This is a genomic window from Cupriavidus sp. LA-1 (assembly GCF_055385985.1).
The window spans coordinates 3,709,086-3,763,595 of record NZ_AP031387.1 but is presented as its reverse complement, the minus strand read 5'-3'; the positions used below and the strand labels follow the sequence as shown (position 1 = coordinate 3,763,595).

Below are 54,510 nucleotides of genomic sequence, written 5' to 3'. Positions count from 1 at the left end.
ATGCTCAAAGGGGGCTTCAACCTGAGCTTCACCCAGATCGGCCTGCTGACCATGACCTACCAGGTCACGGCGTCGCTGCTGCAGCCGGTGGTGGGCCTGTACACCGACAAGCATCCCAAGCCGCATTCGCTGGCCATCGCCATGGCGTTCACGCTGGCGGGTTTGCTCTTGCTGTCGGTGGCGCCCACCTACGGCGTGCTGCTGGTGGCCGCGGCGCTGGTCGGCACGGGCTCGTCGATCTTCCACCCGGAGTCGTCGCGCGTCGCGCGCATGGCCTCGGGCGGCCAGCACGGGCTGGCGCAGTCGATCTTCCAGGTGGGCGGCAACGGCGGCAGCGCCATGGGGCCGCTGCTGGCCGCGCTGATCGTGCACCAGCAGGCCAGCCTGGCGTGGTTCTCGCTGGCGGCGCTGGCGGGCATCGTGGTGCTGTGGCGCATCGGCGGCTGGTACTCGCGCCAGCTGGCGCAGGGCGCGCGCAAGCGCAAGGCCGCCGGCGCGGCCGCCAGCCCGGTGCCCACGCGCGTGGTGGTGCGGGCCATGGTGGTGCTGATGGTGCTGGTGTTCTCCAAGTACTTCTACATGGCCAGCCTGACCTCGTACTACACCTTCTACCTGATGGAGCGCTTCGGGCTGGCGCGCCAGGACGCGCAGCTGCACCTGTTCATGTTCCTGGCCGCGGTGGCGGCGGGCACCATCCTGGGCGGCCCGATCGGCGACCGCATCGGCCGCAAGCGCGTGATCTGGGCGTCGATCCTGGGCGTGGCGCCGTTCACGCTGTTGCTGCCGCACGTGGGCCTGTTCTGGACCACGGTGCTGACCTTCATCATCGGCTTTATCCTGGCCTCGGCGTTCTCGGCGATCCTGGTGTTCGCGCAGGAGCTGATTCCCGGCAAGGTGGGCATGGTGTCGGGCCTGTTCTTCGGCTTTGCCTTCGGCATGGGCGGCATCGGCGCCGCGGTGCTGGGCGGCATGGCGGATACGCACGGCATCCGCGCGGTGTACGAGTACTGCGCCTACCTGCCGCTGCTGGGCCTGCTGACGGTGTTCCTGCCGGACCTGCGCGAGCGCGCGCAACGGGCCTGACGCTCAGGCCTTTTCAGTGTCTTCGCCGCCACCGCCCGGTGGCGGCTCGAACATGCGCAGCCAGCGGCGCAGCAGCGCGGCCAGCTGCGCGCGCTCCGTCGCGGTCAGGTCGGCCAGCAGGCGGTGCTCGTTGGCCACGTGCAGCTCCAGCGCGCGGTCGACGCGCTCGCGGCCGGCCTCGGTCAACTCCACCAGCAGTCCGCGCCGGTCTTCCGGATTGGGCTGGCGCCGCACCAGCCCGGCCCGCTCGAGGTGGTCGAGCCGGTTGGTCATGGTGCCCGAGGTGATCATCAGCGAGCCGATCAGCGCGCCCGGCGACAGCGCATACGGCGCCCCGGCACGGCGCAGCGTCGCCAGCACATCGAACTCCCACGGCTGCAGGCCGGTTTCACCAAGCGCGGCTTCAATGGCCCGGCTGGTATGGCGGTTGAGACGTCCCAGCCGGCCGATCACGCCCATCGGCGAGGCATCCAGGTCCGGGCGTTCACGCGCCCATTGCGCGAGAATGCCGTCGACGTGGTCAGGCGGGTCTTCGGGTTTGCGGCGGGCAGTCATCAGGGGCAGGCGTGCGGACACGCGAATGGCAGGAACACAGAAGTATCTTGACATCAAACAATCGGCTTCGTAAAGTGGATTTATCTTGATATCAAGAAACTTGAAATGAAGACGAATGCCTCTTCCGTAGCGGCGCCCGGCGGCGTGACACCCAGGGACATCCTGCTGACGGGTCTTGCCCCGGCGATCTGGGGCAGCACCTACCTGGTCACCAGCCAGTGGCTGCCGCCGGGACAGCCGCTCTTGTCGGGCGTGATCCGGGCCCTGCCGGCCGGCCTGGCGCTGCTCGCCTTCGGCCGGCAACTGCCGCGCGGCGGCTGGTGGTGGCGCGCGGCGGTGCTGGGCGTGCTCAATATCGGCTTCTTCCAGGCCATGCTGTTTATCGCCGCGTACCGGCTGCCGGGCGGCGTGGCGGCGACGGTCGGCGCGATCCAGCCGCTGATCGTGGTAGTGCTGGCGTGGGCCTGGCTGGGTGCACGGCCGCGGCCGGCCGCCTGGATGGCTGGCGTGGGCGGGCTGCTGGGGGTGGCGCTGCTGGTGCTGGGCCCGGCCGCGCGGCTCGACGCCATCGGCGTGGCGGCGGCTGCCGCCGGGGCGATTTCGATGGCGGTGGGCACGGTGCTGACGCGGCACTGGCGCCCGCCGGTCTCGCCGCTGGTGCTGACCGCCTGGCAATTGTGCGCGGGCGGGCTGTTCCTGCTGCCGTTCGCACTGGTGCTGGAACCGCTGCCGGGGCATTTCACGCTGGCCAACTGGCTGGGCTATGCCTGGCTGAGCATCGTCGGCGCCGGCTTCAGCTATGCGCTGTGGTTCCGCGGGGTGGGGCGCATGCCGTCGTCGGCGGTAGCGGCGCTGGGGCTGCTGAGCCCGGTCAGCGCCACCGTGCTCGGCTTCCTGGTGCTGGGGCAGGCACTGACGGCGCTGCAGACCGCCGGCGCGCTGCTGGTGCTGGGCAGCGTGTGGCTTGGCCAGCGCGCGACGGCGCCGGCCGCGGTGACGCGCACGCAGCCTGCCTGATTTCATCCGCGAAGGCTGCTGCTGCCGGGCGGCGTTTTGCGGCATCATGGCGGGCATGAAGTCTGACGTGCCCCAGTTCCAGCCGACGATGCCACCCGCCACAGCCCCTTCCGCCACACCCGCCATGCCTCCCTGCGAGCGCTGCCTGGCGCTGGCCGACGACCCGCGCCGGCGCGAGCCGCCGGCCTGCCTGGCGCTGCGCGGCACCGCGCCGGTGGTCAGCCAGAGCGCCGCCGGCGTACCGTACAGCATGATGTCGTTTTCCTGCCGCGACTGCGGCACGGGATGGCGGCTCTATGACCGCGCCAACGAGCTCTTTGTCTCGTGGGTGCCGGAACGGCCACTGGAGCGCTGAGCGCGCATCCCGATCGGCTAAGATGGCGCCTGCCCCGCACCGGTCCGGCACCTTGCTGCCGCCTCGGGCGTGCCCCTGTCGACTCTCTCCCGCGTTTCCGTCATGGCCTTCCCCTTCCGCTCGTCCGTGCTGGCCGCAGTCTGCGTCGCCAGCGGCGTCGCCGTCGCACTGCCTGCCGCTGCTGCCGATGCCTATCCCAGCCGCCCGATCCGCCTGATCGTCGCCTATCCGACCGGCGGCATCAGCGACGCCGTGGCGCGCGCGCTCGGCGAGCGCCTGTCGGCGCAGACGGGCACCTCGGTGGTGGTCGAGAACAAGGCCGGCGCCGGCGGCAGCATCGGCATCGATGCGGTCGCCAAGGCGGCACCGGACGGCTATACGCTTGGATTTGCCGCCACCAGCCCGCTGACGCTCAATCCGCATGTGGGCCGCGTCACCTACGATCCGCAGAAGGATGTGGCGCCGGTGATGAGCGTGATGTACTCGCCGGTGCTGGTGCTGGCTACTTCCGCCTTCAGCGGCAAGGGCTTTGCCGATGTGGTGGGCCAGGCCAGCGCCAGGCCGGGCTCGGTGCGCTGGGCCACCTCGGGCCTGGGCACCGTCGGCCATGTGATGCTGGAACAGGTCAGGCAGAAGTCGAAGGCCGATATCGCGCTGATCCCGTACAAGGGCGCGGGCCAGCAGATGAACGACGCGCTCGGCGGCCAGTTCGAGGTGATGAGCACCAACGCCAGCCCGGCGCTGACCCAGCATATGCAGGCCGGCCGCCTGCGCGCGCTGGCGGTGGGCGCGCCCAGGCGCCTGGATAGCCTGCCCGCGGTGCCGACGCTGGCCGAGCTGGGCTACCCCAAGGCCAACCTGACCTCGACCTTCGGGATCTTCGCGCCGGGCAAGACGCCCGCGGCCATCATCAACCGGCTGAACGCCGAGCTGAACAAGGCCCTGGCCGAGCCGGAAGTCCGTGAGCGCCTGCTCAAGGGCGGCGAGGTGCCGACCGGCGGCACGCCGGCGCAGTTCGCCAAGGCCATCCGCGAAGAGTCGGCGGAGAACGCCCGCATCGTCAAGGAAGCCGGCATCAAGGCCGACTGAACCTCGAGCCTGCGCTACGCCGCATCGAGGCGGCTGCCCAGCCCATATACCGCCGACAGCCGCACCCCGTTGTGCGGCCACAGCGCCAGCTTGGTGCGCACGCGCGACAAGTGGCTGTCCACCGTGCGCGAGGCCGGGTCCATGTGATAGCGCCAGACCTGGTCGACCATGGTCTGGCGCAGCACCAGCGCCCCCAGGTTGCGGAACAGCAGCACGGCCAGGTCGAATTCCTTGGGGGCCAGCAGCACCGGCTTGCCCTGGACCCACACCCGCCGCTCGGCGGTGGCAAAGCGGAACGGGCCATGTTCCAGGTCGCAGTCCGTGCCGGCCGGCCGGGCACGCCGCTGCAGCGCCAGCACGCGCGCGGCAAGCTCCGCCGTGCGCAGCGGCTTGGGCACGTAGCTGTCGGCGCCCTGCGCGAAGCAGGCCGCGACAAAGCCGTCTTCGTTCGAGGTGCCAGTGAGCATCACCGGCATCTCGCTGCCCAGCGTGCGGCGCACCCACGCCAGCACTTCCAGCGCCGGGATTCCCGGCGTATCGCAATCCAGCATCAGCAGGTCGAACGGCCTGCCGCGCAGCGCGCCGATCATGGTGCGCCCGCTGAGGTAGCGCGTGCACTGGTGGCCGTTCAGGCGCAGGGTCTGTTCGATGCTGACGGCGAGGGTGGGGTCCGCCTGCAACGCGGCGATCTTCACGAGAGTGGCTCCTGCGCGGGCGCACCGGAATGCGCCGATGGATGGACAGAGCTTGGGCGCAGGCCCGCTCGGCCCGCAGCGAAGCCCATGGTAGGAGCGGCCCGCTGAGGCGAGAAGTAAAAGATTGTTGAAAGTCGAGATTGAGCGCTTTCCTATTCGTGCCGCCTGCAACACGGTCTTAAATGTCGCGCTAGTGGTCTGATCCGTCGGAGGCAAGACATGGGAAAGAAAATGGCATCGCGCATTGCATCGCTTGAAGACGCGCCCGCGGATGCGGCGCTGATCCGCCAGGTCATTGCCGGCGCGGGATATGAATGCGTGAGCTTCGGCGAAAGCCGGCGCTTGCTGCTGGCGCTGCGCGACGCCGGCTTCGACCTGCTGCTGCTGGACTGGCAGATGCCGGACCTGTCCGGGCGCGAGGTGCTGGCCTGGGTGCGCACCCACCTCGACCGGCGCATCCCGGTGATGTTCCTGACCTGCCGCGATGCCGAGCACGATATCGTCTCGGCCCTGGCCGCGGGCGCCGACGACTACATGGTCAAGCCGGTGCGCCCGGCCGAGCTGGCCGCACGCATCGAATGCCTGCTGCGGCGCGCCTATCCCGCGCAGATGGCACCGCACGCGCCGCTGCGATTGGGTGATTACGCCTTTGACTGCGCGCTGCGCAGAGTTACCTGCAACGGCCAGCCGGTCGGCCTGACGCCCAAGGAGTTCGACCTGGCGGTGCTGCTGTTCCGCAACGAAGGCCGTATCGTCACGCGCGACCACATCACCGCCGCGGTCTGGGGCCGCGAGATCTCGCCGATGTCGCGCACCATCGATACCCATGTGTCGCGCGTGCGCAGCAAGCTCGGGCTGCAGGCCGAGCATGGCATGCGGCTGACGCCGGTCTACACGCATGGCTACCGGCTCGAGCGCACGGACCGCGCCGAGCGCCCCGAGCGAGCGGCAGCGTGAAGGCGCCACGGTTGCATCATGTGGCGGTAGCCACGGCGTTGTGGCTCGGCAGCCGCTGGCTGTCGCGGCGCTTGCGCGGCCCCATGGCCGCGGCGCCTGAGCCCGGCCGCCCCGCCGACATTCGCGATCCTGCCGCGGTGCAGGACATGCTGCTGCATGTGCTCGGCCACGACCTGCGCGAGCCCAATGCCTCGCTGCTGGCCTGGCTGGCGCTGCGCCGTACCCGGGACCAGGCCGATGCGGCGCTGCTCGCGCAGGTCGGCGGCCATGCGCGCCGCGCGCTGCGCCACATCGATGACCTGAACCGGCTGCTGCGCGAAACGCGGCACCCCTACCGGATGCGGCGGATCGTCATGGAAACCCTGCTCGATGAAGCGCTGGACCGGGTGTGGGCCGTGGCCAGCGAGGCCGGTGTCCGGCTGGAACGGCCGGCGGGGCGCCTGCCGCGCATTGGCGGGGACCAGGCCATGCTGGGCGGCACGCTGGAATGGCTGCTGGCGAGCGCCATCGGCGCGGCGGCGCCTGGGACGGCGCTGCGGATCATGTGCCGTGGCCACGCCGGCGGCGTGGCGCTGTCGATCGTGTTCGATCCCGCCGATGACGGGGGCGGCGTGCGGCTGGGCCTGCCTGGTCCGGCGCTGCTGTGCGCACAGCGCGTGGTGGCGCGCCATGGCGGCATGCTGGTGCCGTTGCAGCCGGTGGGGGAGTCCGCCCCGCAAGCCGGCTGGTACCTGTGGCTGCGGCGCCGGCCACGGCCATGAAAAAAGGCACCCGAAGGTGCCTTTCGCCAAACTGATCAAACGACAATCAGAAAATGTGGCGGATACCAGCGGCTACACCGATCTGGCTATTGGAGCCCGGCAGTTCGGTCGTGGCGCCGCCCGAGACGTGGTTGTAGTCCACGGTGCCATACACCTGGGTACGCTTGGACAGCGAGTACTCGGCCAGGGCCACGCCAGCGTAACGATGGCCACCGTTGCCGGCGATACCGTCCTTGTTCTTGATGTAGTCGTAGTAGAACGCGCCGGTCAGGGCCAGGGCCGGGGTGAGCTGGTAGGTCGTACCGATGTAGGCCAGGTTGTCCTTGCGAGGATTGCTTGCCCAGTTGCTCGGACCGGCGGTCGGGGCCTTGGCGTCCATGGCGAACGGGGAGAACACATCGACCAGGCCGGTGCGGTCGATGCCACCGATGTAGCCGAGGAAGATCTTGGCCGGGCCGATACTGTACTTACCGGCAGCGCCCCACATTTGCTGCTTGTTGCCCAGCGTGTCGCGGACTACCTGATACACGCCACCGATGCCGAACGGACCATACTCGTACGCTGCACGGACACCGGCGTACGGCGTGCCGGTCGCGCCGTTGATGGCTGCATTGTTGGCAGCGCTAGCCTGGTTGAAGGCGCCCGGCTTTTCGCCAAAGCCATAGCTGGCACCTACGTTCAGGCCGCCGAACTTGCCGGAATAGCTGATAACGTTGTTATTGCGGAACTGGGTCAGGAAGAACGGCCAGGCATTGGCGCCGTAGTTACCGATGGTCAGGGGATCGTAGTCACCGAAGAAAGTAAACCCTTCGGTGTACTGGCGGCCCAGCTTGATTGTGCCGAAGTCACCGCTCAGGCCGACGTAGGCCTGACGATTGAAGAGTTGGCCGGTCGAGGAGCCATTCATTTTGCCGGTGTCGAGGCTGTAGCCGCTTTCCAGCTGGAAGATCGCCTTCAGGTTGTTGCCCAGCGCTTCGCTGCCCTTCAGACCCCAACGGCTCTGGGTCACAGCGCCATCGGTCATTTGATACAGGTTGTTGTTCTTGGCGTCGGAATGATTGGTATAGCGGACGCTCACGTCAGCGATACCATACAGCGTAATGGACGACTGTGCGAAAGCCGAACCTGCCAACAGGCTGCCGGCTGCGAGGACGATGGCCGATTTCTTCATGGTGCTCCTTTTCTGTCTTGTACTGTTCTTTCCGCCGGATCGCGGCAGGAATGGTCTACGTTTCGTGTAAACGCCGCGAAAATTTAGCAAAACGTAAGCAACAAGGACACAAAACTCCGTGCAGGCGCGCTTTCAAGCAGGATTTTGGTGCAAATCCGTTGTCTGGCCGCTACAGAAGTCCCAATTGGTGCGCTGCAGTAGTGCCGCGGGGTGACCTGCACCGGGCTGCCGGGAGATTGGGGCGGGGAAGATGAAACCGGCCGACCCAGGCGCGCAAGTGGCGTCGCGGTCGGCACAGAGGCGGGAACAGCGGAAGAAGCAATGAGCGAGGCGAGCGACCCCGGCGGCGCCGGGGTCCGTCCTCAGTGCTGCGGAATCTCGATCTTGACCTCGAGCACCTCGAGGTTGTCCTGGCGTTCCAGGCTGACGCGCAGGTCCTGGTCGCCGATCTTGACGTACTTGGAGATCACCGCCACCAGTTCGCGCTGCAGCGCGGGCAGGTAGTCGGCGGGCGCGGATTGGCCGGTGCGCTCGTGCGCCAGGATGATCTGCAGCCGCTCCTTGGCGACCGACGCGGATTTTTTCTTTTCTCCCAGCAGGAAGGAAAGGATCGACATGGGGTGAGCCCTCCTTGACCGTTACTTGTTGCCGAAGATGCGGGAGAGCAGCCCCGGCTTCTGGTAGTCGGTGAAACGCATCGGCTTGTCCTTGCCGAGGAAGCGGTCCACCACGTCGCCGTAGGCGTCCGACACATCGCTGCCTTCCAGGTGGATGGCGGGCGTGCCCTGGTTGGAAGCGTGCAGCACGGCTTCCGATTCCGGCACCACGCCGATCAGCTTGATGCGCAGGATTTCCTGGATGTCGGTCAACGACAGCATCTCGCCGCCATGCACGCGCTTGGGGTTGTAGCGGGTGATCAGCAGGTGTTCCTTGATCGGATCGCCGCCTTCGCTGGCACGCTTGGTCTTGGACGCCAGGATGCCCAGGATGCGGTCCGAGTCGCGCACCGACGACACTTCCGGGTTGGTCACGATCAGCGCCTCGTCGGCGAAATACATGGCCATCAGCGCGCCCGACTCGATACCGGCGGGCGAGTCGCAGACGATGAATTCGAAATCCATCTCGATCAGGCCGTCGATGACCTTCTCGACACCTTCACGCGTGAGCGCATCCTTGTCGCGCGTCTGCGAGGCCGGCAGGATGAACAGGTTCTCGCACTTCTTGTCCTTGATCAGCGCCTGGCGCAGGTTGGCTTCGCCCTGCACCACGTTGATCAGGTCATACACCACGCGGCGTTCGCAACCCATGATCAGGTCGAGGTTGCGCAGGCCGACGTCGAAGTCGATCACGGCAGTCTTGTGGCCGCGCAGGGCCAGGCCGGCCGCAAAGCTGGCGCTGGTGGTGGTCTTGCCGACGCCTCCCTTGCCGGAGGTCACAACGATGATTTTTGCCATGGCTCTTTGGTCCAGTAATAAGTTGATGCTTGCGCTGTCTGCGATTTGGTCCCGAGGGGCGCCGCGGTTACTTGAGCCGCAGCCCTTCGAGGATCAGTTTTTCATCGGCCAGGCGTACCTGGGCGGTCTTGCCGAGCACATCGGCCGGAAGCGTCTGCTCCGCGGTCCGGTAGATGCCGGCGATGGAAATCAGTTCGGGCTCCATGCACGTGCTGAAGATGCGCGCGCCGGTATTGCCCTTGACGCCCGCCAGCGCGCGGCCGCGCAGCGGGGCATAGATATGGATGTTGCCTTCGGCGATCACTTCGGCGCCGTAGCTGACCACGTCCAGGATCACCACGTCGCCGTGCGCGTAGACTTGCTGGCCCGAGCGCAGCGGCTTGTCGATCAGCATGGTCTGGGTCTGGCGGATGGCGGCGGCCACGGCGGCGTCCGTGGCGGCCTGCGCGGCGGCGCGGGCGGATTCCTCGCGCGCGGCCTGTTCGGCGGCGGCCTGTTCCGCCGCCGCTGCGGCCTTGGCCTCGGCGGCGCGGTCGGTGGCACGATCGGCGGCACTGCCGCGGCGGGCCTGGCTGTCGAGCAGCGGCAGGCCAAAGCGTTCGGCCCATTCGCGCTGGCTGGGGCGGGCCACTACGCCGATGGCGCGGGCCCTGAGCGTTGCCAGGGTGTCGATCACGGTGCCAAGCGCAACTTCGCTGTCGTCTTCCAGCGCACGCAGGTCCAGCGCGATCACGTCATTGGAGAAGAAGTCGGGAGTGGCTTCAAAGCGGGTGAGGAGGTCATCCCGCAGCGCAGCCATGTCGGCGGTCTGGAGGGCGAGAAGGAGGGCGTCGACGTTGCCACTGCGCAGCTCGAAGCGTGGCGATTTCTTCTGGGACATAGCCGGGTGACCGTGGAAATGCCACATTCTAACGTCGTATCTGTCGCGAACTGTAACAATTGGATCGATATGTACCGCAGGTGGCGCGTGGGTTCCATCTGCACCGCTATGGCCCGCCAGCGCACCAGGCAAGTATGGCCGGGGTGGCTTGCGCTGCGCGACGACATGCACGACGTGCAGGCGAACCAGGGCGCAATGCAAAGCCTTGTTACGATTACGCCATCTGATCAGCGAAGATTCCATGGCAGTGGAAGACGCGCCCGACGCGCACCCGCGCCCCAAGTGGATCTGGGGTTCTGATTTCATCCGCACAACGAATGATCGATTGCCGGATTGTTGGCGATTGATTATTCCCGTGGATAAAACTCGGATTCCGCGCGTGCCTACCGGCGCCCGGTCCTGACTCCTACACTGGAAGCAGGAAGGCGCCGCGCCCGGAGTCCGCCATGTCGATTGCCCGTCCCCCGATTGCCGCCTTGCTGGCCGGCGCCACTGCCGCATGGCTGCTATGCATGCAGCCGGCTGCCTCCGCGCCGCAGCCGCCTGCCCCCGCCCAGGCACAGACCCGTGATGCGGTCGCCGCCTATGAAGCGGGCAACTTCGACCAGGCGCTGCGCGGCTTTGCCAATGCCGCGAAGCAAGGCAACCGCCTGGCGCAATTCAACTACGCGATGATGCTGCTGCGCGGCGAGGGCACCGCCGCCCGTCCGCAGGAGGCACTGGTCTGGCTGAAGAAAGCGGCCGACAACCAGATGACGCATGCCCAGTACACCTGGGGCGATCTCTACGAGCGCGGCGAACTGGTGCCGAAGTCGCTGGAGGAGGCGAACCGCTGGTATGCGCTGGCCGCGCAGGGCGGACATGTGCAGGCGCAGATGGCGCTGGCGACAAACTATTTCACCGGCCGCGGCGTGCCGCGCGACTATGGCCAGGCGTTTACCTGGTACAGCCGTGCGGCGAGTGCCGGCGACGGCGGCGCGCAATATATCGTCGGCAGCTACTACGAGCACGGCGAGCCCGGCGTGGTGGACCAGGATATCGAGCAGGCCAAGATCTGGTATGCGCGCTCGGCCGCGCATGGGGATCCGGGCGCGCTGGCGAAGCTGCGGTCGTTGCTGGAGGAGTCGTTGCGGAGTAAGGCGGGGAGGTGAGGTGCGCTGCGTGTCAGCAGGGCGCCAGGTCGTTGCTGACTGGGCGCTCCCGCTCCCGCAAGCGGGAGAGGGGAGCAAATCAGCGGTCTGCAGAGTTTGGGCTCAGCCCAGCTTCTTCTTCAGCAGCTCATTCACCTGCGCCGGGTTGGCCTTGCCCTTGGTCGCCTTCATCGCCTGACCGACCAGCGCGTTGAATGCCTTCTCCTTGCCCGAGCGGAATTCCTCGACAGACTTGGCGTTCGCGGCCAGCACGTCGTCGATGATCTTCTCCAGCTCGCCGCTGTCGGACATCTGCTTCAGGCCCCTGGCGTCGATGATGGCGTCGGCGTCGCCGCCGTGCTCGCCCGCCCACATCGCCGGGAACACGTCCTTCTTGGCGGTGTTGTTCGACACCGTGCCGTCGGCGATGCGCGTGAGCAGCTTTGCCAGTTGCGCCGGCGTGACCGGTGCGGCGTCGATGGCGATGCCTTCGCGGTTCAGCTGCGAGGCCACGTCGCCCATCAGCCAGTTGGCCGCGGGCTTGGCGTTGGCGGCGCCGGCGCCGGCCACCACGGCTTCGTAGTACGCGGCGAAGGCCTTGGTGGCGGTCAGCGTGGTGGCGTCATACGCCGACAGTCCGTATTGCGAGACAAAGCGTGCCTGCATCGCGGCCGGCAGCTCCGGCAGTTCGCCGCGCACGCGCTCGACCCAGCCGGGCTCGATTTCCAGCGGCATCAGGTCCGGATCGGGGAAGTAGCGGTAGTCGTGTGCGTCTTCCTTGGTGCGCATGGCGCGCGTTTCGCCCGTATCCGGATCGAACAGCACGGTGGCCTGCTGGATCTTGCGGCCGTCCTCGATCTCGGCGATCTGCCACTGCACTTCGTAGTCGATGGCCTGCTGCAGGAAGCGGAACGAGTTCAGGTTCTTGATCTCGCGGCGGGTGCCGAATTCCTTCTGGCCGAGCGGGCGCACCGACACGTTGGCGTCGCAGCGGAAGCTGCCTTCCTGCATGTTGCCGTCGCAGATGCCCAGCCACACCACCAGCGAGTGCAGCGCCTTGGCATAGGCCACGGCTTCGGCGGCGCTGCGCATGTCGGGCTCGGTGACGATTTCCAGCAGCGGGGTGCCGGCGCGGTTCAGGTCGATGCCGGTCATGCCGGCAAAGTCCTCGTGCAGCGACTTGCCCGCGTCTTCTTCCAGGTGGGCACGCGTCAGGTTGACGGTCTTTTCGTAGGACTCGCCCTGCTTGCCTTCGACCTGGATGGTGATGGTGCCGCCCTGTACCACCGGGATCTCATACTGGCTGATCTGGTAGCCCTTGGGCAGGTCGGGGTAGAAGTAGTTCTTGCGCGCAAAGATGCTGCGCGGCGCGATGGTGGCGCCGATCGCCAGGCCGAACTGGATGGCGCGCTCGACCGCGCCCTTGTTGAGCACCGGCAGCACGCCCGGCAGCGCCAGGTCCACCGGCGAGGCCTGCGTGTTGGCCTCGGCCCCGAAGGCGGTCGAGGTGCCGGAAAAAATCTTGGAGGCCGTCGAGAGCTGCGCGTGCGTTTCGAGGCCGATCACCACTTCCCATTGCATGGCGGTATTCCTGTTCGGTTCTTTCGGTGTTGTCTGTTGCGAGGGAGCGGCAGCGCCGCTCCGGGGTTCTGTCTGGCCTGGCCTCTTGCCGTCACGGGTCGGGGCTGGCAAGCCAGGAATCGAGCTGGGCCAGCGCGGCCACGCGGGCCACGGCGTCGCCGCCGACGGTGACGCCCTGGGCCCTGCGCATGCCGGCGGGCACGTCGCGGCGGATATGCAGCTCGCTGGTGCCGTCAAAGCCGTGATAGGCGCCCGGGTAGATCTCAAGCCGGAAGCGCGCGTCCGGCTGGCGCGCCTGCACCGCGCTCTGCAGCATGGCGCAGCGGGTCGCGGGCGTCCAGTCGTCGGCGCCGCCGATCAGCAGCAGCAGCGGCGCGCGCAGGCGGAAGTTGTGCTGCTGCACGGCGCGCTTGCAGCCCGGGTAGAACGCCACCGCGCGCTCCACCCGGGGCGTGCCGGCCGGCCACGGGCGGCTGGCGTCGACGGTGGCGAGCACCGCCTGCGCGCCGTTGGACCAGCCCAGCAGCACGATGCGCGCGGTGTCGACCGCGGGCTGCTGCGCCACCCAGCGCAGCGCGGCCAGCGTATCGGCGCGGCGCGCGCGGTCGTCGATGGCGCGCGTGTCGATGGGATCGGTGCAGATGCCCTGGGGCCTGCCGCGCGCGCTGAAGCTGTCCGGCATCAGCACGGCATAGCCGCGTTCAGTCAGCCAGTGCGCGTATTCGCGGTAGCGTTGCTGCAGCAGCGCGGAAACGTCTGCCTTGTCGGTTGCCGCGGCGCCTGAGGTACCGGGCCTGCCTTCGCGCGCGGGGCGCGTGGACAGCAGCCCGCCGCAGCCGTGCAAGGCCACCACCACGGGCAGCGCGCGCGGGGTGGAGCCTTCGCGCGGCAGGAACCAGTAGGCGGTCAGCGCGGGCGTGGCCGCATCGCCGCGCAGCTCGACGCGCTGCGCGGGCACGGCTGCCGTGCCCGCGAATGCCGGCGCCGCCCGGCTCACCGCATTCGGCGCCAGCACGCCGGCCGGCGTCTGCGGCACCGGCGACTCCAGCGCGGGGGCGGACAGGTCCGGCGTATGCGCGGCCGCGCCGGCCAGCCACGCGCCCAGACCCAGTGCCAGCGCGGCGCGCAGCATCGCCACGGCCGCACGGGCGGCGCGCGGAGGGTGTTGCGGGGCGGCGGGTGTCTGGGTCATGGCCGGCTTCGATGGCTTCAGCGGGTGCGCGCGCAGGCGCCGGTGCCCGGCTCGAACATCACGGGCCAGGCTTCTTCATAGATGCCGGGGGTGCAGCGCTGCTGGCAGTTGGCGTGCGCCAGCGTGACGCGGCGCGGGTCCTGCCAGACCATCAGCTTGCAGGCGCTGCCGTCATTGGCTCGCAGCTCGATATGCGGTGTCTTCTGGACCTGCCGGAAGTCCGCCAGGTTGAAGCTGCACGAGCCGCGCTTGCCCACCCACAGCTTCCACGACAGCTGCTGCACGCTGTTGTTCGACACGCGCAGCTGGGCGTCCTCGCGGAAGCCGTCTTCCTCGGTGCGGCGGCAGTCGCCGGCCAGGTCGATATTGCGGCTGGCGATCGGCGCGGGGGGCGCGGGCCGCCCCGGCACGCCCGGCAGCGGGATGCAGCCGGCCATCGCCGCGGCAAGCGCGGCCGCGGCCATCAGGCGCAGAGTCAGCGAGGGGCGTGCGGTCATGGTCAGTCCTTGGCGGGACGGCGCAGGTGCCAGTCGGTCGCCTGCTGGAACGCGTGCGCGGTCTGCAGCAGGCGCGCTTCGTCGAAGTAGTTGCCGATCAGCTGCAGGCCCACCGGCATGCCGGCTTCGCCAAAGCCGCACGGCACGCTCATGCCGGGCAGGCCGGCCAGGCTGGTGGACAGGGTGAAGATGTCGGCCAGGTACATCTGCAGCGGGTCCGAGGTCTTCTCGCCCAGCTTCCATGCCACCGTCGGCGCCACCGGCCCCATGATCACGTCGCACTGGGCGAAGGCGCGCTGGAAGTCGTCGGCGATGATGCGGCGGATCTTCTGCGCCTGCAGGTAGTAGGCGTCGTAGTAGCCGTGCGACAGCACGTAGGTGCCGACCATGATGCGGCGCTTGACCTCGGCGCCGAAGCCTTCGGCGCGGCTCTTCTTGTACATGTCGAGCAGGTCGCGGTATTCGGCCGCGCGGTGGCCGTAGCGCACGCCGTCAAAGCGCGACAGGTTGGACGAGGCCTCGGCCGGCGCGATCACGTAGTACACCGGGATCGACAGCTCGGTCTTGGGCAGCGTCACCTCGACCAGCGTGGCGCCCAGCTTTTCATACTCGGCCAGCGCGGCGCGCACGGCCTGCTCGACATCGGCCGCGAGGCCCTTGCCGAAGTATTCCTTCGGCAGGCCGATGCGCAGCCCGGCAAGCGGGCGCTCGGCGCTGGCGCCGGCGCGGGGCTGGCCCAGCAGGCGGGTGTAGTCCTCGTCCACGCCGCCCTGCGCGGGCGGGATGCTGGTGGAGTCCCTGGGGTCGAAACCGGCCATGGTGTTGAGCAGCAGCGCGCAGTCTTCGGCGCTATGGGCCATCGGGCCGCCCTGGTCCAGCGACGAGGCGAAGGCGATCATGCCGTAGCGCGACACGCGGCCGTAGGTCGGCTTGATGCCGGTGATGCCCGAGAACGACGACGGCTGGCGGATCGAGCCGCCGGTGTCTGTACCGGTAGCGGCCGGTGCCAGGCCAGCGGCCACGGCCGCGGCCGAGCCGCCCGACGAACCGCCGGGCACGCGGCTGGTGTCCCAGGGATTGCGCACCGGGCCGAAATGCGAGTTCTCGTTGGACGAGCCCATCGCGAACTCGTCCATATTGGTCTTGCCCAGCGTGACCATGCCGGCCGCGGCCATGCGCTCGACCACGGTGGCGTCGAACGGGCTTTCATAGTTGCCCAGCATCTTCGAGCCGGCGGTGGCGCGCCAGCCGCGCGTGACGAACACGTCCTTGTGCGCGATCGGCACGCCAGTCAGCGGCGCGGCCTCGCCACGCGCGCGGCGTTCGTCGGCGGCGCGCGCCTGGGCCAGGGTCCGCTCGGCATCGACGTGGATAAAGGCGTTGAGCGCGGCGGCCTGCTCGATGCGGGCCAGGTACTCGCGCGCGAGTTCCTCGGCGGAGACGGAGCGCGCGGCCAGGGCGTCGGCAAGCTGGCGCAGGGAGGTCACGGAATCAGCGGAAAAGGGCATGACAGTCGGTTGGCATCAGGGGTGTTGTACTGGCGGGCGGCCGGCGGCGGACGGCAGTGCGGGTGTCGGGTGCGTGGCGTCCGTGCCGGGCGATGGTCATTCGATGACCTTGGGCACCAGGTACAGGCCGTCTTCGGTGGCCGGCGCGGGGCGCTGGTAGTCGGCGCGGCGGTCGGTTTCGGTGACCACGTCCTCGCGCAGGCGCTGGATCATGTCGCGCACGGCCGACAGCGGGTGGGCCAGCGGCTCGATGCCGGTGGTGTCGACCGCCTGCATCTGCTCGACCAGCGAGAAAAAGTTGTTCAGCTGCGCAAGCGTCTGGGCGGCCTCGTCATCGCTGGTTTCGATGCGGGCCAGGTGGGCGATGCGCTTGACGTCGGATAGGTCGAGGGCCATGGCGTGGTGGTTCGATGCTCGGATGCGGAGGGCGCGGGCTGCGCCGGCGGCTGGCTCATGGGGCGGCTGCGTCGCACTGCCCGTGGCCTGACCGGGGGCGCCGGAGTGGCGCCCCGGAGTCGTCGGAATTACAGGTATTTTCAGGCCGTAAACGCCCGAAGCAGCAGGAATTATAAGGTATCATTGCGTGTTACCGACCTTTGGCAACGCCTACGCCACATGGCCGCGGAACGGCTCCCGCGCCGGGCCGCAACGTGGTCCCTGGCCGGCGCATCCGCGCCAGGCATCCGAAGGCGCCCGAAGGGCAAACCTGGGTCCTCTGATTAGGCCTTGCCGCCGGCCAGCACATGTTGGATCACATTCGACATGAGGCGCCGGTGCCTGCACATTTCCGCGAACTTTTTCGCGGGGTCTAATCAAAGGTTCCCGTAGGGCCGGCGCGCACGGTGCGCCGGCGGTGCCGTTCCCACTCCATCCCCGGCCCGGGCAGCCCCCGTGCCGGATGGCGGGCGGACCGGGATGCCGAGAACCATTCCGTATTCAACACAACGTATTTCGTGGCCGGACCGCCCGCGGTGCCGGTCGCTTCGCCTACCCGCGAACACCATCACAGACAGGATTCCTGATGTTCGGATTTCTCCGCAGCTATTTCTCCAACGACCTGGCGATCGACCTCGGCACCGCCAACACCCTGATCTACATGCGCGACAAGGGCATCGTGCTGGACGAGCCCTCGGTGGTTGCGATCCGCCAGGAAGGCGGCCCCAATGCCAAGAAGACCATCACGGCGGTGGGCAAGGAAGCCAAGCAGATGCTGGGCAAGGTGCCGGGCAATATCGAGGCGATCCGCCCGATGAAGGACGGCGTGATCGCCGACTTCACCGTGACTGAGCAGATGCTCAAGCAGTTCATCAAGATGGTGCACGACAGCAAGCTGCTGCGCCCGAGCCCGCGCATCATCATCTGCGTGCCGTGCGGCTCGACCCAGGTCGAGCGCCGCGCCATCCGTGAATCGGCGCTGGGCGCCGGCGCCAGCCAGGTGTACCTGATCGAGGAGCCGATGTCGGCCGCGATCGGCGCCGGCCTGCCGGTGTCGGAGCCGTCGGGCTCGATGGTGGTGGATATCGGCGGCGGCACCACCGAGGTGGGCATCATTTCGCTGGGCGGCATGGTCTACAAGGGTTCGGTGCGCGTGGGCGGCGACAAGTTCGATGAGGCCATCGTCAACTACATCCGCCGCAACTACGGCATGCTGATCGGCGAACAGACCGCCGAAGCCATCAAGAAGGAAATCGGCTCGGCCTTCCCGGGCTCCGAAGTCCGCGAGATGGAAGTCAAGGGCCGCAACCTGTCCGAAGGCATCCCGCGCGCCTTCACGGTGTCGTCCAATGAAATCCTGGAAGCCCTGACCGATCCGCTGAACCAGATCGTGTCGGCGGTGAAGATCGCGCTGGAACAGACCCCGCCCGAACTGGGCGCGGACATCGCCGAGCGCGGCATGATGCTGACCGGCGGCGGCGCGCTGCTGCGCGACCTGGACCGCCTGCTGGCCGAGGAAACCGGCCTGCCGGTGCTGGTGGCCGAAGACCCGCTGACCTGCGTGGTGCGCGGCTCCGGCATGGCGCTGGAACGCATGGACAAGCTCGGCAGCATCTTCTCCTACGAGTAAGAAGGACGCTCACGTGGCGATGCGCGGCCTGCCGGATCGATCGATCAGGGCGGCGTCGCGGCGCCTCATCCGCCGGGGCCAGGCCCCGGCAGCCCCCGCCGCCCGGCCGTGCCGCGCCCATCCCTGCACAGGATGTGGGCGCGGCACGGCGGGCGGCGGGCCGTTTCCGCGTGGGCTCCGGCTTTTGTTCGGGTAAATGGATTACTCCCCTCCGCCGCTCTTCAAGCAAGGCACCTCGGCTGTCGCCAGGCTGGTCCTGTACGTGGGTATCGCGCTGGCGCTGCTGGTGGTCGACGCCCGCTTCAACGCGCTCAGCGTGGGCCGGCAGGTTGCCGCCACCGTGCTGATGCCGGTCGAGCGCCTGGTGCTGACGCCGCGCGACGCGATGCGCACCATGTTCGACTATGCGCAGTCGTCGGCGACGCTCGCCACCGAAAACCGCGAACTGCGCCAGAACGCCGTGCAGCAGGCCCAGGCCTCGGTGCGCCAGGCGCAGCTCGAGTCCGAGAACAACCAGCTGCGCAAGCTGCTCGGGCTGGCGCAGCAGTCGGCCACGCCGGTCACGGCCGCCGAGATCCTCTATGACGCGCGCGATCCCTACAGCCAGCGCATCGTGATCGACAAGGGCAGCCAGCACGGCCTGCGCGCCGGCTACCCGGTGATCGACGAGCGCGGTGTGGTGGGGCAGGTCACGCGCGTGTCGCCGTTCCAGTCCGAGGTGACGCTCCTGACCGACAAGGACCAGGCGATTCCGGTGCAGGTGGTGCGCAACGGCCTGCGCAGCGTGGCCTTCGGCGGCGCGCGCGCGGGCCAGCTGGACCTGCGCTTCATGGCCGCCGCCGCCGACCTGCAGCAGGGCGACCTGCTGGTGACCTCGGGCCTGGACGGCACCTACCCGCCGGGCCTGCCGGTGGCGAAGATCGTCCAGATCGAGCGCAAGGCCGATACCGCGTTCTCGCGCGTCTATTGCGAGCCGGTGGCCGGCGTGCGCTCGCACCGCCAGTTGCTGGTGGTGCGCTACGACGCGGCCATCCCCGCGCGCGAAACGGTCGAGGCCAAGCCGGAAGCGCCGGCCAGGGGCGCCAGGTCCGCCGCGGCGCGCGCTGCCGCCGACAGCGCGGCGGCAGCCAAGGCCGCGCCCGCCAAGGAGGAACCGTGACCAATCCCCAATACCTGCTGCGGCCGGTCAATCCCGCCTTTATCGCCTTCAGCTTCGTGCTGGCGTTCCTGTTCAACCTGATGCCCTGGGGCACCACGCTGTGGATTCCCGACATGGTGGCGCTGGTGCTGGTGTTCTGGAACATCCACCAGCCGCGCAAGGTGGGCATGGGCGTGGCGTTCCTGCTGGGCCTGCTGATGGACGTGCACGATGCCCGGCTGCTGGGCGAGCACGCGTTGGCCTACACGCTGCTGGCCTACTTTGCCATCACCATCCACCGCCGCGTGCTGTGGTTCACCGTCTACACCCAGGCGCTGCACGTGCTGCCGCTGCTGTTCATTGCGCACGCGGTGCCGGTGCTGATCCGGCTGGCCATGGGCGCGCCGCTGCCGGGCTGGCCGCTGCTGCTGGCGCCTGCGATCGAGGCGCTCTTGTGGCCGCTGGCCACCAGCCTGCTGCTGGCGCCGCAGCGCCGCTCGAACGATGTCGACGAGACCCGTCCGATCTGACGCCGCACCTAAACGCTAATCTCCGGGCCCAAGCAGTACCATGACCGAAATCCGCAACGTCGAACTGGAAATCGGCCGCTTCCGCATCCGCGTGGCGGCTGCCGCCTTGTTCACGGTGATCTGCTTTGGCCTGCTGTTCTCGCGCTTCCTGTGGCTGCAGTGGTACAAGCACGACCAGTACTCGGCCAAGGCCGAGGACAACCGCATCTCGGTGGCGCCGATCGAGCCCAACCGCGGCATCATCATGGACCGCAACGGGATCGTGCTGGCGCGCAACTATTCGGCGTACACGCTGGAGGTCACGCCGTCCAAGCTGACCGATACGCTGGACAACACCATCGAGGGCCTGGCCGGGCTGGTCGACATCCAGCCGCGCGACCGGCGCCGCTTCAAGCGGCTGATGGAAGAGTCGCGCAGCTTTGAAAGCCTGCCGATCCGCAGCCAGCTGACCGACGAGGAAGTGGCGCGCTTTTCCGCGCAGCGCTTCCGCTTCCCGGGCGTGGACGTGCGCGCGCGGCTGTTCCGCCAGTACCCGCTGGGCGAGTCGGCCTCGCACGTGATCGGCTACCTGGGCCGCATCTCGCAGCGCGACCAGGAACGCATCGAGGCCATGGACGAGGCCAACGACGCCGAGGGCGTCAAGTACGACCCGCGCAAGGATGCCGACAACTACAAGGGCACCAACTACATCGGCAAGATCGGCCTGGAGCAGAGCTACGAGAGCGAGCTGCACGGCCTGACCGGCTTCGAGGAAGTGGAAGTCAGCGCGGGCGGGCGCCCGATCCGCACGCTGTCCACCTCGCCCGCCACGCCCGGCAACAACCTGATCCTGTCGCTCGACATCCGCCTGCAGCAGCTGGCCGAGGCGCTCTACGGCGACCGCCGCGGCGCGCTGGTGGCGATCGAGCCGTCCACCGGCGACATCCTGGCCTTTGTCTCCAAGCCGACCTACGACCCCAACCTGTTCGTGGAAGGCATTGACACCAATACCTGGAACGAGCTCAACAACTCGCCCGACAAGCCGCTGCTGAACCGGCCCCTGCGGGGCACCTATCCGCCGGGCTCGACCTACAAGCCGTTCATGGCGCTGGCGGCGCTGACCACCGGCAAGCGCACCGCCAACTGGGGCATGCACGACCCCGGCTTCTTCACGCTGGGCAACCATACCTTCCGCGACGACAAGCCGGGCGGGCACGGCTGGGTCGACATGCACAGCTCGATCGTGCAGTCGTGCGACACCTACTACTACGCGCTGGCGCGCGACATGGGCGTCAACGGCATCCATGACTTCATGAAGCCGCTGGGCTTCGGCCAGATCACCGGCATCGACATCGAGGGCGAAAGCCGCGGCATCCTGCCGTCCACCGAATGGAAGCGCCGCGCATACCGCAAGCCCGAGCAGCAGAAGTGGTACGACGGCGAGACCATTTCGCTGGGCATCGGCCAGGGCTACAACAGCTTCACCATCCTGCAGCTGGCGCAGGCCACCTCGGTCATCGTCAACAACGGCAGCGTGATGAAGCCCCACCTGGTCAAGGCCGTGGAAGACGCGGTCACGCGCAAGCGCACGCTGACGGTGCCCAAGGAAAGCTATCGCATCCCGCTCAAGCAGGCCGATATCGACGTGATCAAGCGCGCCATGGTGGCGGTAACGCACTCCGGCACGGCCGCGCGCGCATTTGCCGGGGCTGCCTATGAATCGGCGGGCAAGACCGGCACGGCGCAGACCTACAGCCTGGGCAAGGGCGAGAAGTACAACCACCACGCGCTGGACGAGCGCAAGCGCGACCACTCGCTGTACACGGCCTTCGCGCCCGCGGACAACCCAAAGATCGCGATCGCGCTGATCGTCGAGAACGCCGGCTTCGGCGCGGCGGTGGCCGCGCCGATCGCGCGCAAGGTGATGGATTACTACCTGACCGGCAAATGGCCAGAGGAACTGGAAGCCATCGCGCCGCCGCAAGCCGAGCGCATGGCGGGCAAGCCACCGGTGGATACGCCGAGCGTGTTCACCACCGGCCAGACCGCCAGCATCGCCAGCGCCACGGTGATGTCGGGCGGCAGCGCGCCGGCCAGCGGTGCTGCCGCCAGCGCAGTCGCCGCGGCGTCTGGCGCGCATGCCGCGGCGTCTGACGCCATCGCGGCAGCGCTGGACCCGGCCGCGATCGCGCCGGCCTCGGCCGTGCAGACGCTGGATGAACGCATGCTGCAGGCGCTGGGCCACAGCAAGCCGCAGACGCCGTCTTCGCCCGCCAAGCCGGTCGCGCCGGCCAAGGCGCCCGCGCCCAAACCACGCGTCAAGCCCGTGGCTGCCAAGGCAGCCAGCGGCGCCGACGCCACTCGCTGAAGGAGACGCGCATGGATCGACGCCGCGTCCTGTCATTCATCAAGACCGCGCTGAGCGGTTTTGACAAGCCACTCTCGCTGATCGTCTTCCTGTTGTTCGCCACCGGCATCGTGGCGCTGTACTCGGCCGCCATCGACATGCCGGGCCGGGTCGAGGACCAGCTGCGCAACATCCTGCTGTCCTACGTGGTGATGCTGGTGATCGCCTACCTGCCCACGCAGACGCTGATGCGGGTGGCGGTGCCCATGTACACGGTCGGGGTGGCGCTGCTGATCGCGGTGGCCATGTTCGGCCTGATCCGCAAGGGCGCGCGCCGCTGGCTCTATGTCGGCATGGTGATCCAGCCGTCCGAGATCATGAAGATCTCGATGCCGCTGATGCTGGCCTGGTACTTCCAGAAGCGAGAGGGCGTGATCAAGTGGTTCGACTTTGTCGTGGCGCTGCTGCTGCTGCTGCTCCCGGTCGGCCTGATCGCCAAGCAGCCCGACCTGGGCACCGCGCTGCTGGTGATGGCCGCGGGGGTCTACGTGATCTACTTCGCGGGCCTGACGTGGAGGCTGATCCTGCCGCTGCTGGGGCTGCTGGTGGTGGCGGTCACGCTGCTGATCACGTTCCAGAACGATATCTGCGCGCCGGGCGTGACCTGGCCCGTGCTGCACGATTACCAGCAGCACCGCGTGTGCACGCTGCTGGACCCGACCACCGATCCGCTGGGCAAGGGCTTCCACACGATCCAGTCGATCATCGCGATCGGCTCCGGCGGGGTGCAGGGCAAGGGCTGGCTCAAGGGCACGCAGACGCACCTGGAGTTTATCCCGGAAAAGCACACCGACTTTATCTTCGCCGTGTACTCGGAAGAGTTCGGCCTGTTCGGCAACGCCTTGCTGCTGGTGCTGTACCTGCTGCTGATCTTCCGCGGCCTGTTTATCGCGGCCAATGCGCCGACGCTGTTCTCGCGGCTGCTGGCGGGGTCGATCACGCTGATCTTCTTTACCTATGCCTTCGTCAACATGGGCATGGTCAGCGGCATCCTGCCGGTGGTGGGCGTGCCGCTGCCGCTGATGAGCTATGGCGGCACCGCGCTGGTGACGCTGGGTGCCGGCATCGGCATCCTGATGAGCATTTCGCGGCAGAAGCGGCTGATCCAGACGTAGCGCGGCACGCGTAAAAAGGGGGCCACGGCAGTGCCGTCGGCCCCCTTTGCTAAACTGCCACCCACTTTACCTCTACCGGTCCACGCCCCATGAACGCCCAAGACGTTGCCGCCTACCTGCAGAGCCATCCCGAATTCTTCGAAGAGCAGGCCGAACTGCTGGCCGCGGTGCAGCTGACCAGCCCGCACAGCCATCGTGCCGTGTCGCTGCAGGAGCGCCAGATGGAAATCCTGCGCGAGAAGAACAAGGGCCTGGAGCTGCGCCTGGCGGACCTGGTCCGCCACGGCCATGACAACGACCGCACCCAGCAGCGCATGCACGCCTGGCAGCTGCGCCTGCTGGCCGAAGCCGATTCGCATGCGCTGCCCTATGCCGTGCAGGACGGCCTGCAGCAGGTGTTCGACGTGCCGGCGGTGGCGCTCAGGCTGTGGGATGTCGCCGAACAGTACGCGCACATGGAAGTGGCGCAGGGCGCCAGCGAAGACCTGCGCATCTTTGCCGAAGGCCTGCGTGCGCCGTTCTGCGGCAGCAACAGCGGCTTCGAGGCCGCGGCGCTGCTGGAGCGCGACGACATCACCTCGCTGGCGCTGGTGACGCTGCGCGTGCCCTTGCGTGCCGGCGATGCCGAGGCCGGTGCCGACGTGCGCGGTGCCGCCTTCGGCCTGCTGGTGCTGGGCTCGCCCGATCCGCGCCGTTTCCACGAAGGCATGGGCACCGCCTACCTGTCGCAGATCGGTGAAGTCGCGGGCGCCGCGCTGCACCGGCTGCGCGACTGAGGCGCGACGGCCTCCGCCTGAGCCCATGAGCACGCGCCGGCCGCCCCGCCATGCCGTGGTGGATCTTGCGCCTGCCGGCGACGACCCGCCGCCGGCCCCCGATCCGCTGGTCACGCGCTACCTCGACTGGCTGCGCGGCAGCCGCAAGCTGGCCGGGCACACGCTGACCAGCTACAGCCGCGACTTGCGCGTGCTGCAAGGGCATGCGGCGCGCTATGCGCCTGGCGTGGCCCTGCTGGCACTGCAGACCCACCATATCCGCAACTTTGCCGCGCGGCTGCATGGCGCCGGCCTGGTCGGCACCAGCATCGCGCGCACCTTGTCGGCGTGGCGCGGTTTCTTCCAGTGGGCGGCGCGCCACGGCCATGGCGTCACGGCGAATCCGGTCGACGGCGTGCGCGCACCGCGTTCAGGCCACGCCTTGCCCAAGGCGCTGTCGGTCGAGCACGCGGTGGCGCTGGTGGCGCATCCTGCCGGCACCGATGCCCAGGCCTTGCGCGACCATGCGGTCTACGAACTGTTCTATTCAAGCGGGCTGCGGCTGTCCGAGCTGGTGCAGCTGGACCTGCGCTACACGGATGCCGATGGCTACCGCTCCAGCGGCTGGCTCGACCTGGCCGGGGCGGAAGTCACCGTGACCGGCAAGGGTTCGCGCCAGCGCTCGGTGCCGGTCGGCAGCAAGGCCATCGAGGCGCTGCGTGCGTGGCTGGCGGTGCGCGACACGCTGCTGCGCCCCGGCGCCGCGCCCGACGATGCCAGCGCGCTGTTCCTCGGCCCGCGCGGGCGGCGCCTGTCGATGCGCGCCGTGCAGCTGCGGCTCAAGCAGCAGGCGCTGCGTGCCGGGGTGCCGGCCGATGTGCATCCGCATATGCTGCGGCATTCGTTTGCCACCCACGTGCTGCAGTCCTCCGGCGACCTGCGCGCGGTGCAGGAAATGCTGGGCCACGCCAGCATCTCGACCACGCAGGTCTATACCGCGCTCGATTTCCAGCACCTGGCAAAGGTCTACGACAAGGCCCATCCGCGTGCCGGCCGGGCGCGCGCCAGGCCGGCGGCTGATCCGGCGGATCCCGACGAAGCATCGGAAGACTAGGGTCTGTTCACATATGAAACGCGCGCGTGCGTTTCATATGTGAACAGACCCTAGGTCACGCCCACTGCGCCAGCACCTCGCGGAAGCGCTCGATCTCGGGCAGCAGCCAGCCGCGGAAGGCCTGCACCTTGGGCAGGTTCAGCGAGCCCGGCGCGCACACGAAATACAGCAGCCACGGGCACGCGATGCTGACATCGAACAGCCGCACCACGCGCCCGGCCAGCAGGTCGTTGTAAGCCAGCGAGGAGCGGATCAGCGCAATGCCCTGTCCTTCGGACGCAGCCTGCAGCAGCAGCGAGGAATCTTCCAGCAGCAGCCCCTTGCGCGGCTCGGGCCAGTCCAGCCCGGCGGCCTCGAACCACGGCTTCCACGGATCGCCCTCGCCGCGCAGCAGCGGCAGCCCGGCCATGTCCTGCGGCTGTTCGGGCAGGCGCCCGCCATTGAAGGCGGGGCTGCAGACCGGGAAGAAGACGTCGTCCAGCAGCCGTTCCACATACAGGCCGGGATAGTCGCCGCTGCCCATGCGCAGTGCGAGATCGATCTCCTCGTGGGCAAAGTTGACCAGGGTGTTCGACGACAGCAACTCCACATCCAGTTCCGGGTGGCGCTCGATAAAGCTGCCGATGCGCGGCGTCAGCCAGCGCGCGGCAAACGACGGCATGGTGCTGATGGTCAGGCGCTTGTCGCGGTTGCCGGCCTGGAGCGCGCGCGTGGCATCGGCAATCTGCAGCAGGGCGTCGCGCACGCGCTCGGCATAGAGGCGCCCGGCCGGCGTCAGTGCCACGCGCTTGCCGTGGCGTTCGAACAGCGGCATGCCCAGCTCTTCTTCCAGCGCGCGGATCTGGTGGCTGACCGCGCCGTGCGTGACGAACAGCTCCGTGGCCGCGCGCGAAAAACTCTCATGCCGCGCCGCGGCCTCGAACGCGCGCAGCGCGGTCAGCGCCGGCAGGCGCGGCAACTCGCGGTGCCAGCCGCGCGGCAGGTCCTTTTCCCAGGCGCTCTTCCAGGCCATGGTGGTCTCCAGGCGGTCGTGTGTATGTGAATTTGTCTAACAAGAACAAAGAAAATATATCGTTTTGATAGTGGTTGGACAATCACTAATATTCCATCACCGGCCTCCGCAGTAGTTATTTACTTCACGGCGATATTCATAGGATTTGACTGGCCTGGTCCCCTTGCCGGGCCAGTTCCGGTGTTCCGCCGCAAATTCGTACTGCGCCTGGCGCATCCTCGCCGAGGCCGGCTGAACGGAGAACCACCATGAAAACCGTGCTCACAACGACTGTGTTCACCCTGAATCCCGGCGAAGTCACCACGCTGTCGGTGCATGCTGCCCAGCGCCTGCATGTCGAAGAGGCCCGCGGCACCGACGTATGGCTGACCCGCGAGAACGATTCGGAGGACTACTGGCTGCGTTGTGGCGGCAGCCTGCTGCTGCGCACGGGTGACGAGGTGGTGCTGAGTGTAGACCCGCGTGCGGAGCACCCGGTGCGCCTGGCCCTGATCGCCGAAGCACGCCGCCCGGCGCTGGCGTTGGCCGACGTGCCGCACCTGGTGTACCGCAGCCTGCGCCGCCTAGTTCGAGGCACGGACTGGACGCCTAACCAGGACCAGGTCACCGCATCCTGAGGCAAAGCCCGGCGGGGCAGCGTCCGCATCACACCGCGACCGGGGGCATCTGCGCCTGGTCTGGTCGCGTGACGCATCGGACGATTCCCGCCGGCCAGTGCCCTGAGCGGGCAACAGAAGTGACCAAGGCAGGGCCGGCGCAAGCCGGCCCTTTTCGTTACACTCTCGCCATGCATCCGATTCAAGTCATCGAACGCGGCCGCGAGGACTATCAGCCGTGTTTCGACGCGATGCGCGCCTTCACCGCCGCACGCACGCCCGAGACGCCTGATCAGATCTGGCTGGTCGAGCATCCGCCGGTCTACACCCTGGGCCAGGCGGGCGACCCCGCACATCTGCTGGCCCCGGACGAACAGATTCCGGTGGTGCAGATCGATCGTGGTGGCCAGATCACTTATCACGGTCCCGGCCAGGTGGTGGCCTACCTGCTGCTGGATCTGCGCCGCCGCCGCCTGATGGTGCGCGAGCTGGTGCACGGCATCGAGCAGGCGGTGCTGGACACGCTCGCGGCGTATAATCTCGCAGCCGAACGCAAGCCCGGCGCCCCCGGCATCTACCTGTCCGACGGGCCGCACCAGGGCGCCAAGATTGCCGCGCTCGGCCTCAAGATTCGCAACGGCTGCAGCTACCACGGCGTCAGCCTCAACGTGCAGATGGACCTGTCGCCGTTCCTGCGCATCAATCCCTGCGGCTATGCCGGGCTGGAAACAGTCGACATGGCCACCGCGGGGGCCACCTGCCCGGTGGCGGATGCCGATGGCGCCCCATTGCCCGTGACCGCGGAAAAACAACCCGAGATCGCACAGCGCCTGGCGGCTGCATTGTGCGAGGTGCTGGCAGCGCACGAAGCTCGCGTGCTAGCGGCTGAAGAAGCTGCCGCCCCGGCCCTGGCCTCCTAGTCAAAAGCGAAATGCACGCCGAGCGCGTGCGGAGAAATGTATGAGCGACGCCCTGATCGCCACTTCCAGCGAAGCCCCGCAGTCCCCCGCGGAGCAGTACGACCCGACCCGCAAGCAGAAGTCGGCCGACAAGACCGCACGCATCCCCATCAAGATCGTGCCGGCCGAAAAGCTCAAGAAGCCGGACTGGATCCGCGTGAAGGCCGCCACCGGCAATTCGCGTTTCTATGAGATCAAGGACATCCTGCGCGCCAACAACCTGGTGACGGTGTGCGAGGAAGCCAGCTGCCCCAATATCGGCGAGTGCTTCGGCAAGGGCACCGCCACCTTCATGATCATGGGCGACAAGTGCACCCGCCGCTGCCCGTTCTGCGACGTGGGGCACGGCCGCCCCGATCCGCTGGACGTGAACGAGCCGGGCAACCTGGCCCGCACCATCGCCCAGCTCAAGCTGAACTACGTGGTGATCACCAGCGTCGACCGCGACGACCTGCGTGACGGCGGTGCCCAGCACTACGTCGATTGCATCTCGCAGACGCGCGAGCTGTCGCCCGTTACTCGCATCGAAGTGCTGGTGCCCGACTTCCGCGGCCGCCTGGACAAGGCGCTGGACATCCTGCAGGCGTGCCCGCCGGACGTGATGAACCACAATATGGAAACCGTGCCGCGCCTGTACAAGCAGGCGCGCCCGGGCGCTGACTACGAGCACTCGCTCAAGCTGCTGCAGGAATTCAAGCGCCGCAACCCGAACGTGCCGACCAAGTCGGGCCTGATGGTTGGCCTGGGCGAGACCGACGAGGAAATCCTCCAGGTCATGCGCGACATGCGGGCCCACGATATCGACATGCTGACCATCGGCCAGTACCTGGCGCCGTCGAACCACCACCTGCCGGTGCTGCGCTACGTGCATCCCGACACCTTCAAGATGTTCGAGGAAGAGGCTTACAAGATGGGCTTCACCCACGCTGCCGTGGGCGCGATGGTGCGGAGTTCGTACCATGCGGATCAGCAGGCGCATCAGGCGGGGTTTGCTTGATTTTTGGGGTTGTCTGTTGATGGAATGAAAAACGGCCGGGATTCCCGGCCGTTTTTCATTGGTTTTTGGGCTTGCTGCCGTGTGGTCGGTTGTTGCTCTTGGCAGGGGTGGCTGTTTTGTTGGGGTGGGTGGGGCTTTTGCTGGTTGGCTTGGTTTTGTAGGTCGGGTTTGATGTTGTCGTAGGTTTTGCCGCCTGGTTCCGCCCTGCTGGGCGGGTCACTTTTTGTCCGAGCCCTCCATGTCAGGATAGTTGTCGCCTCGCCGCCTTTCGATGAAGGACAATGGAGGGCGGAAGCGGTTGGAGAATGAAACGCTATCCGGCGGAGTACAAGGAGTGGGTGGTTGAGCAGATGATGCCGCCCTTGAATCGATCGGTTGTGGAGCTGGCCAAGGAAACGGGTGTCACAACGGTGAGCCTGCGTACCTGGCGCGAGGAAGCCCGCGAGCAAGGAAAGGTTGTGCCTGGCAACGGCAAACAGAGTGACAAGTGGTCCAGTGCGGACAAGTTCCGGGTGGTGCTGGAGACGGCGCCGCTGAGTGAAGCTGAGCTGTCCGAATACTGCCGCAGGAAGGGCATTCAGCCGGAACAGATCCGGCAGTGGCGCGCCGCCTGTGAGCAGGCCAACGCGAAGACGCCGGTCAAGGCCGGCCTGGCGCAGCGCCGCGAGGAAGAGACTGCCCAGAAGCGGATCCGCGACCTGGAGCGCGAACTCAAGCGCAAGAATGCGGCGCTGGCGGAGACAGCGGCGCTGCTGGTGCTGAGAAAAAAAGCCGAGGCGATCTGGGGAAGGGACGAGGAGGACTGATCAACGTCTCGGATCGCCGCGATGCCATTGCGTTGATCGATGAAGCGGTGAAGAGCGGTGCGCGCCAAGCCAGTGCCTGCGAGGAACTAGGCCTGAACGAGCGCACCTTGCAGCGCTGGCGCCATACGCCTGAGGATGGCCGTCCGGGCGCGCTGCGGCCGGCGCCGGCTAACAAGCTCAGCGAGGCGGAGCGGCAGGCCGTGCTGGCAGTGGCCAACCAGCCCGGCTATGAGAGTCTGACGCCGCACCAGATCGTGCCGAAGCTGGCCGACGAGGGCCGTTACCTGGCCTCGGAGTCGACCTTTTACCGGGTGCTCAAGGCCGAAGGCCAAGCACGCCGGCGCGGGCGCAGCCACAATGCCAAGTCCTCGCGCCCGCTGACCACGCACCGTGCCGACGGACCGAACCAGGTGTGGTGCTGGGACATCACGTGGATGCCCACGACGGTGAAAGGCCGCTTCTTCTATTGGTACATGATGCAGGACATCTACAGCCGCAAGCTGGTGGTCAACGAGGTGCATGAGAGCGAATCGGTCGAGCATGCCAGCCAACTGCTGGCGCTGGGCTGCCTGCGCGAGCAGACCGTTGGCCGACCGCTGGTGCTGCACTCGGACAATGGCAGCGTCATGAAGGGCGCGACGATGCGAGCGGCGATGGAGTACCTGGGCGTGGAGCCCTCATACAGCCGCCCACGCGCGAGCAACGACAACGCCTACGCCGAAGCGTTGTTCCGAACGGCCAAGTACTGCCCGCTGTGGCCTGATCGGCCGTTCGATACGCTGAAGCAAGCGCGCGACTGGGTGCATCGGTTCGTGTGCTGGTACAACGAGGAGCACCGCCACAGTGGCCTGAAGTACGTCACGCCGAACCAGCGGCACCGCGGGGAGGCGCCGCCCTTGCTGGCGCGACGCGTGGTGGTGTATCAGGCAGCCCGTGCCCGGCACCCGCAGCGCTGGTCGCGGGGAATCCGGAATTGGAAGCTGGATCCAGTGGTCTACCTGAACCCCGAGCGGGCTGAGCTGGCGCCTAAGGAGTACCGTAAAGCAGCATAGCGGCGGACGTGACAACTACCTTGACACACACCGGAGCGACAAAAAGTAACCAAAAAACGCGTCGCCTCAGGCGGCTGGCCACCAATTCCACGGTGTTGGTGGGTCGGGCGGCGGTGATTTCCGTTCAGTGGGGTTGGTGGTTCAACCCTGCTACGCTCCTGGGATGTGCCTTGCGTCCACGGACTATTGGACGAACCCGACTTTAGGCTATTGGCAGCCTGCTAAATACCGCGTCGGTCGGACGCCTACGGCTGCGCTGCGCGCACGTCCTAACGTGGCAGAACCAGCGGCCACGTCCTGATTGCCGCTGTTGGCCCGGCATCATCCGCGACAACGCCGTGCGAGCGCAGCGACGCACTCCGTGCCCGAGCCCCCGACCTACGATACTGAGTGCGCGCAGCGCAGCCGTAGGCGTCCTACCGATAACCTCGTTAGAAGGCTGCCAACAGCCTAAAGTCGGGTTCGTCCAATAGTCCGTGGAAGCAGGCACATCCCGGGAGCGTAGCAGGCCTGAACCACCTACCCCATCGAACGGAAATCACCGCCGCCCGAACCACCAACACCGTGGAATTGGTGGCCAGCCGCCTGAGGCGACGCGTTTTTGGTTACTTTTGTCGCTCGGACAAAAGTGACCCGCCCAGCAGGGCGGAACCAGGCCGTCCAACCTACGACAACATCAAACCCGACCTACAAAACCAAGCCAACCAGCTGCAGACCAGCCGGCCACCCCAGCAAAACAGCCCAAGCCCTAAGGGTCATCCCTGACTATTTCCCCACTCAACCTTTCGATATGATGAATTCATCGATAAATTATCGATGAAATACAAACACGTCACATTTTCGCCTCGCCTGCCTAAACTGGTAGCAAGTGCACTACCGGGACTCCCATGAACTGCACCATCCACCGACTCGCCGAGCAGGCGCTGCTGTACAGCGTGGCTCCTCCCGCCTCGCTGGAAGTCCAGCGCCGGATCTGGGCGATGGCGGCCCGGGCCGCGGACTGGCGTGGTGTGGTGGATGTGGTGCCAGGCATGAACAACCTGACGGTGATCTTCGACGGCAGCGCCGATGTGGATGCGCTGGAGCGCAACCTGAAGCTCGCGTGGGCCTCGGGCGAGACGCGCAATGCCACCGGCAGGCTGGTGGAGATCCCGGTGCGCTACGGCGGCGAACATGGCCCGGACCTGGGCGACGTGGCGGCCCATACTGGCCTCACGCCGCAGGAAGTGGTGCGCCGCCACGTGGCGGGCGAGTACGTCGTCTACTTCCTGGGCTTCCAGCCCGGCTTTGCCTATATGGGCGGGCTGGCACCGGAACTGGCCACGCCGCGCCGGCGTGAGCCCCGGGTGGCCGTGCCGGCCGGGTCGGTCGGCATTGGCGGCGAGCAGACCGGCGTGTATCCGGCGGTGCTGCCGGGCGGCTGGCAACTGATCGGGCGCACCGAAGCCGAACTCTTCGTGGCCGACCGCGATCCGCCGTCCCTGTTCGCGCCCGGCGACACCGTGCGCTTTGTCGCCGAGGACATCATCGCGTGATTGAGATCATTCGCCCCGGCGCGCTCGCCTCGGTGCAGGACCTGGGCCGTACCGGCTTTCGCCGGTTTGGGGTCGGCCGCTGCGGGGCAATGGACGCGCTCGCGGTGGAGGTGGGCAACCGCCTGCTCGGCAATGCGCCGGGCTGCGCCGCGATTGAATTCACGCTGGGCCGCGCCGCGCTGCGCTTTCATGCCGATCTGCGCGTGGCGCTGGCCGGTGCCGAATGCGGCGCCAGCCTGGACGGCGTGCCGGTGTGGTCGTGGCATGCCTTCGATGTGCACAAGGGCGAGACGCTGACGCTGCCGTCGACGCGTGGCGGCACGCGCGTGTACCTGTGCGTGGCGGGTGGCATTGCAGTCGACCCGGTGATGGGATCGCGCAGCACCGACCTGAAGTCCGGCTTCGGCGGACTGGGCGGACGCGCGCTGCAGGAGGGCGACCGGTTGCCCGCGGGGCGCCCGGGGCTGGCGGCCGAGACCGACTGGATCGGCGTGCAGGCGCCGGCATGGGCGCTGCCCGCTGCCGTCGAGGGCAAGGCCACGGCGATCCGCATGCTGCCCGGCCCGGAATACGAGGACTTTGACGCGCCATCGCAGGCTGCGCTGTGGCAGGCGGACTGGACCGTCACGCCCAACAGCAACCGCATGGGGCTGCGCCTGAGCGGGCCCGCGCTGGCGCGGCGCGCAGGGCACAGTGCCGACCTGCTGTCGCATGGCGTGGTGCCGGGCGTGATGCAGGTGCCGCCGGGCGGCCAGCCGATCGCGCTGATGGCCGACGCGCAGACCACCGGCGGCTATCCCAAGATCGGCGTGGTGATCGGCGCGGACCTGTGGCGGCTGGCGCAGGTGCCGCTGGGGGCGCCGGTGCGTTTTGTGCAGGTGACGTTGGCGCAGGCAGGGGCGGCGCAGGCCGAACTGGCGCGCTACCTGCGCCAGATCGACCAGGCGCTGCAGTGGCAGGGCGATGGCATGCCCATCGCCGCGCGGCGGCGCGCACATACCCGCGTCGCGGCATAAGCGCGCACGCACAACAGCAATCGGGCGACGCAATGCGCCGCACAGGAGAAAGGCAATGCAGATCGATTTGAACGCTGACCTTGGCGAAGGCTGTGACAACGACGAGGCGCTGCTGGCGCTGATCAGTTCGGCCAATATCGCATGCGGCTGGCACGCGGGCGACGCGGCCACCATGGTGCAGACCGTGAAGTGGGCGCTGGAGCACGGCGTGGCGATCGGGGCGCACCCGAGCTACCCCGACCGCGAGAACTTCGGCCGCACCGAGATGCAGCGCGACCCGGAACACGTTTATGCCGACGTGCTGTACCAGATCGGTGCGCTCGACGCGATTGTGCGCGCGCAGGGCGGCGAGCTGCACCACGTCAAGCCGCATGGCGCGCTGTACAACCAGGCCGCGCGCGATCCGGCACTGGCCCGCGCCATCGTGCGGGCGGTGCGCGACTTCGATTCCGACCTGGTCTTCTTCGGCCTGGCCGGCAGCCACATGATCAGCGTGGCAAAAGAGGCCGGCCTGCGCGTCAGGCAGGAGGTCTTTGCCGACCGCGGCTACAACCCCGACGGCACGCTGGTCAAGCGCGGCACGCCGGGCGCGCTGCACGAGGACGAGGAAGTCGCGCTGAACCAGACCCTGACCATGGTGCGCGAGAAACGCGTGCGCGCCATCGACGGCAGCTGGGTACCGATTCAGGCCGAAACCGTGTGTCTGCACGGCGACGGCGCCCACGCGCTGGCCTTTGCGCGCCGCATCCGGGAACGGCTGGGGGCAGAGGGCATCGCGATCCGCGCCGGCGACTGAGCGCCACGCTTCAGTCGCCGGCATTCACCGCGGCCGGCCCCGTCGTGCTGTAAGACGGCTGCCGTCCGTTGCCTCCATCACACTCGCTTGGTGTCTCTCATGGAACAGGCCGTCAATCTCTGGCCCCTTGTCGGGGTCGGCGTCATCATCATCGGCTTCGTGCTGCGCTTCAATCCCATGCTGGTGGTGGTGCTCGCCGCGCTGGCCACGGGGCTGGCCGCGCCGATGCCGCTGATGCAGATCTTCTCTGCAATTGGCACCGCCTTCGTCAAGGCGCGCAACCTGCCGCTGATCATCCTGCTGCCGCTGACCGTGATCGGCCTGCTGGAGCGGCACGGGCTGCGCGAGCATGCGCAGGCGTGGATCGCGCGCATTGCGTCGGCCACGGTCGGCCGGCTGCTGATCGTCTACCTGGGTGTGCGCGAGCTGACCGCCGCGGTCGGCCTGACCAGCCTGGGCGGCCATCCGCAGATGGTGCGCCCGCTGCTGGCGCCGATGGCCGAGGGCGCGGCCGAGAACCGCTTCGGCCACCTGCCTGAACCGGTGCGCCAGCGCGTGCTGGCCTTCTGCGCCGCCACCGACAACGTGGGCCTGTTCTTCGGCGAGGATATCTTCGTCGCCTTTGGCGCGATCGCGCTGATGCACACCTTCCTGCTGTCGTCGAACATCGACGTGGAGCCGCTGCATATTGCCGTGTGGGGCATTCCCACCGCGATCTGCGCCTTCCTGATCCATGCCGTGCGCCTGAAGCGCCTGGACGGCTGGCTCGAGCGTGAGCTGGGCGGCAAGGCAGCCGCGTCCGCCGCGGCTGCCGCCACGCCCAAGATCGGCGAGTAAGGAGCGCGCCATGATCATTTCCATCGAATATCTCTACTGGCTCGCCGGCCTGGTGCTGGCGATCACCGCGCTGATGACCTTCGCCGACCGCGAGCATCCGCGCCGCTTCAGCACCGGCCTGTTCTGGCTGCTGTACGCGATCGTGTTCCTGGCTGGCGACCGGCTGCCGCCGGCCGCGGTCGGCATCGGCGCGGTGGTGATGGCGCTGATTGCGGGCTTTGGCGGCGTCGGCCACGGCAAGCATGAAAGCCTGCCGGAGGATGAACGCCGTGCCAGCGCGCGCCGCCTCGGCAACAAGCTGTTTATTCCGGCGCTGCTGATCCCGCTGGTGACCGTGATCGGCACCATGCTGTTCAAGGACGTCAAGATCGCCGGCTTGCCGCTGCTCGATCCCAAGAACGTGACCTTCGTCTCGCTGGGGATCGGCTGCCTGGTCTCGCTGGCGGTGGTGTGCTGGCTCACGCGCGACACCGTGGCACAAGGCCTGCGCGAATCGCGCCGGCTGACCGAGTCGCTGGGCTGGGCCCTGGTGCTGCCGCAGATGCTGGCGATGCTGGGCCTGGTGTTTGCCGACGCGGGCGTGGGCAAGGCCGTGGCGCACCTGACCACCGCCTATATCAACATGGACTACAAGCTGGTGGCGGTGGCGGTCTATTGCGTGGGCATGGCGCTGTTCACGGTGATCATGGGCAATGGCTTCGCCGCATTCCCGGTGATGACCGGCGGCGTGGGCGTGCCCATCCTGGTCGGCATGTTCGGCGGCAACCCGGCGGTGATGGCGGCAGTCGGCATGTTCTCGGGCTATTGCGGTACGCTGATGACGCCGATGGCGGCCAACTTCAATATCGTGCCGGCGGCGCTGCTGGAACTCGACGACAAGAACGCCGTGATCCGCGCGCAGGTGCCGACCGCGCTGGCGATCCTGGTGGCCAATATCGCGCTGCTGTACTTCCTGATGTGACCGCGGAGCCCTTCGATGCGTACCGTGCTGCTGACCGGCTTCGAGCCGTTCGAGAATGAACCGATCAATCCGTCATGGGAGGCGGTGCGCGCGCTTGACGGTGAACGCGTCGGCGACGCTGTGATCGTGGCGCGCCAGCTGCCGTGCGTGTTCGGCGCGGCGATCGACACCATCGGCGAGCTGGTCGATGTGCTGCGCCCCGCGCTGGTGATCGCCGTGGGCCAGGCCGGCGGGCGCGCCGAGATGTCGGTGGAGCGCGTGGCGATCAATGTCGACGATGCGCGCATTGCCGACAACGCCGGCGCTCAGCCCATCGATACCGCGATCGCCGCGGACGGCCCCGCCGCCTACTTTGCCACGCTGCCGATCAAGGCGATGGTGCGCGACATGCGCGCCGCAGGCGTGCCGGCCTCGGTGTCGCAGACTGCCGGCACCTTCGTCTGCAACCATGTCTTCTACGGGCTGATGCACCGGCTGGCACGGCAGCCGGGCGAGGACGTGCGCGGCGGCTTTATCCACATTCCCTACCTGCCCGAGCAGGCGGCGCGCCATCCGGGCCAGCCGAGCCTGGCGCAGGAAACACTGGTGAAGGGGTTGCGCACGGCGGTGGCGACGGCGCTGTCGACCCGCGCCGATGTGCGCGAGCAGGGCGGGCAGCTGCACTAGCCCCGTCAGTCCTGCGTACCGGCAGCGGCCGCCTCACGGCGTGCCGCGGCCCGCTTTTTCAAGGCATGGCGGCGCAGGCTGACCTGTTCGAAACGCCAGATCACATAGCAGAACGCCAGGAACGGCCACAGCCAGCCCAGCCACTGCGCCAGGCCGTTGAAGTGGATGAATCGGCCCATGCGCCAGCCTTGTTCCGAGATCCACGCGTACGGGTTGGATGGCAGCACGTTGGTCAGCACCACCAGCACGACCAGCGCCACCATGGCCAGGATCGCGCGCAGCCAGCGCGGCACGTACAGCAGCAGCGCCAGCACCAGCGAACTGGTCAGCAGCGCAAAGCGCCCGCCCTCCGACAGCCAGACAAAGGCGCTCTCGGTCGGAAACTGCAGTTCGGTCGCGGTGGCCTTGAGCAACAGCGCGGCGGCCAGCAGGCCGGCCAGGATACGCAGCATCGGCGCGTTGCGCCGCATCCCGATCGAGGCGAACAGGCCCGTGCCGATCCAGCTGCTGGCGGTCACCAGCGATTCCAGCAACTGCTGGCTCTGCATGTCCTCGGGCCGCAGGCCGATATTGCCCTGCCAGGCCTCCAGCCGCGGGAACAGCATCTGCAGCACCTGCATCGGCCACGATTCCGGATCGGTCAGCCATTCGCGCACGATGCTGCCCATGCCGAACAGGTGCTCTTGCGGAAACACCTGGGCAAACGGCCACAGCATCAGCAGGATGATGGCAAAGCTGGCATGCGGCTCGAACCAGGCCTGGCGCAGCCGCGTCAGGCGGCCGTCGTCGATCAGCATGTGCGTGAACGGCGCCACCACGGCGCCGCCGAGCAGCGCGCCCAGCGCGTTGGTGATCAGGTCGATATTTGACGAGATGCGGGTTGGCAGCCAGGTCTGGAGGGCTTCCATGCAGGTCGACAGCAGCGCCCCGGCCACCAGCGCCACCAGCGTGGCGCGCCCGCCCGACATGCGCGGATGCAGCGAAAGCACCACCAGCGCGCCGAACGGGACGTACCCCAGCACATTGGTGAGCAGGTCGAACTCTGTGATGTAGCGCGGCTTGGGCGCGGTCAGGAAGGCAAAGGGCGAGACGCCGTTGTCGACCCACCCCGAGAACGGGTACAGGCTGGCGTACACCACCAGCAGCGTGAAGCAGAGCAGCCCCACGCGGGCCAGCGGCGAGTGCTGCGGGCCGGAGGGTTCAGGCGTTGGCTGAGCCGCCGGGGGCGGCGCGGAGGGCGGCGGGGGAGCCGGCTCCATGGCAATTCTCCTTGCAGTTTTACTTTAGCTCCAGCGTGCCGGTCCAGTCGAGCAGCGCCTCGATCACCGCGTCGCTGGCCTCGGCCAGCGCCTTGGCGCCGCTGGCGCCATCGGCGCTGCCTGCGGGTCGGCGCGCCTCGAAGGTCTGCTGGCCGATCATGCCCTGGCGGTACACGGTGGCGCGCAGGCGCACCACGCCCTGGCTGGTGGTGGCGCTGTCGAACACCTGCTCGAACGCCAGCAGGTCCACCTTGAGGGCCGGCACGCTGGTGTCGCCGGACCAGGCCAGAGCGCCCTGCGCCGACACGGCTTCGCGCAGCCGGCTGTCGAACAGGCGTGTGGGCGACATCACCCAGCGCTGCGTGGCGTAGGCCTGCAGCCGCTGCGCCTGCGCGTACTGCAGCCGGTAGTAGAGGGCGTTGCCCTCCAGCCAGTCCGGGCCATCGGTCTGCGCCACCCGCAGCTTGGGCAGTTTTGCCGCCGCGGCGTTCCCGGCGGCGGCCGGCGGACCCAGGTCGTAGGTTACCGTGGGCGTGCCGTGTGTCAGCGCGCAGCCCGGCAGCGCGAGCGCGGCGGCGGCGACCAGCAACGCGACAAGGCGGACTGGCAGGAAAGAGGGAGCGGGTCGGCGCAGGCTTGGCATCTCGGTCGCAAGGGTCACGGCGATGTCTCGGCAGTGGCGATTGATGGAGGCGCGCACACGGCTATGGCGCGTGGAAGCCGGGTTCGCCCGGGCCCGGCGTGGGCGCGGGCGCGCCGAACAGCACGCTGCTCGGGCTTTCGTCGAAGCGGCCGGCGGCGCGCTCGAAGCTGCGCGCGGTCTGCCGTGCGTCGCGCGCCAGGCCGTTGAGCTGCGGCAGCGTTTCCTGGCTGATATTGCCGGCCGCCGACTGCACCGAGGCGGCCGCGCCCTGCATGTCGCGCCCGACGCTGTCAACGGTGCGCATCACCGTGCCGTTGGGGCTGGCCACTTCCTGCGTCAGGCGCCGGGTCGATTCCAGCGTCGCGTTCAGGTTCTCGGCCACTTGCGGCAGCCGGTTGGCGGCCGGGGCCAGGGTATCGGACAGCCGCGAGTAGTCTTCGGCGGTCTTGTGCACCGAGCGGATCGCCGCCATCAGGTCGTCCCGGTTGGCGCCCTGGAACATGTCGTTGAGCGAGGACATCATGGTCTCGACCTGCGTCAGCAGCGAGTCGCCGCGCTTTTCCAGTTCTTCGAAGAAACCCGGCCGCATGGCGATGCGGGCCACCGCCTTGGGCGAGGTCGGCAGCGGCGGCGAGGTCCCGGCGCCATCGTGCGCGGCGGAGTCGTCGAGCTGCACGTAGGCAATCCCGGTCACGCCCTGGAAGCCAAGCGTGCCATAGGTGGTGCGCGTGATCGGCGTGTCCTTGTTGACGGTGATGCGCACAATGATCTGGCCCGGCACCTGCGGGTCGAACTTGATCGACTCGACCTTGCCCACCTCAAGCCCGCGGTATTTCACGTCGCCCTGCGGCTGCAGGCCGTTCACGGTGGAACGCGTGATCAGGTCATACGGCACGCGCACGGCATGCTCGCTGCTGAACCAGAAGATCGCGAACAGCACCAGCACAGCCAGGCCGATGGTGAACACGCCGGCAAGGAATGCGTGTGACTTGTTTTCCATCATGCTTCTCCAGGGGGCGCCATATCCCGTGACTGCGGCTGCCCGTGCGGCGGCAGCGCCTGCATGGCGCGCTGGGCGCGATCGCCCAGGAAATACTCGCGGATGAAGGGGTGGTCCACCTTCACCACTTCCGGAATCGGCGCGGCGGCGATCACCTTGTGGTCGGCCAGCACCGCGACCCGGTCGGACAGCGCCACCAGCGTGTCCAGGTCGTGCGTGATCATCACCACGGTCAGGCGCAGTTCGCGCCGCAGTTCGCGGATCAGCGCCACGTAGTCGTCCGAGGCCATCGGGTCCAACCCCGCCGTGGGCTCGTCCAGGAACAGCAGTTCGGGCTCGAGCGCCAGCGCGCGCGCCAGCGCCACGCGCTTGATCATGCCGCCTGACAGGTCCGACGGCATCTTGTCGGCATCGCGCGCCGACAGGCCCACCAGCTGCAGCTTGAGCAGGGCTGCCTGGCAGATCAGGTTGTCGGGCAGCGCGCGCAGCTCGCGCAGGGGCAGCGCGATATTGTCGATCACCGACAGCGCCGAGAACAGCGCGCCGCGCTGGAACTGCAGCCCCCAGCGGTTGCGCAGCACTTGCAGTTGCGCCGGGCGCAGCCGGGTCGGGTCTTCGCCGAACACCTTGATGGTGCCCGAGGTGGGCCGCTCCAGCCCCACGATCTGGCGCAGCAGCACAGTCTTGCCGCTGCCCGAGCCGCCCACGACCGACAGCACCTCGTCGCGGTAGACGTCCAGGTTTACATGGTCATGCACCACCGCCTTGCCGAAGCGCTTGACCAGGTCGCGCACCTCGATGACCGCGGTGCGGTCCGTGTGTCCCGGGGCAGCGTTCGCTTGCGCCGCGTTCACAGGCCCACGTCCTTGAACAGGATGGCGAAGACCGCGTCGGCCAGGATCACGATGGTGATCGCGGTCACCACCGAGGCGGTGGTGCCTTCGCCCAGGCTTTGCGTATTGGGCTTGATGCGCAGCCCGAAGTGGCACGCGGTCAGCGCGATCAGGATGCCGAACACCACACCCTTGCCCAGCCCCAGCCACAGGTTGGCTACCGGCACCGCATCGGGCAGCTCGCGCAGGAAGAAGGTGGCGCTGATGCCCAGTTGCGCGCGCGCGGCCAGTATGCCGCCGGCCAGCGCCATCACGTCGGTCCAGGCCACCAGCAGCGGCATGGCGATGGCCAGCGCGATCACGCGCGGCATGATCAGCCGGAAGCCGTGCGAGATGCCCATCACGCGCATCGCATCCAGCTCCTCGGTCACGCGCATCACGCCGATCTGCGCGGTGATGGCCGAACCCGAGCGCCCCGCGATCAGGATCGCCGCCAGTACCGGCCCCAGCTCGCGGATCACCGCCATGCCGAGGATGTTGACGATGAAGGTGCTGGCGCCAAAGATGCGCAGCTGGTTGGCCGACAGGTATGACAGCACGATGCCGATCAGGAAGCCCACCAGCGCCGTGATCCCCAGCGCCTTGTAGCCGACGTTGTAGATATTGGCCGAGATCTCGCGCCACGGGCCCCGCTGCGGCATGCGCGCAAGGCGCAGCAGGTCGAAGGCCAGCTGGCCCAGCATGGTGATGCCGTTACGCAGCTGCGCGCCGAACGACAGCACGTTGGCGCCAAACAGCGTGACCGGGTTGAAGCGGTCCACCATGTGCTTCTTCCAGCCCTCGCTCTGCACTGCGGCGATGCGCGCGAATACGCGGCGCTGGCCCTCGCTCGCGTCCAGCCGTTGCGGCAGCGCGCCATTCCATGCCTGCCACAGCAGCTGGCCGCCGATATGGTCCAGCCGCTCGACCGCGGCCAGCGACCATTGCGCGCTGTCCGGCGTCTCTGCCAGTTCGTGCAGTTGCGCGCGCAATTGCCGCGCCTGGTGGCAGCCGGCCAGCGCGAGCGCGGTCCAGTCGCCACGCAGCGCTACGCTGACGGTTCCGTCCCCGCGCGTGATATCGAAATCTGGCGTCGTCTGGCGTTCCAAGGGCATGCGATGTGATGGCCGAGTCTCGATTCTAAGCCACCCGCCCCGCTGGCGCGACCGCGTCGTGCCGAAGCTGCGGCACGGCTACAATGCGGCATCTGCCGCAGGCACGCGGGCCGCACCTTGTCCGTGCCTGTGTTTTCCACGATCGCCATCGATCCCAGTCCTTTGCCGCGCATGTCCGCCGTTCCTCCGACTCCATCCGATCTTCCCGCCGGTCCCTGGCGCATCGATGCCGGTGCGCTGCGCGCCATGCTGTCGCCCACGCTGCACGACTGGACGCTGGAGCTGGTCGAGGAAACCGGCTCCACCAATGCCGATCTCACCGCGGCCTGCCGCCAGGCACCGTGGTCCGACGCCGGCAGGCTGCGCCTGGCCTACCGCCAGACCGCCGGGCGCGGACGCCAGGGCCGGCCATGGCAGGGGCAGGCGGGCATGACGTTCTCGGTGGCGCTGCCGCTGGCATTGGCCCCGGCGCAACTGAGTGGCCTGAGCCTGGCCGTGGGGCTGGCGCTGGCCGAGGCCCTGGGCGATGTCGATGCCAGGCTGGGCGCGCGACTCGGCCTGAAGTGGCCCAATGACCTGCAGATCGACGGCCGCAAGCTGGCCGGCATCCTGATCGAGTCGGTGCCGGCCGGGCCGCGGCAAGTCTGGGCCGTGATCGGTATCGGCCTGAACCTGGTGCGCGATCCACAGATGGAAGCGGCGCTGGGCCGCGAACTGGCGGGCGTTGCCGAAGCCATGCCCGGCTTCGATGCGCAGCGCGATGCGCCGCGCCTGCTGGCCGCGCTGCTGGAACGGCTGGCGGCGATGCGCACGGACTTCCTTGCACACGGCTTCGGGCCGATGGCGCGGCGCTGGTCCGCCGCCGATGCCTATCGCGACCAGCCGGTGCGGCTGCTGCACGACGGCAAGGTGATCGCCGAAGGCATGGCCCGCGGCGTCGACGAGGCCGGCCACCTGCTGCTGGAAACGCCGGCCGGGCTTGAGCGCATTGCCAGCGGCGAGCTGTCGCTGCGGCCCGCCCCGGGGCAGGGAGATGCCGCGTGAGCGCGCCGCGGCTGCTGATCGATATCGGCAATACCCGCCTCAAGTGGGCCTGGTGTGAAGCCGGTGCGGCGTTGCCCGCCACGGGCGCGCTGCCCACGCCATGGCAGCACGGCGGCGCGGTGGCGCATGCCGATGAGGGCGCGCTGAAGACGCTGGCGGCTGAGCTGCGCGCGCTGCGCGCAAGCGGGCCGATGCCGTCGGTGTGGATCAGCAATGTGGCCGGGCCGGTGATTGCCGCCGCCGTCGATGCCGCGCTGGTCGAAGCCTTCGGCGGCTGCGCGCCGGTGCAGTGGGTGCGCAGCGCCGCCGCGCACGGCAACCTGGCCAATGGCTATCGCGAACCCACCCAGCTGGGCGTGGACCGCTGGGTCGGCGCGGTCGGCGCGCACCGCTGGCTGCCGCACGACACGCTGCTGGTGGTGACCGCGGGCACCGCCACCACGCTGGATATCGTCACCGTGGCGGCCGATGGCAGTGCGCGCTTCGAAGGCGGCCTGATCCTGCCAGGCCTGGCGCTGATGCTGGGCACGCTGGCGCGCAATACGGCGCAGTTGCCGGCGCTGGACGTCGGCGATGCCGGCAGCGTGGCCGGCGCGCAGCGGCGCTGGGCCGACAACACGCACGACGCCATTGCCGCGGGCTGCCTGGCCGCGCAGGCCGGCGCCATTGAGCGCACGTGGCGCGCGCTCGGTGAGCGCGGCCCCGCTGGTGGTCCCGCTCGCCGCCCCGCGCGCTGCCTGCTGTCCGGCGGGGCCCGCCATGCGCTGGCGGGGGCGCTCGCGGTGCCGTTCGAGATGCACGATAATCTGGTGCTGCTCGGGCTGCATGCGATGGCCCTGGCCGGCGCCTAGACATACCTGCGCACGCGCGTACCTACGCACATCCACACGCACCGTTCCGGCCCCGAATCATGACCACACCCGGCCAGCCCGACCCGCCACGCTCGCTGCGCATTGCGCTGCTGTTGCTGCTATGTGCCAATGCCTTGCTGCTGGCGGCGGTGCTCGGCGCCTTCGGTGCGAACCCGCTGTCCGGATGGTTTGAAACGGCGCGTGAGCCGCAGCGGCTGGAGCAGCAGGTGCGCGGCGAACGGATGCAGCTGCAGCCGCCGGGATCCGTGCCGGCACGGGCGCCGGCACCGTAGGCTCAGCCGCCCTGGCGCACCTTGCTCAGCAGCTTGGTGGTCGAGCGGTCGTGCAGGAAGGCGATGGCATAGGCCTGGCCGCCCCAGCTGCGCACCAGCCGGGTTTCTTCCAGCGTGTCGATATCGTAATCGCCGCCCTTGACGTAGATGTCGGGGCGGACCAGGCGGATCAGCTCCACCGGCGTCTGTTCGCGGAACATCGCCACCAGGTCGACCGATTCCAGCGCGGCCAGCAGCGCCATGCGGTCCGATTCATGGTTCAGCGGGCGGTCGTCGCCCTTGCCCAGCATCTTCACGGAAGCATCGCTGTTGACCCCGACCACCATGCTCGCGCCCAGCGCGCGCGCCTGTGCCAGGTAGGTGGCATGGCCGCGATGCAGGATGTCGAACACGCCGTTGGTGAACACCAGCGGGCGCGGCAACGCAGCGATGCGCGCGGCCAGCGCGGCGGGGTTGTCAGGCAGGGTCAGCTTGGATTCGAAGGCGGGAACGGACATGGATCGGCATCTGAAGGTGGAGGCCGGCCCCGTCGCGGAGCCGGCATGCTTGCCCGAATGGTACCCGTTCTTGACGCGTGCCAGCCGGCCACGCCCAGCGCGATGACCGCGTCGTTGGCGACCGGCGGCCGCACCGACGCGGCGGCAATGCCGCGCAAGGCGTCCAGCAGCGCCTGCCGTACGGCGTCGATCTGCGCGGCCCGGGCCCGCTGGCGCCATCGATCCTCGCGCAGCTTGCGGATGGCATACGCCGCCTTGCGGTTATTCCGATGCTATCGGAAGTGTGAGGTATTACACCACGAATTAAATGCGGTCGTAATGCCGGGATAATTGCAGCGTGATTTGAGTATTTTGTTTTTCGATATGGGTATATTAGACAAAGGAGCGCCTGGCGTGGATTGGCACATTGCTGTGCGGCAATGCAGGCGAAGGGAGTGGAATGATGTAGTAACCGGCTACTACCTGCGTGGCGGCCGGTTCGCCTATCATCGCGGGCACCGGATTTCCGGGATAAGGAAAACGGCATCGCAAATATCCGCCAATACCGGACCAGGTCCGGTGTGCCGTGGCGGATCGCATTTGTCGGGAATGCGTCAGGTAGAAAAGGCAGAAAAAAGCCCCGCTGCGGCGGGGCTTTTTTTCGTGCTGCAGGACTGGTGTCAGGCTTGCGCCGGCTGGGCGCCGCCGGTGCCTTGCAGGCTGGCGTTCAGTTCCTTGCGGTAGCGGTTCAGGTCCTGCACGGTCTCGAAGGTGCGTTCGAACAGCAGCGACATGTTGTGCAGGATCCGTTCGATGACCTTCTTTTCCCAGCCTTCGTCGAAGCGGATCTGCTCGTCCAGCCAGTGCTCGAGCCAGTCCGGATCCGGCAGGCGCGACTGCACGGTGTCGTTGGGGAACAGTGCCTTGTTGACGTGCAGGTTGGTCGGGTGCAGCGGCTTCTCGGTGCGGCGCGCCGATGCCATCAGCACGCCGATCTTGGCGAAGGCGGCGCGCGCGCTGTCGCCGAACTGCGCCAGGTACTTCTTCATGTAACGCAGGTAGGCGCCGCCGTGGCGGGCTTCGTCCTGCGACAGGGTGCGGTAGATATGCTTGATCACCGGCTCCGTGTGCCATTCGGCGGCGCGGCGGTACCAGTGGTTCAGGCGGATCTCGCCGCAGAAATGCAGCATCAGCGTTTCCAGCGGCGGGGCCGGGTCGAACTCGAAGCGCACCGCGTGCAGTTCTTCCTCGGTCGGCACCAGGTCCGGGCGGAAGCGGCGCAGGTACTCCATCAGCACCAGCGAGTGCTTCTGTTCCTCGAAGAACCAGATGCTCATGAACGCCGAAAAGTCAGAGTCGTGCCGGTTGTCGCGCAGGAACATCTCGGTCGCGGGCAGGGCGGACCATTCCGTGATCGCATTCATGCGAATGGTCTTGGCCTGGTCCTCCGTCAGCATGCTGGCGTCGAAGGATTCCCAGGGGATGTCCTTGTCCATGTGCCAGCGGACGGCTTCCAACGATTTGAACAGTTCGGGGTAGAGCATGGTAAGCCTTTGAAATTCCGGGCAGATTCTACCAGATGCGAATTATTCTCTTCTCCTTTTTTAGCCCGGATCGGGGCAAATGCAACGCTTTTTGACGGGGTTTGGCGCAACCGTGCCCATTCTGCGGGCGATTAACGGTGTGCCGGCGCGCCAAAGTGCCAGTCGCGGCGCCTGGCTGGCCGCCATGTGATGGTCGGGGCTCACGGGGAAAGGGCCTGTTCGTCCGTGCGCTCGCCGGTGGCCGGCGAAGCCGGCGCCGTGCCCGGAACGATACCGTACAGGAAGGCCGCCAGTTCGTCGGCCTGGGCCTCGGCGTCGTGCTCGCCCAGGGCCATCAGGGCCTGGGTGAAGGCCGGCTCGAACAGCAGGTAGCTGGCAAAGGCGGCGCCGCGCGCCTCGGTGCCGCCCAGCGGCGCCAGCAGTGCGCGCACCGTGCGCGGCAGCTGCTTTGTGTGCTCGGCGGCGATGGCTTCGATCGGCTCGCTCGGCGCGACCGTCATCACCTGCACCGGGCGCCAGCCTTCGCGGTCGCCGGCGATTTCGGGCATGCGCGCCAGCAGCCGGTTGATATGCAGCAGCCGTTCCAGGTCGGCATTGAGGCCGTCCAGGAAGATGCTGGCCAGCGCCTGGCCGCCCACCTGCGCCAGCGACGGATAGCCGCCCGCCGGCATGGTGTCGAACCAGCCCGAGCGCTGCCGCGAGGCCGCCCCGATCGCCAGGATGCGTGATGCGCCGAGGTGGATCGCCGGCGACAGCGGCGACATCTGCCGCATGGTGCCGTCGCCGAACCACTCATGGTGGCCATCGAGCTCCAGCGCCATGGCCGGGAACAGGAACGGGATCGACGACGACGCCAGCAGGTGGTCCACCGTGATCTGCGCCGGCACGGCCAGGCGCTGGCTGCGGTGCCATGGATGGATGCGGTGGTGCGACTGGTAGAAGGTCACATGGCGCCCGGTGCTGTACGACAGCGCCGTGACCGCGAACGCCTGCAGCGCGCCGCTGTCGAGGCTGGCCTGCACGCGCGCGGGCTCGAACAGCTCGCCCAGCATGCTGCCCAGCGGCGTGTTGTCGAACAGCGCGCGTGGCGCGCGGCGCTGCGTGGCCCAGCCCAGCGCCAGGGTCGACAGCCAGCGCGCGCCCGATATGCCCACGCGCAGCACGTCGGTGCGGTAGACGTCGTCGGCATGGATGCCGTGCCAGAGCGCGCCCAGGCTCTGCGTGGCGGCCTGGAAGTTCCCCGCCTGGATCGCCAGCCCGGCGCCGTTGACCGCGCCAGCCGAGGTCCCGGCAATGATGCCGAACGGCATCGCGCCATGGCCCTTGCCGACCCGTTCGGCAATGCGGGCCAGCCCGTTCAGCACGCCCGCCTGGTAGGCGGCGCGCGCGCCGCCGCCCATCATGATCAGCGCGGTGGCGGCGGGGTCGGGTCCGGATTTCGGCGCGGAGTGGCCTGCCGGGAAGGGCTCGCGGTGCATTGCGTCGACGTGGACGAAGGGTCGGGTGTCCTGACTGTCAGGTTGTACCGCTGCCGTTGGTGGTGTTGCTGCCACCGTTCCCGGCATCGTCGGCGCCGTTGCCCGCGTCCTTCGCCGGCCTGGCCCCGGCAGGCTTCCTGGCTGGTGCCTTCTTCGCCGGCGCCTTCTTGGCGGCGGGCTTGCCCGTGCCGGTGGCAGCGGCCTTGCCTGGCGCGGCGGTCTTCGGTTTCGCCGCGCTCGCCTGAGCCGCGCTGGCACCGCCGGGTGCGCCGAAGCCGCCCATCCCGAACGGTGCGATGCTGGCCGCGGCGGCGCTGCTGGCGATCTGGTTGAATTGCTGCTGCAGCATGTCCCACCACAGCCCGGCGTTGGGCGGCAGGGCGGACCCGGTGTCGCTGGCGGCCGCTTGCGCGGGCTCGGCGGCAGGCGGCTCTGGTTGCGCACTGCTGCCGGTATCCGCGCCGGTGCGTTCCGGTGCCGCGGCGCTGGGCGTGTTGGCCGCGCGCGCGACGTTTTCCATCGCCGACTGCATCGCCTCGGGCGACAGGGCGTTGCCGAAGGTCTGCAGTGCCACCAGCGTGGCGCGCTGCACTTCCAGGCCCTGGATGGTGGTGCGCAGCAGGTTGGTGTTCAGCTGCAGCCAGCTCTCCACGGCCTTCAGGTCGGCGATGCGCTTGTCGAGGTCGTCGAGGTCCATCGGCGGGGTCATGGCCTGCAGGCCGGGCATCATGCCCGCGGACATGCCGGTGCCGCTGCCCCACAGCCGGCGCATGAAGTCGAAGCCGTTGGTGAAATCTGGAATCTGTCCGAACATGGTTGCGCGCTCCGTGTGCGGCGCAGCCCCGGGATTGGCCAGGAGGGCCGGTCGGGCCGGCGGCTGCGTCGTCGTTATCTGAACTGTGGCGGCCGCTTCTGGCGCAGGCTCGCCATGCCTTCGTGCACGTCGGGCCCGGCAAAGCCCATGAATTCAAGCGCCAGCGAGGTATCGAAAGCGGGGCCGGCCATGCGCAGCCAGTTGTTGAGGGCGTACTTGGTCCAGCGGATCGCGGTCTGCGACCCCGCTGCCAGCCGGTTGGCCACCTCGAAGGCGCGCGCCACCAGTTCATCCTCTTCCACCGCCAGCGAGACCAGGCCGATCCGCTCGGCCTCTTCGCCGCTGACCGACTCGCACAGCATCAGATAGTACTTGGCCTTGGCCATTCCGCACAGCAGCGGCCACACGATGGCGGCATGATCGCCGGCGGCCACGCCCAGCCGGGTATGGCCGTCGACGATGCGCGCCGTCCTGGCGGCGATCGAGATATCGGCCAGCAGGCCGGCCACCAGCCCGGCACCCACGGCGGGACCGTGCATGGCGGAGACCACCGGCTTGTCGCAGTTGATGACGTTGTAGACCAGGTCGCGCGCCTCGTGCCAGACGCGGGTACGGGTCTCGAAATCGTTGGCCATGTCCTCGACCAGGGCCAGGTCGCCGCCGGCCGAGAAGCCCTTGCCCTCGCCGCGGATCAGCGCCACGCGCACCTCGGGGTCGGCGGATACGTCGCGCCAGATCTCGGCCAGTTCGCGGTGCATGTTGGCATCGGCCGTGGCCAGCTTCTGGTTGGCCGACTGGGCCGCGCCCATGATGATTTCGAGGATGGGGCCGTGGCGGCGCAGCGTCAGGGCGCGATAGCGCTCGTAGCGGGGGGAGAGGGGTGTGTTGTCAGCGGTGGGGGTAGTCATCGGGGGCCTGTGAAGTCGTGGGTCAGCGGGGCGCCGGAGGCATCGTCAATTTACCAACCGATTGGTCGGTTAATTATATGCATATCCGGCACGCCGCCGCACGCGTGGCCCCCGCGTGCCTCAGGCCGCCGCCACCAGCTGGTCGATCGCGCCGAACACCGAATGGCCCAGCGCATCGAACATTTCGATCTTGACCGCGTCGCCGAACTTCATGAACTCGGTCGACGGCTTGCCTTCGTCGATGGTCTCGAGCATGCGCTTCTCGGCGATGCAGCAGTAGCCCTTCTTGCGGTCGACATTGGAGATCGTGCCCGATCCCACGATGCTGCCGGCGCGCACATTGCGGGTCTTGCAGATATGGGCAATCAGCTGGCCGAAGTCGAACACCATGTCGGTGCCGCAGTCGGGCTGGCCCACCTTCTTGCTGTTCCAGTGCACGGTCATCGGCAGGTGCACCTTGCGCTCGCGCCAGGCTTCGCCGAGTTCATCGGGCGTCACTGCCACCGGCGAGAACGCCGTGGCCGGCTTGCTCTGGAAAAAGCCGAAGCCCTTGCCCAGCTCGGCCGGGATCAGGTTGCGCAGCGAGACATCGTTGGCCAGCATCACCAGCCGGATGGCTTCGCCGGCCTGCTCGGGGGTGGCGCCCATCTTCACGTCGCCGGTGATCACGGCCACTTCGGCCTCGAAGTCGATGCCGAACGCCTCGCTCGCGCAGACGATATCGTCCTGCGGACCGACGAAGTCGTCCGAGCCGCCCTGGTACATCAGCGGGTCGGTCCAGAATTCCGGCGGCATCTCGGCGCCGCGCGCCTTGCGCACCAGTTCCACGTGATTGACGTAGGCCGAGCCGTCGGCCCACTGGTAGGCGCGCGGCAGCGGCGCCATGCAGTCCCTGGGCGCGAACGGGAAGGGGTGGCGCGCGCGGCCGGCGTTGAGTGCGTCGTACAGGTCCTGCAGTTGCGGCGCGAAGAACTGCCAGTCGTCGAGCACGGTCTGCAGCTTGCCGGCGATGTCGCTGGCGGTGTGGGCGGTCTTCAGGTCGCGCGACACGACCACCAGCTGGCCGTCGCGCGAACCGTCCTTCAGGGTTGCGAGTTTCATGAATGCAGTGCGGTAGGGATCGGGGGAGGGCGCCCGCGGGGCAGGCGCAATGGCCGCTAGTCTAGCGCCTAACCTGGCGCGCCAAGCCCGCGCGTGCCCAGTCGACCGGCATGCCCCTGGCCCTGACCAGTTTTGGTAAATCGATTTCGCTATAGTAAATTCACCAGCTCACTCACGCCTCCGGGAATCGCCCATCCGTCGCCGCATGTCAGAGATCGAAGAAGAAGACGCCAAGCTGCGTTCCGGCATCCAGTCCATCGAGGTGGGCTTCAGGCTGCTGCAGGCGCTGGCGGCATCGCCGCGCGCGATGATGCTGCGCGACCTGGCCGCCGCCGCCGACATGAACCCGGCCAAGGCCCACCGCTACCTGGTCAGCTTCATGCGGCTGGGCGCGGTGGCGCAGGACCCCGTCAGCGGGCGCTATGACCTGGGGCCGTTCGCGCTGCAGCTGGGGCTGGCCGGGCTGAACCGGCTCGACCCGGTCAAGAAGGCGCGCCCGATCCTGTCGCAGCTGCGTGATGAACTGGACCTGACCGCCGGCATTGCGGTGTGGGGCAACCACGGTCCCACCGTGGTGCACTGGGAGGAATCCAGCCATCCCGTCACGGTCAGCCTGCGCCTGGGCGATGTGATGCCGATGCTGAACTCCGCCACCGGCCGGCTCTATGGCGCCTACCTGCCGCGCAAGCAGACGCTGCCGCTGATCGAGCGCGAACTGGGTGCGCGTGGCAATGACGGCGTGCCCGACATGCCGCGCACGCTGGCCGAGTACGACGCCATCTGCGCCGAGGTGCGCGCGCATGGCGCTGCGCGCACGCTGGGCGGCGTGCTGCCCGGCATCAATGCTTTCTCGATGCCGGTGTTCAACGCCAACGGCCACCTCGCCATGGGACTGATCGTACTGGGCGCGCAAAGCATATTCGATGCAGAATGGGGCGGTACGATGGAATGTCGCATCCGTGACATCGCCCAACAGCTCTCATCGGAACTCGGCTACCTTGGTGCCGCCACCCCGGCCGGACAAACCGGCCAATCCTAGTTCCCACGCCCGGTCCGGCGCGGATCCTCGCGTCCGGCGCCGGCGGCGCTGGATCCTTGTGATTGCGCTGGTGCTGCTGGTCCACGTGCTGGCCGTGGTGGGTTTTGTACGCATGCCGGGACCGCTGATCCCGGTCGATGTCAGCCACACGCCCACGCTGGAAGCGGTGCTGCTGCCGCCGCCCGCGCCGCCGGCTCCGCCCACGCCGCGGCCCATGCCCCGGCCGCGGCCGCAGCCCCGGCCGGCCGCGCCGGCACCCCGGCCCGAATCGAAGGCGGCGCCCGCCCCGCCGCCCGCACCCCCGCTCGCCACCAGCCCGCAAGGCCCGGCCGAGATGGCCTCCGGCAACGGCGGCGAAGGCAGCGCTGCCAGGCCTGCCGCGCCTGCGCCGACCCCTGCGCCTCCCGCGCCCTCGGGCGGACCGCAGGGTGGGGTCGACGGTGTGCGCTACAACGCGCCCCCGTCGGCAACCATGCACTACGCCAGCTATGTCAACGGGGTGCAGAACCCCGATGGCCTGATCCGCTGGGAGCAGGACGGCGGCCACTACCGGCTGGCGGTCGAAACCCGCGTGCTGTGGTTCCGCTTTGCCTTCCAGAGCAGCGGCGCGATGACCGAGCAGGGCCTGTTGCCGGAGCGCTATGAAGAACGCCGCCGCAACAAGTCGGAGGCGTCGCGCTTTGACGGCGCGGCCGCCACCGTGGTCTTTGCCTCGGGCACGCAGGCGCCGTTCCCGCCCGGGGCGCAGGACCGCTTCAGTGTGTTCCTGCAACTGGTGGGGCTGGCGCGCGGCAATCCACAGCGATATGCCACCCCCGGTGTGACGGAAACCTTCCAGGTGGCCGACACGCGGGATGTGGAACCCATGCAAGTGCAGTATGTTGGAGAGGACGAGATCGACACCGGCCAGGGCATGGTGCGCGCAAAGCACTTTGTGCGGTTGCCGCGCCGTGCCAACGACCGGCGCCGCGTCGAGATCTGGCTGGCGCAGTCACTGGGCTGGATGCCGGTGCGCCTGCGCCAGACCGAGCCCGACGGCACCCAGATCGAGCTGGTGTACCGCGGCAAGGAAGGACAGTAGAGCCGCCGCGTGCGCAAGACCGACGCATGCTTAACCGAAAGGAGCCCAGCCATGACTGTTGCCACGCCACCCACCGAAACCCGGCGCATCCACGCCGATGGCGCCGACCTGTACGTGCGCGTGGACGGGGCTGACGGGCCGTGGGTGATCCTGGCCCATGCCCTGGCCGCCGACCATACCTTGTGGGACGCCACCGCGCAGCACCTGGCAGGCCGCTACCGCGTGGTGCGCCCGGACCTGCGCGGCCACGGCGCCAGCGATGCCCCGCTCGGGCCCTACACCATGACGCGGCTGGCCGACGACGTGGTCGCCGTGATGGACGCGCTGGAGATCCCGCAGGCGCATTTCTGCGGCATATCGGTAGGCGGCATGGTCGGGCAGACCATGGGGCTGCGCCATCCCGAGCGGCTGTTGTCGCTGGCGCTGGTGGCCACCAACAGCCAGACGCCGATGGAAGCGCACCCGATGTGGCACAACCGCATCGGCCAGGCCGAGGCCCACGGCATGGCCGGCATGGCCGATGCCACGCTCGGGCGCTGGCTGACCCCGGCCTTCCATGAGGCGCACCGCGACGAAGTGTCGCGAATTCGCAACATGCTGATCGCCACGCCGGTACGTGGATACGTGGGGGTGGCCGAGGCAATCATGGCTTTTGACCTCGCCGGCGCGCTTTCCCGCATTCATTGTCCTACGCTGGTAATAGCGGGCGAGCAGGACCAGGGAGCAACGGTGGCGATGGCACAGAGCATCGCCGCGGCCATCCACGGCGCCAGGCTCGAGGTAGTGCCGCAAGCGGCGCACCTGGTGCACGTGGAGCAGCCCGAACGCTTCCACGCCGCACTGGACGCCTTTCTCGGGAGCGCCGCATGTGGGGGCCAGTGCGATGTTCCGTGACCAGCAACACACTGATGTTCCAGGCTCAAGAAACTTGTTGCATTGGCCGATGCCCAACTTATGTAAGGCAGAAAATCGTGGCAACGTGGTGACCGGCACCAATAACTTGATTTCCCGCCGGTCACCCCAAGTTTGGAGGTAAAGCCGCGGCGCCCCCTCAAGGCATCAACTGAGGCGAGAACCAACAAGGGCATGCCGCCCATCCATGACGCCCAGGAGGTGTGCCATGCAAATGATCTACAACAGCGACAACTACTGCATCGTGGAATTCGGTGCGGATGTCGATCAGGCGCCGCTTGAGTTCGGTGGCTATGAAATCGTCGACAAGAACCTGAAGCGCGAAATCTTTCTCGGCGGCCATCTTGCCGAGAGCTTCCGCGCCGACGTCAAACGCCTGATTGAAAGCGAGCCATCCGTGGAGGAAGTCGACGACTTTCTCGGCAAGTTCGACAATGTCATGACGCACCCGCTGGTGATGCACTGAGCGGCTTTGCCTGGAACGATCACGCCCGCTTCGGCGGGCGTTTTTGCTGGTTGGCGGTGCTGACGGCTGTCTTCAGTACTGTTCCCACGGCAGCCCGTCATGGCGCCAGCCGTTGAGCGTATTGCGGTGGCGCTGCGCGTCGAGGTCGCCCTCGAAGCCGTGCAGCACGAACTGGACGTTGGTGAACCCGGCGCCTTCCAGCGCCCGTGCCGCCGCCGACGAGCGGTTGCCGCTGCGGCAGATCAGCAGCACCGGCCGCGCCGAGGCCTGCCCGGCCAGCTTCTTCACCATCTGCACGAAATGCGGGTTGACCTCCCAGTCGGGGCCGTCGTTCCAGGGCACGTTGTGCGCCCCCTTGGGATGGCCGACGAACAGGTATTCCATCTCGCTGCGGCAGTCGATGAAGAGGGTTTCGGGCGATTGCGCCAGCAGGTCCTGGGCGGCGGCAGGGGCAAGGTGTTGCATGGTCGGGTGGGAGCAGGGCGCCGGGGCGCTTGTTGTCGATGGCGCTGTCGGCGACGCCGTTGGTGATGGTTACGCCTCTCAGTGTAGGCGCCAGGCCGTCCGCCAGGCAACCGAAGGCGACCGCAAGGCCTTGATACACCTGATAAAATCGCACTTCCTTGGCCGCCATCGGCCACCGCGGCCTACCGTCGAAGCTCCGCCGGCCCCGCCTTTCCAGAGTTCCCCGCCATGAGTGCCCCTGAATCGACCGCGGCCGCGCCGCGCCCCTACACCCGGGCTGCCGAATTGCCCCGGCTGCTGCAAGAACGCATCCTGATCCTGGATGGCGCCATGGGCACCATGATCCAGCGCTACAAGCTGTCCGAGGCCGATTACCGCGGCGAGCGTTTCGCGGAACACAAGGTGGACGTCAAGGGCAACAACGAACTGCTGCTGCTGACGCGCCCGCAGGTCATCAGCGAGATCCACGAGCAATACCTGGCCGCCGGCGCCGACCTGATCGAGACCAACACCTTCGGCGCTACCCGCGTGGCGCAGGAAGACTACAAGATGGCCGACCTGGCGTACGAGATGAATGTCGAGGCCGCGCGCCTGGCACGCGCCGCCTGCGACAAGTACAGCACGCCCGACAAGCCGCGCTTTGTCGCCGGCGCCTTCGGCCCGACCCCCAAGACCGCCAGCATCTCGCCCGACGTGAACGACCCGGGCGCGCGCAACGTGTCCTTCGAAGAGCTGCGCGCGTCGTACTACGAACAGGGCAAAGCCTTGCTGGAGGGCGGCGCCGACGTGTTCCTGGTCGAGACCATCTTCGACACGCTCAATGCCAAGGCGGCGCTGTTCGCCATCGACCAGCTGTTCGAGGACACCGGCGAACGCGTGCCGGTGATG

At 68.0% G+C, this 54,510-nt stretch carries 56 protein-coding genes (2 of these 56 running past the window's edge); 32 read left to right on the top strand and 24 right to left on the bottom strand.

All coding sequences use genetic code 11. From position 1 onward, the window contains the following. Positions 1 to 1,083: the 3' portion of an MFS transporter gene (locus ACZ5MJ_RS17645; protein WP_464221101.1), read on the top strand. 153 nt of this gene lie to the left of the window's left edge; the window shows 1,083 of its 1,236 coding nt (coding positions 154–1,236); its start codon lies off the left edge, out of view; its stop codon occupies positions 1,081 to 1,083. Between the two features lie 3 nt (positions 1,084 to 1,086). Here ACZ5MJ_RS17645 and ACZ5MJ_RS17640 read toward each other — a convergent pair whose 3' ends face one another. Then, on the bottom strand, positions 1,087 to 1,638 hold the full coding sequence (locus ACZ5MJ_RS17640) for a MarR family winged helix-turn-helix transcriptional regulator (protein WP_464221099.1): 552 nt from the start codon (positions 1,636 to 1,638) through the stop codon (positions 1,087 to 1,089). Positions 1,639 to 1,743: 105 nt separating this feature from the next. On the opposite strand from ACZ5MJ_RS17640, the gene ACZ5MJ_RS17635 reads away from it, so the two are divergent. From ACZ5MJ_RS17635 to ACZ5MJ_RS17625, 3 genes are all read left to right on the top strand, one after another. Further along, the gene (locus ACZ5MJ_RS17635; RefSeq protein ID WP_464221097.1) at positions 1,744 to 2,655 is read left to right on the top strand and encodes an EamA family transporter; all 912 of its coding nucleotides are present in this window, start codon (positions 1,744 to 1,746) and stop codon (positions 2,653 to 2,655) included. A gap of 46 nt (positions 2,656 to 2,701) precedes the next feature. Then, complete coding sequence (locus tag ACZ5MJ_RS17630; RefSeq protein WP_464221095.1) at positions 2,702 to 3,010, top strand: hypothetical protein; 309 nt, start codon at positions 2,702 to 2,704, stop codon at positions 3,008 to 3,010. Between the two features lie 102 nt (positions 3,011 to 3,112). Then, complete coding sequence (locus ACZ5MJ_RS17625) at positions 3,113 to 4,099, top strand: Bug family tripartite tricarboxylate transporter substrate binding protein (protein WP_464221094.1); 987 nt, start codon at positions 3,113 to 3,115, stop codon at positions 4,097 to 4,099. A 14-nt stretch (positions 4,100 to 4,113) separates the two neighbouring features. On the opposite strand, the gene ACZ5MJ_RS17620 is transcribed toward ACZ5MJ_RS17625, so the two are convergent. Further along, positions 4,114 to 4,794 carry a response regulator transcription factor gene (locus tag ACZ5MJ_RS17620; RefSeq protein ID WP_464221092.1) on the bottom strand — a complete coding sequence of 227 codons (681 nt, stop codon included), beginning with the start codon at positions 4,792 to 4,794 and terminating at the stop codon, positions 4,114 to 4,116. 219 nt (positions 4,795 to 5,013) lie between these two features. Between ACZ5MJ_RS17620 and ACZ5MJ_RS17615 the strand changes: the two genes are divergently transcribed. After that, positions 5,014 to 5,751 (top strand): response regulator transcription factor, encoded by a 738-nt coding sequence (locus tag ACZ5MJ_RS17615; protein WP_464221090.1) that lies wholly within the window; start codon positions 5,014 to 5,016, stop codon positions 5,749 to 5,751. Further along, entirely contained in the window at positions 5,748 to 6,512 is a 765-nt protein-coding gene (locus ACZ5MJ_RS17610; RefSeq protein WP_464221088.1) for a sensor histidine kinase, read from the top strand. Before ACZ5MJ_RS17615 ends, ACZ5MJ_RS17610 begins: the two co-directional genes overlap by 4 nt. Before the next feature lie 46 nt (positions 6,513 to 6,558). On the opposite strand, the gene ACZ5MJ_RS17605 is transcribed toward ACZ5MJ_RS17610, so the two are convergent. From ACZ5MJ_RS17605 to minC, 4 genes are all read right to left on the bottom strand, one after another. Further along, positions 6,559 to 7,683 (bottom strand): porin, encoded by a 1,125-nt coding sequence (locus tag ACZ5MJ_RS17605; RefSeq protein ID WP_464221086.1) that lies wholly within the window; start codon positions 7,681 to 7,683, stop codon positions 6,559 to 6,561. Positions 7,684 to 8,045: 362 nt separating this feature from the next. After that, positions 8,046 to 8,300, bottom strand: coding sequence for a cell division topological specificity factor MinE (gene minE, locus ACZ5MJ_RS17600; protein WP_464221084.1), 255 nt, complete (start codon positions 8,298 to 8,300; stop codon positions 8,046 to 8,048). Between the two features lie 21 nt (positions 8,301 to 8,321). Beyond that, complete coding sequence (gene minD, locus ACZ5MJ_RS17595) at positions 8,322 to 9,137, bottom strand: septum site-determining protein MinD (RefSeq protein ID WP_464221082.1); 816 nt, start codon at positions 9,135 to 9,137, stop codon at positions 8,322 to 8,324. 67 nt (positions 9,138 to 9,204) lie between these two features. Then, positions 9,205 to 10,017, bottom strand: coding sequence for a septum site-determining protein MinC (gene minC, locus ACZ5MJ_RS17590; protein WP_464221081.1), 813 nt, complete (start codon positions 10,015 to 10,017; stop codon positions 9,205 to 9,207). 446 nt (positions 10,018 to 10,463) lie between these two features. On the opposite strand from minC, the gene ACZ5MJ_RS17585 reads away from it, so the two are divergent. Then, positions 10,464 to 11,168 carry a tetratricopeptide repeat protein gene (locus ACZ5MJ_RS17585; RefSeq protein WP_464221079.1) on the top strand — a complete coding sequence of 235 codons (705 nt, stop codon included), beginning with the start codon at positions 10,464 to 10,466 and terminating at the stop codon, positions 11,166 to 11,168. 102 nt (positions 11,169 to 11,270) lie between these two features. Here ACZ5MJ_RS17585 and gatB read toward each other — a convergent pair whose 3' ends face one another. The 5 genes from gatB to gatC all read right to left on the bottom strand — a co-directional run bounded on the left by gatB (position 11,271) and on the right by gatC (position 16,321). Then, positions 11,271 to 12,728 carry an Asp-tRNA(Asn)/Glu-tRNA(Gln) amidotransferase subunit GatB gene (gene gatB / locus ACZ5MJ_RS17580; RefSeq protein ID WP_464221077.1) on the bottom strand — a complete coding sequence of 486 codons (1,458 nt, stop codon included), beginning with the start codon at positions 12,726 to 12,728 and terminating at the stop codon, positions 11,271 to 11,273. Between the two features lie 91 nt (positions 12,729 to 12,819). Continuing rightward, complete coding sequence (locus ACZ5MJ_RS17575; protein WP_464221075.1) at positions 12,820 to 13,920, bottom strand: dienelactone hydrolase family protein; 1,101 nt, start codon at positions 13,918 to 13,920, stop codon at positions 12,820 to 12,822. Positions 13,921 to 13,937: 17 nt separating this feature from the next. Then, positions 13,938 to 14,417 carry a hypothetical protein gene (locus ACZ5MJ_RS17570; RefSeq protein ID WP_464221074.1) on the bottom strand — a complete coding sequence of 160 codons (480 nt, stop codon included), beginning with the start codon at positions 14,415 to 14,417 and terminating at the stop codon, positions 13,938 to 13,940. Between the two features lie 2 nt (positions 14,418 to 14,419). Further along, positions 14,420 to 15,925 (bottom strand): Asp-tRNA(Asn)/Glu-tRNA(Gln) amidotransferase subunit GatA, encoded by a 1,506-nt coding sequence (gene gatA / locus ACZ5MJ_RS17565; protein ID WP_464221073.1) that lies wholly within the window; start codon positions 15,923 to 15,925, stop codon positions 14,420 to 14,422. A gap of 96 nt (positions 15,926 to 16,021) precedes the next feature. Continuing rightward, a complete protein-coding gene (gatC, locus tag ACZ5MJ_RS17560; RefSeq protein WP_464221072.1) occupies positions 16,022 to 16,321 on the bottom strand; it encodes an Asp-tRNA(Asn)/Glu-tRNA(Gln) amidotransferase subunit GatC in 300 nt (99 codons plus the stop codon). Between the two features lie 625 nt (positions 16,322 to 16,946). Here gatC and ACZ5MJ_RS17555 point away from each other — a divergent pair. The 7 genes from ACZ5MJ_RS17555 (at position 16,947) to ACZ5MJ_RS17525 (ending at position 25,028) form a co-directional block, all read left to right on the top strand. Continuing rightward, a complete protein-coding gene (locus ACZ5MJ_RS17555) occupies positions 16,947 to 17,990 on the top strand; it encodes a rod shape-determining protein (protein WP_008648066.1) in 1,044 nt (347 codons plus the stop codon). Between the two features lie 196 nt (positions 17,991 to 18,186). Then, positions 18,187 to 19,149, top strand: coding sequence for a rod shape-determining protein MreC (mreC, locus tag ACZ5MJ_RS17550; protein ID WP_464221067.1), 963 nt, complete (start codon positions 18,187 to 18,189; stop codon positions 19,147 to 19,149). Continuing rightward, positions 19,146 to 19,658: a rod shape-determining protein MreD gene (gene mreD / locus ACZ5MJ_RS17545; protein WP_115212027.1), complete on the top strand. Its 513-nt coding sequence runs from the start codon at positions 19,146 to 19,148 to the stop codon at positions 19,656 to 19,658. The genes mreC and mreD overlap by 4 nt, the downstream gene beginning before the upstream one ends. A gap of 40 nt (positions 19,659 to 19,698) precedes the next feature. Beyond that, positions 19,699 to 22,005 (top strand): penicillin-binding protein 2, encoded by a 2,307-nt coding sequence (gene mrdA / locus ACZ5MJ_RS17540; protein ID WP_464221065.1) that lies wholly within the window; start codon positions 19,699 to 19,701, stop codon positions 22,003 to 22,005. Between the two features lie 11 nt (positions 22,006 to 22,016). Next, positions 22,017 to 23,159: a rod shape-determining protein RodA gene (gene rodA / locus ACZ5MJ_RS17535; RefSeq protein ID WP_464221063.1), complete on the top strand. Its 1,143-nt coding sequence runs from the start codon at positions 22,017 to 22,019 to the stop codon at positions 23,157 to 23,159. Positions 23,160 to 23,248: 89 nt separating this feature from the next. Beyond that, positions 23,249 to 23,935, top strand: a complete 687-nt coding sequence (locus ACZ5MJ_RS17530; protein ID WP_464221061.1) for a DUF484 family protein — start codon at positions 23,249 to 23,251, stop codon at positions 23,933 to 23,935. Between the two features lie 25 nt (positions 23,936 to 23,960). Continuing rightward, on the top strand, positions 23,961 to 25,028 hold the full coding sequence (locus ACZ5MJ_RS17525; RefSeq protein WP_464221059.1) for a tyrosine recombinase XerC: 1,068 nt from the start codon (positions 23,961 to 23,963) through the stop codon (positions 25,026 to 25,028). Positions 25,029 to 25,083: 55 nt separating this feature from the next. Here the strand turns inward: ACZ5MJ_RS17525 and ACZ5MJ_RS17520 are convergent, their stop codons facing one another. Beyond that, a complete protein-coding gene (locus tag ACZ5MJ_RS17520) occupies positions 25,084 to 26,040 on the bottom strand; it encodes a transcriptional regulator GcvA (RefSeq protein ID WP_464221057.1) in 957 nt (318 codons plus the stop codon). A gap of 248 nt (positions 26,041 to 26,288) precedes the next feature. Here ACZ5MJ_RS17520 and ACZ5MJ_RS17515 point away from each other — a divergent pair, with 248 nt between their 5' ends. From ACZ5MJ_RS17515 to pcp, 10 genes are all read left to right on the top strand, one after another. Further along, complete coding sequence (locus ACZ5MJ_RS17515; RefSeq protein WP_464221056.1) at positions 26,289 to 26,657, top strand: DUF2917 domain-containing protein; 369 nt, start codon at positions 26,289 to 26,291, stop codon at positions 26,655 to 26,657. Between the two features lie 170 nt (positions 26,658 to 26,827). Continuing rightward, the gene (lipB, locus tag ACZ5MJ_RS17510; RefSeq protein ID WP_464221055.1) at positions 26,828 to 27,556 is read left to right on the top strand and encodes a lipoyl(octanoyl) transferase LipB; all 729 of its coding nucleotides are present in this window, start codon (positions 26,828 to 26,830) and stop codon (positions 27,554 to 27,556) included. A 40-nt stretch (positions 27,557 to 27,596) separates the two neighbouring features. Then, positions 27,597 to 28,592 (top strand): lipoyl synthase, encoded by a 996-nt coding sequence (gene lipA / locus ACZ5MJ_RS17505; RefSeq protein ID WP_464221053.1) that lies wholly within the window; start codon positions 27,597 to 27,599, stop codon positions 28,590 to 28,592. Between the two features lie 305 nt (positions 28,593 to 28,897). Beyond that, positions 28,898 to 30,450, top strand: a protein-coding gene (locus ACZ5MJ_RS17500; RefSeq protein ID WP_464221052.1) for an IS3 family transposase whose coding sequence is annotated in 2 segments (ribosomal slippage) — positions 28,898 to 29,384 and positions 29,384 to 30,450 — 1,554 coding nt in all. Because the reading frame shifts where the segments join, the coding sequence is not laid out codon by codon here. A gap of 887 nt (positions 30,451 to 31,337) precedes the next feature. Further along, the gene (gene pxpB, locus ACZ5MJ_RS17495; RefSeq protein WP_464221051.1) at positions 31,338 to 31,985 is read left to right on the top strand and encodes a 5-oxoprolinase subunit PxpB; all 648 of its coding nucleotides are present in this window, start codon (positions 31,338 to 31,340) and stop codon (positions 31,983 to 31,985) included. Next, positions 31,982 to 33,001 (top strand): 5-oxoprolinase subunit C family protein, encoded by a 1,020-nt coding sequence (locus tag ACZ5MJ_RS17490; protein WP_464221050.1) that lies wholly within the window; start codon positions 31,982 to 31,984, stop codon positions 32,999 to 33,001. The genes pxpB and ACZ5MJ_RS17490 overlap by 4 nt, the downstream gene beginning before the upstream one ends. Positions 33,002 to 33,056: 55 nt before the next feature. Continuing rightward, complete coding sequence (gene pxpA / locus ACZ5MJ_RS17485) at positions 33,057 to 33,797, top strand: 5-oxoprolinase subunit PxpA (RefSeq protein WP_464221049.1); 741 nt, start codon at positions 33,057 to 33,059, stop codon at positions 33,795 to 33,797. A 99-nt stretch (positions 33,798 to 33,896) separates the two neighbouring features. Continuing rightward, entirely contained in the window at positions 33,897 to 34,634 is a 738-nt protein-coding gene (locus ACZ5MJ_RS17480) for a DUF969 domain-containing protein (RefSeq protein WP_464221048.1), read from the top strand. Positions 34,635 to 34,644: 10 nt separating this feature from the next. After that, positions 34,645 to 35,595, top strand: coding sequence for a DUF979 domain-containing protein (locus tag ACZ5MJ_RS17475; protein ID WP_464221047.1), 951 nt, complete (start codon positions 34,645 to 34,647; stop codon positions 35,593 to 35,595). Between the two features lie 15 nt (positions 35,596 to 35,610). Continuing rightward, a complete protein-coding gene (gene pcp / locus ACZ5MJ_RS17470; protein ID WP_464221046.1) occupies positions 35,611 to 36,261 on the top strand; it encodes a pyroglutamyl-peptidase I in 651 nt (216 codons plus the stop codon). A gap of 5 nt (positions 36,262 to 36,266) precedes the next feature. Here the strand turns inward: pcp and ACZ5MJ_RS17465 are convergent, their stop codons facing one another. Genes ACZ5MJ_RS17465 through ACZ5MJ_RS17445 form a run of 5 tightly spaced genes read right to left on the bottom strand, consistent with a single transcriptional unit; the run spans position 36,267 to position 41,150 of the window. Beyond that, a complete protein-coding gene (locus ACZ5MJ_RS17465; protein ID WP_464221045.1) occupies positions 36,267 to 37,520 on the bottom strand; it encodes a VanZ family protein in 1,254 nt (417 codons plus the stop codon). Between the two features lie 19 nt (positions 37,521 to 37,539). Then, positions 37,540 to 38,181, bottom strand: coding sequence for an ABC-type transport auxiliary lipoprotein family protein (locus ACZ5MJ_RS17460; RefSeq protein ID WP_464221044.1), 642 nt, complete (start codon positions 38,179 to 38,181; stop codon positions 37,540 to 37,542). Between the two features lie 43 nt (positions 38,182 to 38,224). Beyond that, positions 38,225 to 39,166 carry an MlaD family protein gene (locus ACZ5MJ_RS17455; RefSeq protein ID WP_464221042.1) on the bottom strand — a complete coding sequence of 314 codons (942 nt, stop codon included), beginning with the start codon at positions 39,164 to 39,166 and terminating at the stop codon, positions 38,225 to 38,227. Beyond that, entirely contained in the window at positions 39,163 to 40,017 is an 855-nt protein-coding gene (locus ACZ5MJ_RS17450) for an ABC transporter ATP-binding protein (RefSeq protein ID WP_464221041.1), read from the bottom strand. The genes ACZ5MJ_RS17455 and ACZ5MJ_RS17450 overlap by 4 nt, the downstream gene beginning before the upstream one ends. Further along, positions 40,014 to 41,150 carry an MlaE family ABC transporter permease gene (locus ACZ5MJ_RS17445; protein WP_464221039.1) on the bottom strand — a complete coding sequence of 379 codons (1,137 nt, stop codon included), beginning with the start codon at positions 41,148 to 41,150 and terminating at the stop codon, positions 40,014 to 40,016. The genes ACZ5MJ_RS17450 and ACZ5MJ_RS17445 overlap by 4 nt, the downstream gene beginning before the upstream one ends. Positions 41,151 to 41,321: 171 nt before the next feature. On the opposite strand from ACZ5MJ_RS17445, the gene ACZ5MJ_RS17440 reads away from it, so the two are divergent. From ACZ5MJ_RS17440 to ACZ5MJ_RS17430, 3 genes are read left to right on the top strand one after another with little or no spacing between them, the layout of a single operon-like run. Next, entirely contained in the window at positions 41,322 to 42,194 is an 873-nt protein-coding gene (locus tag ACZ5MJ_RS17440; RefSeq protein WP_464223747.1) for a biotin--[acetyl-CoA-carboxylase] ligase, read from the top strand. Continuing rightward, entirely contained in the window at positions 42,191 to 43,045 is an 855-nt protein-coding gene (locus tag ACZ5MJ_RS17435) for a type III pantothenate kinase (RefSeq protein WP_464221038.1), read from the top strand. Before ACZ5MJ_RS17440 ends, ACZ5MJ_RS17435 begins: the two co-directional genes overlap by 4 nt. A 59-nt stretch (positions 43,046 to 43,104) precedes the next feature. Then, on the top strand, positions 43,105 to 43,338 hold the full coding sequence (locus ACZ5MJ_RS17430; RefSeq protein WP_464221036.1) for a hypothetical protein: 234 nt from the start codon (positions 43,105 to 43,107) through the stop codon (positions 43,336 to 43,338). Between the two features lie 2 nt (positions 43,339 to 43,340). Here ACZ5MJ_RS17430 and rfaE2 read toward each other — a convergent pair whose 3' ends face one another. From rfaE2 to ACZ5MJ_RS17400, 6 genes are all read right to left on the bottom strand, one after another. Next, the gene (gene rfaE2 / locus ACZ5MJ_RS17425) at positions 43,341 to 43,835 is read right to left on the bottom strand and encodes a D-glycero-beta-D-manno-heptose 1-phosphate adenylyltransferase (protein WP_464221034.1); all 495 of its coding nucleotides are present in this window, start codon (positions 43,833 to 43,835) and stop codon (positions 43,341 to 43,343) included. Between the two features lie 659 nt (positions 43,836 to 44,494). Then, positions 44,495 to 45,358: a ferritin family protein gene (locus tag ACZ5MJ_RS17420; protein WP_464221032.1), complete on the bottom strand. Its 864-nt coding sequence runs from the start codon at positions 45,356 to 45,358 to the stop codon at positions 44,495 to 44,497. A 200-nt stretch (positions 45,359 to 45,558) separates the two neighbouring features. Continuing rightward, complete coding sequence (locus ACZ5MJ_RS17415; protein ID WP_464221031.1) at positions 45,559 to 46,836, bottom strand: patatin-like phospholipase family protein; 1,278 nt, start codon at positions 46,834 to 46,836, stop codon at positions 45,559 to 45,561. A 37-nt stretch (positions 46,837 to 46,873) separates the two neighbouring features. Then, the gene (locus ACZ5MJ_RS17410; protein WP_464221030.1) at positions 46,874 to 47,650 is read right to left on the bottom strand and encodes a PhaM family polyhydroxyalkanoate granule multifunctional regulatory protein; all 777 of its coding nucleotides are present in this window, start codon (positions 47,648 to 47,650) and stop codon (positions 46,874 to 46,876) included. 74 nt (positions 47,651 to 47,724) lie between these two features. Further along, the gene (locus tag ACZ5MJ_RS17405) at positions 47,725 to 48,558 is read right to left on the bottom strand and encodes an enoyl-CoA hydratase/isomerase family protein (protein ID WP_464221029.1); all 834 of its coding nucleotides are present in this window, start codon (positions 48,556 to 48,558) and stop codon (positions 47,725 to 47,727) included. A gap of 120 nt (positions 48,559 to 48,678) precedes the next feature. Continuing rightward, positions 48,679 to 49,659 (bottom strand): fumarylacetoacetate hydrolase family protein, encoded by a 981-nt coding sequence (locus ACZ5MJ_RS17400; RefSeq protein WP_464221027.1) that lies wholly within the window; start codon positions 49,657 to 49,659, stop codon positions 48,679 to 48,681. A gap of 205 nt (positions 49,660 to 49,864) precedes the next feature. Between ACZ5MJ_RS17400 and ACZ5MJ_RS17395 the strand changes: the two genes are divergently transcribed. The 4 genes from ACZ5MJ_RS17395 (at position 49,865) to ACZ5MJ_RS17380 (ending at position 53,157) form a co-directional block, all read left to right on the top strand. Then, positions 49,865 to 50,698 (top strand): IclR family transcriptional regulator, encoded by an 834-nt coding sequence (locus ACZ5MJ_RS17395; protein ID WP_464221026.1) that lies wholly within the window; start codon positions 49,865 to 49,867, stop codon positions 50,696 to 50,698. A 58-nt stretch (positions 50,699 to 50,756) separates the two neighbouring features. Further along, positions 50,757 to 51,779, top strand: a complete 1,023-nt coding sequence (locus tag ACZ5MJ_RS17390; RefSeq protein WP_464221024.1) for a DUF3108 domain-containing protein — start codon at positions 50,757 to 50,759, stop codon at positions 51,777 to 51,779. A 51-nt stretch (positions 51,780 to 51,830) separates the two neighbouring features. Beyond that, entirely contained in the window at positions 51,831 to 52,673 is an 843-nt protein-coding gene (locus tag ACZ5MJ_RS17385; RefSeq protein WP_464221023.1) for an alpha/beta fold hydrolase, read from the top strand. Between the two features lie 226 nt (positions 52,674 to 52,899). Then, positions 52,900 to 53,157, top strand: coding sequence for a BTH_I0359 family protein (locus tag ACZ5MJ_RS17380; protein WP_018314386.1), 258 nt, complete (start codon positions 52,900 to 52,902; stop codon positions 53,155 to 53,157). A 72-nt stretch (positions 53,158 to 53,229) separates the two neighbouring features. On the opposite strand, the gene ACZ5MJ_RS17375 is transcribed toward ACZ5MJ_RS17380, so the two are convergent. Beyond that, positions 53,230 to 53,622, bottom strand: a complete 393-nt coding sequence (locus ACZ5MJ_RS17375; protein WP_432258915.1) for a rhodanese-like domain-containing protein — start codon at positions 53,620 to 53,622, stop codon at positions 53,230 to 53,232. 228 nt (positions 53,623 to 53,850) lie between these two features. Between ACZ5MJ_RS17375 and ACZ5MJ_RS17370 the strand changes: the two genes are divergently transcribed. Continuing rightward, positions 53,851 to 54,510: the 5' portion of a homocysteine S-methyltransferase family protein gene (locus tag ACZ5MJ_RS17370; protein WP_432258916.1), read on the top strand. It continues 402 nt past the right edge of the window; only the first 660 of its 1,062 coding nucleotides appear in the window; it begins with the start codon at positions 53,851 to 53,853; its stop codon lies beyond the right edge, outside the window.

Bases quoted from the DNA above. Each gene is read 5' to 3' on its own strand.
- rfaE2 (WP_464221034.1), bottom strand. From the start codon at position 43,835: ATGTCCGTTCCCGCCTTCGAATCCAAGCTGACCCTGCCTGACAACCCC.
- mreC (WP_464221067.1), top strand. From the start codon at position 18,187: ATGGATTACTCCCCTCCGCCGCTCTTCAAGCAAGGCACCTCGGCTGTC.
- lipA (WP_464221053.1), top strand. From the start codon at position 27,597: ATGAGCGACGCCCTGATCGCCACTTCCAGCGAAGCCCCGCAGTCCCCC.
- ACZ5MJ_RS17570 (WP_464221074.1), bottom strand. From the start codon at position 14,417: ATGACCGCACGCCCCTCGCTGACTCTGCGCCTGATGGCCGCGGCCGCG.
- lipB (WP_464221055.1), top strand. From the start codon at position 26,828: ATGCATCCGATTCAAGTCATCGAACGCGGCCGCGAGGACTATCAGCCG.
- ACZ5MJ_RS17405 (WP_464221029.1), bottom strand. From the start codon at position 48,558: ATGACTACCCCCACCGCTGACAACACACCCCTCTCCCCCCGCTACGAG.
- ACZ5MJ_RS17415 (WP_464221031.1), bottom strand. From the start codon at position 46,836: ATGCACCGCGAGCCCTTCCCGGCAGGCCACTCCGCGCCGAAATCCGGA.
- ACZ5MJ_RS17385 (WP_464221023.1), top strand. From the start codon at position 51,831: ATGACTGTTGCCACGCCACCCACCGAAACCCGGCGCATCCACGCCGAT.
- ACZ5MJ_RS17575 (WP_464221075.1), bottom strand. From the start codon at position 13,920: ATGACCCAGACACCCGCCGCCCCGCAACACCCTCCGCGCGCCGCCCGT.
- mrdA (WP_464221065.1), top strand. From the start codon at position 19,699: ATGACCGAAATCCGCAACGTCGAACTGGAAATCGGCCGCTTCCGCATC.
- ACZ5MJ_RS17605 (WP_464221086.1), bottom strand. From the start codon at position 7,683: ATGAAGAAATCGGCCATCGTCCTCGCAGCCGGCAGCCTGTTGGCAGGT.
- ACZ5MJ_RS17430 (WP_464221036.1), top strand. From the start codon at position 43,105: ATGACCACACCCGGCCAGCCCGACCCGCCACGCTCGCTGCGCATTGCG.
- pxpB (WP_464221051.1), top strand. From the start codon at position 31,338: ATGAACTGCACCATCCACCGACTCGCCGAGCAGGCGCTGCTGTACAGC.
- rodA (WP_464221063.1), top strand. From the start codon at position 22,017: ATGGATCGACGCCGCGTCCTGTCATTCATCAAGACCGCGCTGAGCGGT.
- minE (WP_464221084.1), bottom strand. From the start codon at position 8,300: ATGTCGATCCTTTCCTTCCTGCTGGGAGAAAAGAAAAAATCCGCGTCG.
- gatB (WP_464221077.1), bottom strand. From the start codon at position 12,728: ATGCAATGGGAAGTGGTGATCGGCCTCGAAACGCACGCGCAGCTCTCG.
- ACZ5MJ_RS17630 (WP_464221095.1), top strand. From the start codon at position 2,702: ATGGCGGGCATGAAGTCTGACGTGCCCCAGTTCCAGCCGACGATGCCA.
- ACZ5MJ_RS17445 (WP_464221039.1), bottom strand. From the start codon at position 41,150: ATGCCCTTGGAACGCCAGACGACGCCAGATTTCGATATCACGCGCGGG.
- ACZ5MJ_RS17625 (WP_464221094.1), top strand. From the start codon at position 3,113: ATGGCCTTCCCCTTCCGCTCGTCCGTGCTGGCCGCAGTCTGCGTCGCC.
- ACZ5MJ_RS17395 (WP_464221026.1), top strand. From the start codon at position 49,865: ATGTCAGAGATCGAAGAAGAAGACGCCAAGCTGCGTTCCGGCATCCAG.
- ACZ5MJ_RS17440 (WP_464223747.1), top strand. From the start codon at position 41,322: ATGTCCGCCGTTCCTCCGACTCCATCCGATCTTCCCGCCGGTCCCTGG.
- ACZ5MJ_RS17530 (WP_464221061.1), top strand. From the start codon at position 23,249: ATGAACGCCCAAGACGTTGCCGCCTACCTGCAGAGCCATCCCGAATTC.
- ACZ5MJ_RS17375 (WP_432258915.1), bottom strand. From the start codon at position 53,622: ATGCAACACCTTGCCCCTGCCGCCGCCCAGGACCTGCTGGCGCAATCG.
- ACZ5MJ_RS17585 (WP_464221079.1), top strand. From the start codon at position 10,464: ATGTCGATTGCCCGTCCCCCGATTGCCGCCTTGCTGGCCGGCGCCACT.
- ACZ5MJ_RS17380 (WP_018314386.1), top strand. From the start codon at position 52,900: ATGCAAATGATCTACAACAGCGACAACTACTGCATCGTGGAATTCGGT.
- ACZ5MJ_RS17555 (WP_008648066.1), top strand. From the start codon at position 16,947: ATGTTCGGATTTCTCCGCAGCTATTTCTCCAACGACCTGGCGATCGAC.
- gatC (WP_464221072.1), bottom strand. From the start codon at position 16,321: ATGGCCCTCGACCTATCCGACGTCAAGCGCATCGCCCACCTGGCCCGC.
- ACZ5MJ_RS17475 (WP_464221047.1), top strand. From the start codon at position 34,645: ATGATCATTTCCATCGAATATCTCTACTGGCTCGCCGGCCTGGTGCTG.
- ACZ5MJ_RS17520 (WP_464221057.1), bottom strand. From the start codon at position 26,040: ATGGCCTGGAAGAGCGCCTGGGAAAAGGACCTGCCGCGCGGCTGGCAC.
- ACZ5MJ_RS17525 (WP_464221059.1), top strand. From the start codon at position 23,961: ATGAGCACGCGCCGGCCGCCCCGCCATGCCGTGGTGGATCTTGCGCCT.
- ACZ5MJ_RS17410 (WP_464221030.1), bottom strand. From the start codon at position 47,650: ATGTTCGGACAGATTCCAGATTTCACCAACGGCTTCGACTTCATGCGC.
- ACZ5MJ_RS17515 (WP_464221056.1), top strand. From the start codon at position 26,289: ATGAAAACCGTGCTCACAACGACTGTGTTCACCCTGAATCCCGGCGAA.
- ACZ5MJ_RS17480 (WP_464221048.1), top strand. From the start codon at position 33,897: ATGGAACAGGCCGTCAATCTCTGGCCCCTTGTCGGGGTCGGCGTCATC.
- gatA (WP_464221073.1), bottom strand. From the start codon at position 15,925: ATGCCCTTTTCCGCTGATTCCGTGACCTCCCTGCGCCAGCTTGCCGAC.
- ACZ5MJ_RS17615 (WP_464221090.1), top strand. From the start codon at position 5,014: ATGGGAAAGAAAATGGCATCGCGCATTGCATCGCTTGAAGACGCGCCC.
- pcp (WP_464221046.1), top strand. From the start codon at position 35,611: ATGCGTACCGTGCTGCTGACCGGCTTCGAGCCGTTCGAGAATGAACCG.
- ACZ5MJ_RS17455 (WP_464221042.1), bottom strand. From the start codon at position 39,166: ATGATGGAAAACAAGTCACACGCATTCCTTGCCGGCGTGTTCACCATC.
- pxpA (WP_464221049.1), top strand. From the start codon at position 33,057: ATGCAGATCGATTTGAACGCTGACCTTGGCGAAGGCTGTGACAACGAC.
- ACZ5MJ_RS17465 (WP_464221045.1), bottom strand. From the start codon at position 37,520: ATGGAGCCGGCTCCCCCGCCGCCCTCCGCGCCGCCCCCGGCGGCTCAG.
- minC (WP_464221081.1), bottom strand. From the start codon at position 10,017: ATGTCCCAGAAGAAATCGCCACGCTTCGAGCTGCGCAGTGGCAACGTC.
- ACZ5MJ_RS17640 (WP_464221099.1), bottom strand. From the start codon at position 1,638: ATGACTGCCCGCCGCAAACCCGAAGACCCGCCTGACCACGTCGACGGC.
- ACZ5MJ_RS17420 (WP_464221032.1), bottom strand. From the start codon at position 45,358: ATGCTCTACCCCGAACTGTTCAAATCGTTGGAAGCCGTCCGCTGGCAC.
- ACZ5MJ_RS17400 (WP_464221027.1), bottom strand. From the start codon at position 49,659: ATGAAACTCGCAACCCTGAAGGACGGTTCGCGCGACGGCCAGCTGGTG.
- ACZ5MJ_RS17635 (WP_464221097.1), top strand. From the start codon at position 1,744: ATGAAGACGAATGCCTCTTCCGTAGCGGCGCCCGGCGGCGTGACACCC.
- minD (WP_464221082.1), bottom strand. From the start codon at position 9,137: ATGGCAAAAATCATCGTTGTGACCTCCGGCAAGGGAGGCGTCGGCAAG.